This window comes from Kitasatospora sp. NPDC001603, assembly GCF_040298365.1.
GTDB lineage: Bacteria > Actinomycetota > Actinomycetes > Streptomycetales > Streptomycetaceae > Kitasatospora.
On record NZ_JBEPAA010000072.1, the window covers coordinates 1 to 41,171 of the forward strand.

Annotated in this window: 48 protein-coding genes and 1 pseudogene; 32 read left to right on the top strand and 17 right to left on the bottom strand. The window is 74.3% G+C overall.

Translation table 11 applies throughout. The annotated features are described in order from the left end of the window. Window positions 1–144: 144 nt before the first annotated feature. Window positions 145–318: a CsbD family protein gene (locus ABT263_RS31150; RefSeq protein ID WP_352295434.1), complete on the bottom strand. Its 174-nt coding sequence runs from the start codon at window positions 316–318 to the stop codon at window positions 145–147. 394 nt (window positions 319–712) lie between these two features. On the opposite strand from ABT263_RS31150, the gene ABT263_RS31155 reads away from it, so the two are divergent. Continuing rightward, window positions 713–904: a hypothetical protein gene (locus ABT263_RS31155; RefSeq protein WP_352295436.1), complete on the top strand. Its 192-nt coding sequence runs from the start codon at window positions 713–715 to the stop codon at window positions 902–904. Then, a complete protein-coding gene (locus ABT263_RS31160) occupies window positions 901–1,401 on the top strand; it encodes an ATP-binding protein (protein WP_352295438.1) in 501 nt (166 codons plus the stop codon). The genes ABT263_RS31155 and ABT263_RS31160 overlap by 4 nt, the downstream gene beginning before the upstream one ends. Window positions 1,402–1,552: 151 nt before the next feature. Here ABT263_RS31160 and ABT263_RS31165 read toward each other — a convergent pair whose 3' ends face one another. The 4 genes from ABT263_RS31165 to ABT263_RS31180 form a co-directional block, all read right to left on the bottom strand. Next, on the bottom strand, window positions 1,553–2,551 hold the full coding sequence (locus ABT263_RS31165; protein ID WP_352295440.1) for an ArsR/SmtB family transcription factor: 999 nt from the start codon (window positions 2,549–2,551) through the stop codon (window positions 1,553–1,555). Window positions 2,552–2,877: 326 nt separating this feature from the next. Next, window positions 2,878–4,395 carry an MFS transporter gene (locus tag ABT263_RS31170; protein WP_352295442.1) on the bottom strand — a complete coding sequence of 506 codons (1,518 nt, stop codon included), beginning with the start codon at window positions 4,393–4,395 and terminating at the stop codon, window positions 2,878–2,880. A gap of 166 nt (window positions 4,396–4,561) precedes the next feature. Further along, on the bottom strand, window positions 4,562–6,766 hold the full coding sequence (locus tag ABT263_RS31175; RefSeq protein WP_352295444.1) for a catalase: 2,205 nt from the start codon (window positions 6,764–6,766) through the stop codon (window positions 4,562–4,564). Window positions 6,767–6,898: 132 nt separating this feature from the next. Beyond that, window positions 6,899–7,408, bottom strand: a complete 510-nt coding sequence (locus ABT263_RS31180) for a DUF6328 family protein (protein ID WP_352295446.1) — start codon at window positions 7,406–7,408, stop codon at window positions 6,899–6,901. Between the two features lie 344 nt (window positions 7,409–7,752). On the opposite strand from ABT263_RS31180, the gene ABT263_RS31185 reads away from it, so the two are divergent. The 10 genes and pseudogenes from ABT263_RS31185 to ABT263_RS31230 all read left to right on the top strand — a co-directional run bounded on the left by ABT263_RS31185 (window position 7,753) and on the right by ABT263_RS31230 (window position 18,152). Continuing rightward, window positions 7,753–9,540 carry a thiamine pyrophosphate-requiring protein gene (locus tag ABT263_RS31185; RefSeq protein WP_352295448.1) on the top strand — a complete coding sequence of 596 codons (1,788 nt, stop codon included), beginning with the start codon at window positions 7,753–7,755 and terminating at the stop codon, window positions 9,538–9,540. A 5-nt stretch (window positions 9,541–9,545) separates the two neighbouring features. Continuing rightward, entirely contained in the window at window positions 9,546–10,004 is a 459-nt protein-coding gene (locus ABT263_RS31190; protein ID WP_352295450.1) for a hypothetical protein, read from the top strand. A gap of 2 nt (window positions 10,005–10,006) precedes the next feature. Further along, on the top strand, window positions 10,007–10,762 hold the full coding sequence (locus tag ABT263_RS31195) for a gluconate 2-dehydrogenase subunit 3 family protein (RefSeq protein WP_352295452.1): 756 nt from the start codon (window positions 10,007–10,009) through the stop codon (window positions 10,760–10,762). Beyond that, window positions 10,759–12,477 carry a GMC family oxidoreductase gene (locus ABT263_RS31200; protein ID WP_352295454.1) on the top strand — a complete coding sequence of 573 codons (1,719 nt, stop codon included), beginning with the start codon at window positions 10,759–10,761 and terminating at the stop codon, window positions 12,475–12,477. The genes ABT263_RS31195 and ABT263_RS31200 overlap by 4 nt, the downstream gene beginning before the upstream one ends. Window positions 12,478–12,768: 291 nt before the next feature. Beyond that, the gene (locus tag ABT263_RS38970) at window positions 12,769–13,164 is read left to right on the top strand and encodes an enolase C-terminal domain-like protein (RefSeq protein WP_502885891.1); all 396 of its coding nucleotides are present in this window, start codon (window positions 12,769–12,771) and stop codon (window positions 13,162–13,164) included. A gap of 38 nt (window positions 13,165–13,202) precedes the next feature. Further along, complete coding sequence (locus ABT263_RS31210; protein WP_352295456.1) at window positions 13,203–14,960, top strand: glycoside hydrolase family 15 protein; 1,758 nt, start codon at window positions 13,203–13,205, stop codon at window positions 14,958–14,960. Between the two features lie 76 nt (window positions 14,961–15,036). Continuing rightward, a complete protein-coding gene (locus ABT263_RS31215; protein ID WP_352295457.1) occupies window positions 15,037–15,912 on the top strand; it encodes a YhjD/YihY/BrkB family envelope integrity protein in 876 nt (291 codons plus the stop codon). Between the two features lie 161 nt (window positions 15,913–16,073). Further along, window positions 16,074–16,367, top strand: coding sequence for a WhiB family transcriptional regulator (locus ABT263_RS31220; RefSeq protein WP_329485639.1), 294 nt, complete (start codon window positions 16,074–16,076; stop codon window positions 16,365–16,367). A 121-nt stretch (window positions 16,368–16,488) separates the two neighbouring features. Next, window positions 16,489–16,953 (top strand): annotated as a pseudogene (locus tag ABT263_RS31225) (SRPBCC family protein); the annotation flags it as partial. A gap of 242 nt (window positions 16,954–17,195) precedes the next feature. After that, on the top strand, window positions 17,196–18,152 hold the full coding sequence (locus ABT263_RS31230; RefSeq protein ID WP_352295459.1) for a TIGR03557 family F420-dependent LLM class oxidoreductase: 957 nt from the start codon (window positions 17,196–17,198) through the stop codon (window positions 18,150–18,152). 40 nt (window positions 18,153–18,192) lie between these two features. Here ABT263_RS31230 and ABT263_RS31235 read toward each other — a convergent pair whose 3' ends face one another. Then, window positions 18,193–18,858: an HAD family hydrolase gene (locus ABT263_RS31235; protein ID WP_352295460.1), complete on the bottom strand. Its 666-nt coding sequence runs from the start codon at window positions 18,856–18,858 to the stop codon at window positions 18,193–18,195. Between the two features lie 114 nt (window positions 18,859–18,972). Here ABT263_RS31235 and ABT263_RS31240 point away from each other — a divergent pair, with 114 nt between their 5' ends. From ABT263_RS31240 to ABT263_RS31285, 10 genes are all read left to right on the top strand, one after another. Further along, window positions 18,973–19,989, top strand: a complete 1,017-nt coding sequence (locus ABT263_RS31240) for an SDR family oxidoreductase (protein WP_352295462.1) — start codon at window positions 18,973–18,975, stop codon at window positions 19,987–19,989. A 169-nt stretch (window positions 19,990–20,158) separates the two neighbouring features. Beyond that, window positions 20,159–20,527 (top strand): low affinity iron permease family protein, encoded by a 369-nt coding sequence (locus tag ABT263_RS31245; RefSeq protein WP_352295463.1) that lies wholly within the window; start codon window positions 20,159–20,161, stop codon window positions 20,525–20,527. A 173-nt stretch (window positions 20,528–20,700) separates the two neighbouring features. Next, window positions 20,701–21,231, top strand: coding sequence for a hypothetical protein (locus tag ABT263_RS31250; RefSeq protein ID WP_352295465.1), 531 nt, complete (start codon window positions 20,701–20,703; stop codon window positions 21,229–21,231). A gap of 77 nt (window positions 21,232–21,308) precedes the next feature. After that, a complete protein-coding gene (locus ABT263_RS31255) occupies window positions 21,309–21,479 on the top strand; it encodes a hydrophobic protein (RefSeq protein ID WP_329485634.1) in 171 nt (56 codons plus the stop codon). A gap of 222 nt (window positions 21,480–21,701) precedes the next feature. Next, on the top strand, window positions 21,702–22,178 hold the full coding sequence (locus ABT263_RS31260; protein ID WP_352295512.1) for a ferritin-like domain-containing protein: 477 nt from the start codon (window positions 21,702–21,704) through the stop codon (window positions 22,176–22,178). A gap of 103 nt (window positions 22,179–22,281) precedes the next feature. Further along, window positions 22,282–22,542 (top strand): DUF4235 domain-containing protein, encoded by a 261-nt coding sequence (locus tag ABT263_RS31265; protein ID WP_352295467.1) that lies wholly within the window; start codon window positions 22,282–22,284, stop codon window positions 22,540–22,542. Between the two features lie 59 nt (window positions 22,543–22,601). Next, a complete protein-coding gene (locus tag ABT263_RS31270; RefSeq protein ID WP_352295469.1) occupies window positions 22,602–22,805 on the top strand; it encodes a hypothetical protein in 204 nt (67 codons plus the stop codon). A gap of 136 nt (window positions 22,806–22,941) precedes the next feature. Continuing rightward, window positions 22,942–23,481: a hypothetical protein gene (locus ABT263_RS38975; protein ID WP_502885889.1), complete on the top strand. Its 540-nt coding sequence runs from the start codon at window positions 22,942–22,944 to the stop codon at window positions 23,479–23,481. Window positions 23,482–23,587: 106 nt separating this feature from the next. Continuing rightward, a complete protein-coding gene (locus ABT263_RS31280) occupies window positions 23,588–23,905 on the top strand; it encodes a hypothetical protein (RefSeq protein WP_352295471.1) in 318 nt (105 codons plus the stop codon). Continuing rightward, the gene (locus ABT263_RS31285; RefSeq protein WP_352295473.1) at window positions 23,902–24,930 is read left to right on the top strand and encodes an iron-containing redox enzyme family protein; all 1,029 of its coding nucleotides are present in this window, start codon (window positions 23,902–23,904) and stop codon (window positions 24,928–24,930) included. Before ABT263_RS31280 ends, ABT263_RS31285 begins: the two co-directional genes overlap by 4 nt. Here the strand turns inward: ABT263_RS31285 and ABT263_RS31290 are convergent. The 3 genes from ABT263_RS31290 to ABT263_RS31300 are packed head-to-tail and all read right to left on the bottom strand — an operon-like array spanning window position 24,886 to window position 26,984. After that, window positions 24,886–25,200: a CDGSH iron-sulfur domain-containing protein gene (locus ABT263_RS31290; protein ID WP_352295475.1), complete on the bottom strand. Its 315-nt coding sequence runs from the start codon at window positions 25,198–25,200 to the stop codon at window positions 24,886–24,888. The genes ABT263_RS31285 and ABT263_RS31290 overlap by 45 nt on opposite strands. After that, a complete protein-coding gene (locus ABT263_RS31295; protein ID WP_329485626.1) occupies window positions 25,184–25,840 on the bottom strand; it encodes a HemK2/MTQ2 family protein methyltransferase in 657 nt (218 codons plus the stop codon). The genes ABT263_RS31290 and ABT263_RS31295 overlap by 17 nt, the downstream gene beginning before the upstream one ends. A gap of 52 nt (window positions 25,841–25,892) precedes the next feature. Next, the gene (locus tag ABT263_RS31300; protein WP_352295477.1) at window positions 25,893–26,984 is read right to left on the bottom strand and encodes a YihY/virulence factor BrkB family protein; all 1,092 of its coding nucleotides are present in this window, start codon (window positions 26,982–26,984) and stop codon (window positions 25,893–25,895) included. 312 nt (window positions 26,985–27,296) lie between these two features. On the opposite strand from ABT263_RS31300, the gene ABT263_RS31305 reads away from it, so the two are divergent. Next, window positions 27,297–28,421 carry a carboxylate-amine ligase gene (locus ABT263_RS31305; RefSeq protein ID WP_352295479.1) on the top strand — a complete coding sequence of 375 codons (1,125 nt, stop codon included), beginning with the start codon at window positions 27,297–27,299 and terminating at the stop codon, window positions 28,419–28,421. 293 nt (window positions 28,422–28,714) lie between these two features. On the opposite strand, the gene ABT263_RS31310 is transcribed toward ABT263_RS31305, so the two are convergent. After that, the gene (locus tag ABT263_RS31310) at window positions 28,715–30,304 is read right to left on the bottom strand and encodes a CYTH and CHAD domain-containing protein (RefSeq protein WP_352295481.1); all 1,590 of its coding nucleotides are present in this window, start codon (window positions 30,302–30,304) and stop codon (window positions 28,715–28,717) included. Between the two features lie 179 nt (window positions 30,305–30,483). On the opposite strand from ABT263_RS31310, the gene ABT263_RS31315 reads away from it, so the two are divergent. Beyond that, window positions 30,484–30,882 carry a nuclear transport factor 2 family protein gene (locus ABT263_RS31315; protein ID WP_352295483.1) on the top strand — a complete coding sequence of 133 codons (399 nt, stop codon included), beginning with the start codon at window positions 30,484–30,486 and terminating at the stop codon, window positions 30,880–30,882. A gap of 81 nt (window positions 30,883–30,963) precedes the next feature. Here ABT263_RS31315 and ku read toward each other — a convergent pair whose 3' ends face one another. The 3 genes from ku to ABT263_RS31330 all read right to left on the bottom strand — a co-directional run bounded on the left by ku (window position 30,964) and on the right by ABT263_RS31330 (window position 33,000). Then, window positions 30,964–32,049 carry a non-homologous end joining protein Ku gene (gene ku / locus ABT263_RS31320; RefSeq protein WP_352295485.1) on the bottom strand — a complete coding sequence of 362 codons (1,086 nt, stop codon included), beginning with the start codon at window positions 32,047–32,049 and terminating at the stop codon, window positions 30,964–30,966. A gap of 215 nt (window positions 32,050–32,264) precedes the next feature. After that, window positions 32,265–32,726, bottom strand: a complete 462-nt coding sequence (locus ABT263_RS31325) for a DUF5709 domain-containing protein (protein WP_352295487.1) — start codon at window positions 32,724–32,726, stop codon at window positions 32,265–32,267. A gap of 109 nt (window positions 32,727–32,835) precedes the next feature. Then, on the bottom strand, window positions 32,836–33,000 hold the full coding sequence (locus tag ABT263_RS31330) for a hypothetical protein (RefSeq protein WP_352295488.1): 165 nt from the start codon (window positions 32,998–33,000) through the stop codon (window positions 32,836–32,838). A 249-nt stretch (window positions 33,001–33,249) separates the two neighbouring features. Between ABT263_RS31330 and ABT263_RS31335 the strand changes: the two genes are divergently transcribed. The 5 genes from ABT263_RS31335 (at window position 33,250) to ABT263_RS31355 (ending at window position 36,601) form a co-directional block, all read left to right on the top strand. Further along, the gene (locus ABT263_RS31335) at window positions 33,250–33,663 is read left to right on the top strand and encodes a hypothetical protein (protein ID WP_352295490.1); all 414 of its coding nucleotides are present in this window, start codon (window positions 33,250–33,252) and stop codon (window positions 33,661–33,663) included. 95 nt (window positions 33,664–33,758) lie between these two features. Beyond that, complete coding sequence (locus tag ABT263_RS31340; RefSeq protein ID WP_352295492.1) at window positions 33,759–34,403, top strand: SRPBCC family protein; 645 nt, start codon at window positions 33,759–33,761, stop codon at window positions 34,401–34,403. Window positions 34,404–34,593: 190 nt separating this feature from the next. Next, a complete protein-coding gene (locus ABT263_RS31345; protein WP_352295494.1) occupies window positions 34,594–35,244 on the top strand; it encodes an ArsR/SmtB family transcription factor in 651 nt (216 codons plus the stop codon). Beyond that, complete coding sequence (locus ABT263_RS31350) at window positions 35,241–35,978, top strand: SRPBCC family protein (protein ID WP_352295496.1); 738 nt, start codon at window positions 35,241–35,243, stop codon at window positions 35,976–35,978. The genes ABT263_RS31345 and ABT263_RS31350 overlap by 4 nt, the downstream gene beginning before the upstream one ends. A 50-nt stretch (window positions 35,979–36,028) precedes the next feature. Continuing rightward, window positions 36,029–36,601, top strand: coding sequence for a dihydrofolate reductase family protein (locus ABT263_RS31355; protein ID WP_352295498.1), 573 nt, complete (start codon window positions 36,029–36,031; stop codon window positions 36,599–36,601). 62 nt (window positions 36,602–36,663) lie between these two features. Here the strand turns inward: ABT263_RS31355 and ABT263_RS31360 are convergent, their stop codons facing one another. Beyond that, window positions 36,664–37,368 (bottom strand): SDR family NAD(P)-dependent oxidoreductase, encoded by a 705-nt coding sequence (locus tag ABT263_RS31360; RefSeq protein WP_352295500.1) that lies wholly within the window; start codon window positions 37,366–37,368, stop codon window positions 36,664–36,666. Between the two features lie 90 nt (window positions 37,369–37,458). Here ABT263_RS31360 and ABT263_RS31365 point away from each other — a divergent pair, with 90 nt between their 5' ends. Beyond that, window positions 37,459–38,061, top strand: coding sequence for a TetR/AcrR family transcriptional regulator (locus tag ABT263_RS31365; RefSeq protein WP_352295502.1), 603 nt, complete (start codon window positions 37,459–37,461; stop codon window positions 38,059–38,061). 29 nt (window positions 38,062–38,090) lie between these two features. Here the strand turns inward: ABT263_RS31365 and ABT263_RS31370 are convergent, their stop codons facing one another. Then, entirely contained in the window at window positions 38,091–38,435 is a 345-nt protein-coding gene (locus ABT263_RS31370) for a YkvA family protein (RefSeq protein WP_352295504.1), read from the bottom strand. Window positions 38,436–38,665: 230 nt separating this feature from the next. On the opposite strand from ABT263_RS31370, the gene ABT263_RS31375 reads away from it, so the two are divergent. Both ABT263_RS31375 and ABT263_RS31380 read left to right on the top strand, forming a co-directional pair. After that, complete coding sequence (locus tag ABT263_RS31375) at window positions 38,666–39,328, top strand: VanZ family protein (protein WP_502885890.1); 663 nt, start codon at window positions 38,666–38,668, stop codon at window positions 39,326–39,328. Between the two features lie 57 nt (window positions 39,329–39,385). After that, complete coding sequence (locus ABT263_RS31380; RefSeq protein ID WP_352295506.1) at window positions 39,386–39,643, top strand: hypothetical protein; 258 nt, start codon at window positions 39,386–39,388, stop codon at window positions 39,641–39,643. A gap of 14 nt (window positions 39,644–39,657) precedes the next feature. On the opposite strand, the gene ABT263_RS31385 is transcribed toward ABT263_RS31380, so the two are convergent. Together ABT263_RS31385 and ABT263_RS31390 are read right to left on the bottom strand one after the other, a co-directional pair. Beyond that, complete coding sequence (locus ABT263_RS31385; protein ID WP_352295508.1) at window positions 39,658–40,305, bottom strand: CatB-related O-acetyltransferase; 648 nt, start codon at window positions 40,303–40,305, stop codon at window positions 39,658–39,660. A gap of 458 nt (window positions 40,306–40,763) precedes the next feature. Next, complete coding sequence (locus tag ABT263_RS31390) at window positions 40,764–40,949, bottom strand: hypothetical protein (RefSeq protein WP_352295510.1); 186 nt, start codon at window positions 40,947–40,949, stop codon at window positions 40,764–40,766. Window positions 40,950–41,171 lie beyond the last annotated feature (222 nt).

Consider the following 41,171-nt stretch of genomic DNA (forward strand, 5'->3'; position numbering starts at 1 on the left):
GTGGTCGTCCCCTCCATCATATAAACCACCTACTCATCCTCTCTGCAGGACTATCATATCAAAACTTTGCTTCCGCGGGCCCCGCTCGCGGGCGCGCCCCCCCCGCCGTCGGGGGGCCCCCCCCCGGGCCGGGTGGGGTCCGGGTCAGTGCTTCCCGGCGTCCTTGACCTTCTCCACGGCCTGCTTCAGGTCGCTCTTGGCCTGCTCGCCCCGGCCCTTCGCCTCGATGGTGCGGTCACCGGTCGCCTTGCCGGCGGCCTCCTTGATCTTGCCCTCGACCTTTTCACCGGCGTTGCGCAGCTTGTCGTCGGCACCCATCGTGTCGCTCACTCCCTCTCGTGGAGTCCGGCTCTCTCGTGGACTCGGGCGTCGCTCGCCCCGACCGGCGTCTGCCCGGTTCGCCCGGTTCCACACCCGGTGGTGCCGGGTTCGTCGCGGAACCCGGTGCCGAAGGGTCCGTCGCGGGCCCGGTGGTGCCGGGTTCGTCGCGGGCGGGGGTGTCGCAACGCCCGGCAGGTGTGACCGGGCCGGAGCCGGGCAGGCGCGAACCAGGCCCGAGGCGCAGGTGAGAAGGGTGCCCGCCGCCCCCGGGGCGTCGGTTCGGCCGGTTCCCGACGACCGGTCGTCGACCGGCGCCCGCGCGCTCGCCCGTGCCACGCGCCATGATGTGCGGGACGGCCCGCCGCCGTCCGGACCCGACCGGGAGCCAGCCATGCGGAGGCCAGCCGAGCAGCCCACCCGAGGGGCGGGGGAGCGGGTCCGGCACGCCGTCCCCGGTCCCGGCCGGGTGGAGGGCGCCGGCCGCACGACGGCCGACGGCACCGGGCGGATCGCCGCCGGGCCGCCCGCCCCGGGCTTCCGCGACTCCCGGGGCTTCCGCGACTCCTCGGGGAGGCCGGGATGAACCGCTCCCCGAGTGGCCCCGTTCCCGACCGGTCCGGCGTTCCGGTGCCCCCCGGCCGGGGGCCCGCACCCGAGTACTCCGAGCGCCTCCTGCTCGACGGCGGCGAGGGCGCGGTGCGGCGCTGCCGCGAGTTCAGCCGCCGGATCCTGGAGGAGTGGCACTGGCTGCCCGCCGACGACGAGGAGCAGCGCGCGGTGACCGAGGACGTCCTGCTGATGGTCTCGGAACTCGTCACCAACGCCTGTCTGCACGCCCCGGGCGGCCCCCGGGAGCTGCGGCTGAGCTGGAACGGCGAGCGGCTGCGGGTCGAGGTCGTGGACGCCAGCCCGGTGCCGCCGCGGGTCCGGCCGGCCATCGTCCCGGGGCGGCCCGGGGGGCACGGTCTGCGCATCGTGGGCCGGCTCGCGAGGGCCTGGGGTTCGCTGCCCGCGGGCCGCGGGAAGCTGGTCTGGCTCGAAGTGCCGTCCCCGCTCGGCCAGCACGTCCGCGGCGGCTGACCCGGGCGGAGACGGCTGTGTGGTGGTAGCGCCGCGTGCTCCGGGCCTGGACCCGCCGGTAGGCGATCACGCGGCAGGCGGGTGCCGGGACCGCCGGGTGGATGCGTCCCGGAGGTTCCAGCCGGGACCTGGTGCGGACACCGACCGGTGCTCAGGCCTGCGGCGGGGGAGGTGGGTTGTCGAGGAGGAGGTCGTGGCCGACGTCGGTGAGGGCGTGGCGGACCTGCTTGCCCTCGCGCTGGGTGGCGATCAGGCCGGCCGCACGCAGGGCGGTGGCATGGGCGGAGGCGGAGGGCGGGGTGACGCCGAGCCGCTGGGCGAGCTCGGTGGTGGAGCAGGCGCTGCCGGCGATGGCGCGCAGGACGCGGGCCCGGGCGGGGCCGAGCACGGCGGCGAGGCCGTCGGCGGCCGGGGTCCGGGCCGCGGGCTCGGCGGCCGGGGCGGCGATCGGGTGCAGCAGCAGGCTCTGGCGGTCCGGCTCGGCCAGCAGGCTGATGCTCCGCTGGACGAAGTAGTTGGGCCGCAGTTCCAGGCCCCGGCCGCCGAGTTCGAAGGAACCCTCCAGCTCGCCGAGGGTGCACTCCAGCACCCCTTCGTCCCGCCAGACGGCCTTCGGGTGGAGCGTGCCGAGCATTTCGCCGATCCCGGAGCGGGCGGCGGTGCGGGCCCGGACGGCGATGTCGGCTTCCAGGGCGCGGCGGATGTCGGGCCAGTCCGGGGCGAGGCAGGCCTGGAACAGCGCCCAGGCGCCGTCGCTGACCTCGCGCAGGCCCCGGCTGCCGTCGTCGCGCAACCGGGCCAGGGCGGCCGGGAGTCCCAGGCGGTTGCCGAAGATCGCGACACCCTCCTCCACGGTCTGCTGCGGGACGGAGAGGAGCGCGTCGAGCTCGTCGGTCAGTTGGCGGCGGACGGCGTCGAGGTCGGCCACCATGAAGTCGGGGATGCCGATCGGGCTCGCGTTGACCACTTCGAGGAAGCGCACGGCCCGGTGGGGGACGTGGCGGCGGGCGTCCCGCCACCAGCGTTCGCTGCGCGACCCGTTGCCCTGGTGAACGCCCAACCGGGCCGAACCGGCCAGCAGATGGTCGAGCGGGGATATGACGAACCGGGTCCTCGCGAGGTCCGCGACCCCGAACCTCAGTGCGATCACGAACCTTCCTCCGGCTCCCCGCAGCCATCCTGACCTGCCGCGTTGTCGACTATTAGGCTCAGAGGCTAATGCATGGCCGTCCGGCCGTCCCCATTGGCATGCTCTCTCTCGTCGGCGCGACTGAGGCCCGCTCCGGCCCCCACCACGAGGGGAGTGGGGGCCGGAGCACGAGCCTCGACCGGGCGTTCGCCGAACCGAGCGCCCGGTGTCGCCCGGCGGAGCGGCCACGACGGCCAAGAAGGGCGCGAAGGACGCGATCTGACGACCCGCCCGGGCGCAGAGGGCGTTCGCGAAGTCCCGCCGGGTCCGCGACCTCGCAACCGCCCCTAGGTGCTCTTCGCCGCGCCGACGGTGCTGAGCGGCGCGGCCAGCGACTCCAGGCTGCGCCGTTCGGCCCGGACCCCGATCGCGGCCTCGACCAGCCCGGCGGCGGTCATCAGGGCGGCGCCGATGCAGAACGCGAGGGTCGTGTCGGACACCTTGCCGCTGCTCACCAGCCCGTTGAACAGCAGCGGCCCGCTGATGCCGCCGACCGCCGTGCCGACGGCGTAGAAGAAGGCGATGCACATCGCCCGGGTCTCCAGCGGGAAGATCTCGCTGACGGTCAGGTAGGCCGAACTCGCCCCGGCGGAGGCCAGGAAGAGCACCGCCGTCCAGCAGGCCGTCATGCTGACCGCGGACAGCGAGCCCTGTTGGAAGAGGGCGGCGGTGCCGAACAGCAGCAGGCCGGAGCCGATGTAGGTGCCGGCGATCATCGGTTTGCGGCCGACCGAGTCGAAGAAGTGGCCGAGCAGCAGCGGGCCGAGGAAGTTGCCGACCGCGATCACCGCGAAGTAGTAGCCGGTGTCGCCCTCCGGCACCTCGAAGTACTTGGTGAGGATGACCGCGTAGCCGAACGTCACCGAGTTGTAGAGGAAGGCCTGGCCGATGAAGAGCGCGAGGCCCAGCACCGTGCGGCGCGGGTAACTGCCCACCACCGTACGGGCGATCGTGATGAAGCCGAGCGGCCCGCGCTCGCGGATGCGGATCGGGTCCCCCTCGACCGGCGGCAGGGCGCGGCCGGTCTCCTCCTCCACGATCCGTTCGGCCTCGGCCACCACCTCCTCCGCCTCCGCGGCGCGCCCGTGGGTGAACAGCCAGCGCGGGCTCTCCGGGACGTGCCGGCGCACCAGCAGGATCACCAGGCCCAGCACCACGCCGATGGCGAAGGCGAGCCGCCACCCGACGTCGGTGGCGAACAGCGCGGTGTTCAACAGCGCGATCGAGGCGAAGGCGCCGAGCGCCGCGCCGATCCAGAAGCTGCCGTTGATGATCAGGTCGATCCGGCCGCGCACCCGGGCCGGGATCAGCTCGTCGATCGCGGAGTTGATCGCCGCGTACTCGCCGCCGATGCCGAAGCCGGTGAAGAAGCGGCAGAGGAAGAAGAACCAGGCGCTCCAGGAGAACGCCGTGACGGCGGTGGCCACCAGGTAGACGGCCAGGGTGAGCATGAAGAGCTTCTTGCGCCCCAGCCGGTCCGTCAGCCAGCCGAAGAACAGGGCGCCGCTGCACGCACCCGCCACGTACACGGCGGCCGCGACGGTGGTCACCTGGGTCGTCGAGATGCTGACGCCGCTGCCCTGCTCGGCGAGCCGGGCCGCCATGTTGCCGACGATCGTGACCTCCAGACCGTCGAGGATCCAGACGGTCCCCAGGCCGATCACGATCCGCCAGTGCCAGCGGGACCACGGCAGCCGGTCGAGTCTGGCCGGCACGTCCGTCTCGATGACCTCGCCACCGGGCGAGTCCCCGGTCTGCGGTGGCTGTTGCGTCCTCTTCGCGGACGCCTTCACCGAGTCGGCCATGACACTCTCCTCCTACGCCGGAACGGGACGCCCCCGCGTCTGCCCGGCTCTCCGGCGATCACACGGGCCGACCCGCGTCCACCGGGACCCGGCCGCACCCCCGGGCCACGACACGCCGTTGGCGGCCCCGTCGAGGGGCCGCCAACGGCGTGTCGTGACCGGGCGGTCAGCGCTCCGGGAAGCGGTGCCGCTCCAGCAGGCGGGCGAAGCCGTCCCAGAAGTCCTCGTCGGCCCGCTCCCCGGGGCCGCGGACGGCGACCCCGGCCAGGTCGGTCGGATCGCCGGCCCCGGCCGCGCGGACGAGCCCGGCGCCCGATCCGAGGACCGCCACCGGCTTGCCGTGCCGCAGCGCCTCGGTGACGAACCGTACGGCGTCCGGATCGGTGGTGAGGTCGGTGCCGGTGCCGCCCGGCACGATCACGGCGTCGTAGAGGGCGCCGGTGCCGTCCGGTACCACCACGGCGTCGTAGAGGACGGACGCGGTGGTGGGCAGCGGGCGGTCCACCACGAGGCGGCCGCCGTCCCGTGCGGGCAGTTCGCCGCCGTGTGCGGCGAGGGTCTCCACCGTGGCACCGCGGGCACCCAGGTGCTCGTGCGCGGCCCGCACCTGGTCGGCGTCCGCGCCGGGGCCGACCAGCACGGCGACCTTGCGGGTGCGGATGCCGGAGCCGCGCAGGTGCTCCAGGCTCAGCGCGGGGGAGACCAGCGGCCCGGCCGTGCCGGCGTCCTCCTGCGCCGGGGCGTCCAGCTCCGCCGGCTCCGGCTCGGGTACGCCGATCCGCCGGGCGACCTCCGCGGCCAGGACGGGGTCGACGTGCACGAGGTTGCCGACGGTGCGCCGCCGCACCTCCTCGTCGACCACCTTGCCCAGCTCGAACGCGAAGGCGGCGGTGATGTGTTCCTGCTCCCAGCCGGTCATGCTGCGCCAGAACAGGGTGGCCTGGCTGTAGTGGTCGGCGAAGCTGGGGCTGCGCCGCCGGATCGTCCGGCCGTCGACCCGCTCCTGGTAGTGCTGGAAGACCCCCTCCGGCAGCCGGCCGCCGCCCATGGTGAACGGGCAGCCGCCTCCCACGGAGTTGGGCGAGTAGCCGTGACCCGGGTGGATGGTCTGCTGGCCGTGGCCGTCGCGGTGGTTGACCCGGACGTCGGCCAGCGGCCGGTTGACCGGCAGCTGCGAGAAGTTGGGGCCGCCCAGGCGGATGAGCTGGGTGTCGAGGTAGGAGAAGTTGCGGCCCTGGAGCAGCGGGTCGTTGGTGAAGTCGATACCGGGGACGATGTTGGCGGTGTGGAAGGCGACCTGCTCGGTCTCGGCGAAGAAGTTCTCCGGATTGCGGTTCAGGACCATCCGCCCGACCGGCCGGACCGGCACGAGCTCCTCCGGTACCAGCTTCGTCGGATCGAGCAGATCGAAGGGGAACGCGAACTCGTCCTGCTCCGGTATCAGTTGGACGCCGAGCTCGTACTCCGGGAAGTCGCCGTCCGCGATCGCCTCCCACAGGTCGCGGCGGTGGAAGTCCGGGTCGCGTCCGGCGGTGAGCTGGGCCTCGTCCCAGACCTGGGAGTGCGTTCCGAGCAGCGGCCGCCAGTGGAACTTCACGAAGGTCCCGCGACCGTCGGCGTTCACCAGGCGGAAGGTGTGGACGCCGAAGCCCTGCATCATCCGGTAGCTGCGGGGGATGGCCCGGTCGGACATCGCCCACATGAGCATGTGGGTGGACTCGGGCTGGAGCGAACAGAAGTCCCAGAAGGTGTCGTGGGCGGAGGCGCCGGTGGGGATCTCGTTCGGGGCCTCCGGCTTCACGGCGTGCACGAAGTCGGGGAACTTGGCGGCGTCCTGGATGAAGAACACCGGCATGTTGTTGCCGACCAGGTCGTAGTTGCCGTGGCGGGTGTAGAACTTGGTGGCGAAGCCGCGGACGTCGCGCACGGTGTCGGCGGAGCCGCGCGGGCCCTGGACGGTCGAGAACCGGACGAAGACCGGAGTGCGCCGGCCGGCCTCCTGGAGGAAGTCGGCGCAGGTGAACTCGGCGAGCGACGCGTAGGGTTCGAAGAATCCGTAGGCGCCCGCCCCGCGGGCGTGCACCACCCGCTCGGGGATCCGCTCGTGGTCGAAGTGGGTGAGCTTCTCCCGCAGCTGGAAGTCCTCCAGCAGGGTGGGCCCGCGATCGCCGACCGTCAGCGAGTTGTCGGTGTCGTCGACCCGCACGCCCTGGTCGGTGGTCAGCGCTCCGTTCGGGTCAGGAGCCCGGGCGGCGTCCAGCGCGGCGTCCTTGGCATCGCGCCCGTGCTCCACGGGTGGCCCCGGATTCGGGGTCCCGGTGACGAGGGGCGCGTGGGGGCGGTGCTCGGGAGGTCCGGGGTTGATCGTCATGGCACGCTCTCCGTCCTGGAAGGGGCCGGGCCGGCGCTTTCCGGGCGCCCGGCCTGGGTCGGCGGTGCGGCTGCCCGACGGACGGGAGTGCAAACCGGGCGGCGCGCGTCCGGGCCCCGGCCCGGCGGGGGCTCAGCGGTCCCGGTCCCTCCGGTGGGCGTGACGGCGCAGCACCGAACGGGGGAGGACGAGCCAGCAGACGCAGAACCACGCCAGCGCCGCGCCGCTGAGCACCCAGGCCGCCGGTGAACTGTCGGTGGCGGTGCGCAGGAGCAGCAGCAGCGCGGCCGAGATGGTGAGGGCGAGCAGCACCAGGCCGAGGCCGATGAGCCGCCCGGCGACGTGGATGAGCTCGGGCTTCATGCCGTGGCCGGACATGAAGCGGTGGAACGCCACGGGGGCGATGAGCGTGCCGGTGGCGAAGGCGCCGAGCAGGACGGTGGCCACGTAGAGGTGCTTGTCGAAGTCCGGCAGTGTCGCGAAGCGGGGGGTGAAGGCGGTGGCGAGGAGGAAGCCGAAGAGGATCTGGGCGCCCGTCTGGCAGACCCGCACCTCCTGCAGCATCTCGTTCCACAGGCGGTCGGCACGCTCTTCCGGAGACTCGTCCCGCCCCCGGGCCGGTCGGTCGTGGTCTGCGGTCATCGGCGGGTCCCCTGCGGCGGTCGGGGCCGGGCGCCGACGGGGCGGCGCAGCGCGGCGAACGGGCATCGGCGGCCGGTGTGCCCTCGGCGGGACCGGCGCCGCACCCGTCTGCCCAGTCTGGCGACGGCCACGCAGGGGCGCCACCGGGAGCGGCGGCCCGGCCCGGAGCGGGCGGCGGAAACCCGCCGGGCGTCGCTCGCGGGCCCGGAGCGACTGCGTCCGGGCACCGCGGCCGCGGCCTCCGCCGGCCGGGTTTCGGCCGGCCCCGACGGGTCAGACGAGAGCGCGGGGAGTTTCTCCCGGTCCCCCCGCCGGCGAGTCGAGCTGCGAACGGAGCCCAACAGATGAAGGTCTCGGACTACATCCTCGAACGTTTGCGGCAATGGGACGTCGAGCACGTCTTCGCCTATCCCGGTGACGGCATCAACGGCCTGCTCGCCGCCTGGGGCAGGGCCGACGACAAGCCGCAGTTCGTGCAGGCGCGGCACGAGGAGATGGCCGCCTTCGAGGCCGTCGGCTACGCCAAGTTCTCCGGCCGGACGGGCGTGTGCGCCGCGACCTCGGGCCCGGGCGCGATCCACCTGCTGAACGGCCTCTACGACGCCAAGCTCGACCACGTCCCGGTCGTCGCGATCGTGGGCCAGACCGACCGCAGCGCGATGGGCGGCTCCTACCAGCAGGAGGTCGACCTCCTCTCGCTCTACAAGGACGTCGCCTCCGCCTACTGCGAGATGGTCACCGTCCCCGAACAGCTGCCCAACGTGCTGGACCGGGCGATGCGCATCGCCGCCACCAGCCGCACCGTCACCGCCGTGATCGTCCCGGCCGACGTCCAGGAGCTCGACTACGAGCCGCCGGCTCACGCCTTCAAGATGGTGCCCTCCAGCCTCGGCGTCGGCCGGTACGCGCCGGTGCCGTCGGACGCGGACCTCGCCCGCTGCGCCGAGATCCTCAACGCCGGCGAGAAGGTGGCCGTCCTGGTCGGCCAGGGTGCCCGGCGGGCGCGCGCCGAGGTCGAGCAGGTCGCCGGGATCCTCGGCGCCGGGGTGGCGAAGGCGCTCCTCGGCAAGGACGTGCTGCCGGACACGCTGCCCTACGTGACCGGCTCGATCGGCCTGCTGGGGACGCGGCCGTCCTACGAGCTGATGCGCGACTGCGACACCCTGCTGGTGATCGGCTCCAGCTTCCCGTACACCCAGTTCCTCCCCGAGTTCGGCAAGGCCAGGGCCGTGCAGATCGACGTCGACCCGTCGATGGTGGGCCTGCGCTACCCGTTCGAGCTGAACGTGGTGGGGGACGCGACGGAGACCCTCAAGCGGCTCATCCCCCTGCTGGACCAGAAGACGGACCGGTCCTGGCGGGAGACGGTCGAGGAGAACACCGCCCGCTGGTGGGAGGTCATGGAGCGGCGCGCCGCCGTCTCCGCCGACCCGCTCAACCCCGAGCACGTCGTGCACGCCCTCGACGCCCTGCTGCCGGAGAACGCCATGATCGCCGCGGACTCCGGGTCCGCCGCCAACTGGTACGCCCGCCACCTGCGGATGCGCGGGACGATGCGCGGCTCCCTGTCGGGGACCCTCGCCACCATGGGCCCCGGGGCCCCCTACCTGATCGGGGCGAAGTTCGCCCACCCGGACCGCCCCGCCATCGCCATCGTCGGGGACGGCGCGATGCAGATGAACGGCCTCGCCGAACTGATCACCGTCGCGAAGTACTACCAGCAGTGGTCGGACCCGCGGCTGATCGTCGCCGTCCTCAACAACCAGGACCTCAACCAGGTCACCTGGGAGATGCGGGCCATGCAGGGTGCCCCGCAGTTCGAGGCCTCCCAGCACCTGCCGGACGTGCGGTACGCCGACTTCGCCGTCCAGCTCGGCCTCTACGGCACCCGGGTGGAGAAGCCCGAGGACGTCGAGCCGGTGTGGCGCCAGGCGCTCGCCTCGGAGCGGCCGTACGTCATCGACTTCCGCACCGACCCGGCCGTGCCGCCGATCCCGCCGCACGCCTCGCTCGACCAGATCACCGCCGCCGCCTCGGCGGTCCTCAAGGGTGACAGCGACCGCGGGTCCATGGTCAAGCAGGGCCTCAAGGCGAAGATCCAGGAGTTCCTGCCCGGCAGCGGCAAGGAGTGAGCGCGATGACCGAGGCCCCGGCCGTACGGCACCTGCCCGGGCTCGTGCCCCGCGCGGTGCACGACGTACGCCACGGCCGCTTCGAGCGGTCCCTGTCGCTGCTGATGTCGGGCGGCGCCCTGGTGACGGCCGCCGAGATCTACCTGGAGCACGACCGCGCGAGCTTCGGCAACCGCGTGATGTGGTGGCCGGTCGTGCTGGGGCCGCTGGCCGCCGCGGCGGGGGTGGCGGGATTCGCCAGCGAGCGCGCCGCGCACACCGTGCTGCCCGTGGTGTCGGCGGCCGTGGTGGCCAACGGCCTCCAGGGCACCTACCTGCACGCGCGGGGCGTCGCCCGCAAACCCGGGGGCTGGGCGATGGCCCGCTACAACGTCGAGATGGGCCCGCCGCTGTTCGCACCGCTCCTGGTGACGATGGTCGGGGGGATGGGCCTGCTCGCCGCCGTCCTGCGCCGGGAGCGGTGAGCGTGCCCGCGCGCCGCCGGCCCGCCCGCCGGACCGTCCCCTCCGGCGAGGCGGGCCGGCGCTTCCCCGGCTTCGACGTCCTGGACCAGTCCGACGCCTGGGATCCGGCGACCGCCGCCACCGTCCACCAGCGCCTCCAACTCCAGCCCGACCTGCGCTACTTCACCCCGGCGGAGGAGGCCTGCGCGGGCGCCCTGCTGGACCGGCTGCTCGCCCAGGACGGCCCGCCGGAGTGCCCGAAGGTGCCGGTCCTCCAGATGATCGACGCCCGCCTCGCCGAGGCCCGGACGGACGGCTGGCGGTACCGGGACATGCCCGAGGACGGGGAGGCCTGGCGGGCCGCGCTGCGGGCCCTCGACGAGGACGCCGCCGACCGGTACGGCGCGCCGTTCGCGGCGCTCGACCCCGACCGGCAGCGCGCCCTCGTCCAGGCCGTCCAGGACCTGCACGGCAAACCCTGGCACGGCATGCCGGCGGCCCACGTGTGGAGCCTGTGGACCAGGTACGCCTGCACCGCCTTCTACGCCCACCCGTGGTCGTGGAACGAGATCGGCTTCGGCGGGCCGGCCTACCCGCGCGGCTACGCCCGCCTCGGTGTGGGGGCGCGCGAACGCTGGGAGCATCCGGACGCGGACCCCGCCGACCCGGCCGGACCCGCTCCTGGGGGAGACGGTCCCGAGGACAGCCCCGCCAGTCACGGCCCCCGCGACCACGACTCCGCCGACGACAGCCCCGCCGACCGAAAGGACAGGACGTGAGCCGACGTCTGGAAGCGGTACGGTCCACGCTGGCCCTCACGGCCGGATCGCAGCAGGAGATCCGGGACCGCAACGCCTCCGCCTGGCTGCTGCCGGACGACGGAAGCCGGTTCGACCACGCGCTGGTCGAGAACATGCGCCGCTTCGACGACACGGACGAGGTGGACCTGGTCATCGTCGGCTGCGGCGCCGGCGGCGCCACCCTCGCCCAGCGGATGGCGCACGCGGGGTGGTCCGTGGTCTGCCTGGAGGCCGGGCCGTTCTGGGATCCGGACACCGAGTGGGTCAGCGACGAGGCCGGCTCCCACCACCTCTACTGGACGGAGCCGCGGGTGATCTCCGGGCAGGACCCGGTCCCCATGGGTTCCAACAACTCCGGCCGCGGCGTCGGCGGTTCGACCGTGCACTTCGCCGGATTCGTGCCCCGCCTGCACCCCAGCGACTTCTCCACGCTCACCGACGACGGCGTCGGCGCCGACTGGCCGATCCGCTACGAGGACCTGCGCCCGTCCTACGAGCGGATCGAGCAGGAACTCCCCGTCGCCGGGCAGTACTGGCCGTGGGGCGACCCGCACGCCTACCCGCACGCCCCGCACCCGGTGGGCGGCAACGGCGAGATCTTCCTGCGCGGCGCGGCCGCCGCCGGGATCGAGGCCCGGGTGGGCCCGGTCGCCATCACCAACGGCCGGTTCGGGAACCGCCCGCACTGCGTCTACCGGGGCTTCTGCCTCCAGGGCTGCAAGGTCAACGCCAAGGGTTCCGCCTTCGTCACCCACGTCCCCGACGCCCTCGCGCACGGCGCCGAGATCCGCACCGACGCCATGGTCACCGCGATCGAGACCGACGCCGACGGCAGCCGCGCCACCGGGGTCCGCTATCTGCGCCGGGGGCGCGAACACCTGCAGCGCGCCCGGACGGTGGCCGTCGCCGGGTACGCGATCGAGACCCCGCGGCTGCTGCTCAACTCCGCGAACCGGCGCTTCCCCGAGGGGCTCTGCAACGACCACGACCTGGTCGGCCGCTACGTCATGGTGCAGGGCGCCCCGCAGACCGCCGGGCGCTTCGCGGAGGAGATCCGCGCGTACAAGGCGCCCCCGCCGGAGGTCTCCTCCGAGGCCTTCTACGAGACTGACCCCGGCCGACCCTACAAGCGTGGGTTCGCCGTCCAGACCGTCTCCCCGCTGCCGATCACCTGGGCCGAGCACGTGGCGGCCCAGGGGCACTGGGGGCACGACCTGCGCCGCTACCTCCAGGACTACATCCACTGGGCCACCCTCGGCGCCCTGTGCGAACTCCTCCCGCAGCCCGACAACCGCGTCACCCTCGCCACCGAGAAGGACCGCCACGGCCTGCCGGTGGCCGACTTCTCCTACACCCAGTGCGACAACGACCGGGAGGTGATCAAGGCCGCCCGGTCGACCATGGAGGAGATCCTGCGGGCGGCCGGCGCCACCGAGGTCATCACCATCGAGCGCTACGCCCACCTGGTCGGCGGCTGCCGGATGGCCCGGGACGCCGAACACGGCGTCGTCGACGCCGACCTGCGGAGCTTCGCGATCCCCAACCTGCTGATCACCGACGGCAGCGTGCTGCCCACCCAGGGCTCCGCCAACCCGGCGCTGACCATCATGGCCCTCGTCGACCGCGCCGCCGGGCGGCTGGCCGCCGGAGCCCGGTCCGGCCTGCGCGCGCCCGCCGGGAGGAGCGCCCGATGACCGACACCGACGGACCGCCGCTGGAGCGGATCGACGTCCAGGTGCTGACCGTGCCCACCGACGCGCCCGAGGGCGACGGCACCCTCGCCTGGGAATCCACCACCATGGTCCTCGTGCACGCGCACGCCGCGGGCACCACCGGCACCGGCTGGACGTACGGCGCCGCCGCCACCGCCGACGTGATCAGGGACGAACTGGCCGGAGTGGTCACCGGGCAGTCCGTCCTCGACGTCCCCGCCCGCAACGAGGCGCGAGGAACCGGTCTCCTCGGACGACCTGTCCGGGCTGGCCCTGGTCCGCGACGCCCTCACCGCCGATGTCGCCACGGGGGAGTACGGCTACGACCTGCCCTACTTCGCCCGGATGATCCCGGCGGTGGACTGCCTGCAGGCCGACGCCACCCGCTGCGGCGGCCTCACCGTCTGGCTGCGGGCGGCGGCCCTCGCCGAGGCGCACGGCCTCCAGCTCTCCGGCCACTGCGCCCCGCACGTCCACGCCCACGCCGCCGCGGCCGTCCCCAACCTCCGCCACCTGGAGTGGTTCCACGACCACGTCCGGATCGAGAACCTGCTCTTCGACGGCGCCCTCGACCCCCGCGGCGGGGTGCTGCGCCCCGGCGCGGACGGCGCGCCGGGCCTCGGCCTCACCCTGCGCGCCGACCGCGCCGAGCAGTACCGCACCGGCTGAGCACCGACCCGCCACCCCGCCGAAGGAGAGCCGAGCCCGTGACCGACGACCGCCCCCAGCCCCACGCGCTGCGCGACTACGCCCTGCTGGCCGACGGCGAACGCGGCGCCCTGGTGGGCCCCAGGGGCGACCTGGTCTGGATGTGCGCACCGCGCTGGGACAGCGACGCCGTCTTCTCCGCGCTGATCGGCGGCCCCGGCTGGTACTCCGTCACGCCCGCCGCCCCCTTCGTCTGGGGCGGCTACTACGAGAGCGGCACCCTGATCTGGCGCAGCCGCTGGGTGACCACCGGCGGCATCGTCGAGTGCCGCGAAGCCCTCGCCCACCCCGGCGACCCGCACCGCGCCGTCGTGCTGCGCCGGATCCTCGCCGTCGACGGGCCGGCGACCGTGGACGTGACCCTCCAGGCCGCCGCCGCGTTCGGCGAGCAGCCCGCCCGCGACCTGCGGCGCGACGAGACCGGGCGCTGGACGGGCCGGGCCGGCGACCTGCACCTGCGCTGGACCGGCGCACCGGCGGCCCGGCCCCGCGACGACGGCGGCCGCCCCACCCTCCACACCCGGCTGGAGCTGGCCGCCGGCGCGCACCACGACCTCGTACTGGAGCTCTCGGACCGGCCGCCCGGCCGGGTCGCGAGCGCCGACCGGCTCTGGCGGTCCACCGAGGCCGCCTGGGCGCAGCAGGTCCCGACCTTCCCCGACGCGCTCGGCTCCCGCGACGCCCGGCACGCCTACACCGTCCTGCGCGGCCTCACCGGCGCCCACGGCGGCACCGTGGCCGCCGCCACCACCAGCCTCCCCGAACGCGCCGAGCAGGGGCGCAACTACGACTACCGCTACGTGTGGATCCGCGACCAGGGCTACATCGGCCAGGCCGTCGCCGCCGCCGGTCCGCACCCGCTGCTCGACGACTCGGTCCGCTTCACCACGGCCCGCCTCCACGAGCACGGCCCCGACCTAGCCCCCGCGTACACCACCACTGGCGCAGCCATCCCGGACCGGCGCACCCTGGACCTGCCGGGCTACCCGGGCGGCTTCGACGTGGCGGGCAACCACGTCAACCGGCAGTTCCAGCTCGACGCCCTCGGCGAGTGCCTGCTCCTCCTCGCCGCCGCCGCCCGCCACGGCCGGCTGGACACCGACGGCGTCCAGGCCGCCCGGATCGCCGCCGACGCCATCGCCCACCGTCACACCGAGCCCGACGCCGGGATCTGGGAACTCCACGACGACCACTGGACCCACAGCCGTCTCACCGCCGCCGCGGGGCTGCGGGCGGCCGCCACCGCCGGCGCCGCCGACCGCTCCACCGCCGGCCGCTGGGAGGCGCTCGCGGACGAGATCACCGCGCGGACCGCCGCCACCGGCACCCACCCGACCGGCCGCTGGCAGCGCACCCCCACCGACCCCGGCGTCGACGCCGCCCTGCTGCTCCCCGCGATCCGCGGCGCCGTCGCCCCGGACGACCCGCGCACCCGCGCGACGCTCGACGCGGTACGGGCGGAACTCTGCCGGGACCACTACGCCTACCGGTTCCGCCACGACGAGCGGCCGCTGGAGGACGCCGAGGGAGCGTTCCTGCTCTGCGGCTTCGTCATGGCGCTCGCCGAACACCAGCAGGGCGACCCGGTGGAGGCGGCCCGGTGGTTCGAGCGCAACCGGGCGGCCTGCGGACCGCCGGGCCTGTTCGCGGAGGAGTTCGACATCGCCCAGCGCCAGCTCCGCGGCAACCTGCCGCAGGCCTTCGTCCACGGCCTGATGCTGGAGGCCGCCGTGCGGCTGGCCGGCCCCACCCGCTGATTGCGCAGGCCGTCCCTGTCTGCGACGGCCTGCGCGTGGTAGGCGCGAGGACGGGGACGACGGCGTGGAGGCCACCATGGCTGAGGACCGGGACCGGGACCGGGACGCGACCCCGGGCACGGCGGGCACAGCGGGCGCGACGGTGGCGCCCGGGCGCCGCAGCGCCGCCTCGGTCGCCCTGGAGGTCTGGAAGCAGGGCCGCTCGGTGGAACTCCTGCAGCGCTCGATGGCCTTCGCCGCGCTGTTCTTCGTCACGCTGGTGCCGCTGCTGATCGTGATCGCCGCGGCCCCGCCCACCCGGAACAGCGGAATCAGCCAGTGGATCACCGACGGCCTGGGCCTGACCGGCCCCGGCGCGCAGGCCACCCGCGGCCTGTTCGCCTCCCGCGGCCAGATCCTCAGCACCACCACCGGCTTCGGCCTCGCCGCCCTGACGGTCTTCGGCATCTCCCTGATGGCCTCCGTCCAGACCGTCTACGAGCGCATCTGGCAGCTCGAACGCGGCCCCTGGCACGCCGTCTGGCGCCAGGCCCTCGGCCTGGCCGGACTGACCGCCTACATCCTCGTCGCCGCCTGGAGCGGCAGCCCGTGGCAGGGCAGCGCGGCCCAGCCCGCGCTGCGCCTGGCCGCCACCGTGCTCGGCGGCGTCCTGCTGTTCTGGTGGCTGCAGCGCCTGCTGCTCGGCGCACGCGTCCCCTGGCTGTGGCTGCTCCCCGGCGCGCTGGCCACCATGGCCGCGCTGACCGGGCTGCGGTACTTCTCCCGGCTGGTCCTCGCCCCGCTGCTGGTCTCCAACGCGGTCTCGTACGGGACGGTCGGCGCGGTCCTGGTGGTGCAGTCCTGGCTGATCGGCGTGGGCTACACCATCTACGGCGGGGCGCTCGCCGGCCACGCGATCATGAGGAGACGGGCGAGCCTGGCGTCCGACGGCGCCGTGCCGGCCGACCGCTGACGGGTGAGCGCCGACCGGCGACCGTTCCGGGGCGCCCCGGTACGCGTGGGATCGGCGGGAGCGGGCACACGCCCGCACAGCCGAGGCCGTCCGGCGGCCCGGCCCCTCGCCACCCGTACTCCCGACCCTTCCCGGTCACGTCCAGCCGAGGTGAGAACCCCTTGACCAACATCTCGCGCCTGCCCGGCGCCTTCGACCACCGTTGGAACTGGCAGCTCGCCGCCGCGTGCCGCTCCGTCGACACCGCGTTGTTCTTCCACCCGTTCGGTGAACGCGGCCAGGCACACGACGACCGGGAGGAGCAGGCGAAGCGGATATGCCGGGGCTGCCCCGTCCGCGAAGAGTGCCTCCGGCACGCTCTGGAGGTGCGTGAGCCGTACGGCGTCTGGGGCGGTCTGTCGGAGACGGAGCGTGCCGACCTGCTCGGCCCCGTGCGCTCCCCGCAGGCCGCGTGACCGGCACGCCGGAGCCGGGCCCCGGGACCGCCCTGGTGGCCTCCTGATTGAGCGCCCGCGATCGGGGCAGGCGCGCCGGTGTACGAAATGCCCGATCCTGTCGATTCGGAAGGAGACCGTTGTGAGCAAGGTGAAGGAGTCCATCGACGTGGACGTCCCGCTGCACAGCGCCTACAACCAGTGGACGCAGTTCGAGGACTTCCCGCGTTTCATGGAGGGCGTGGAGGAGGTCCGCCAGACCGACGACCGGCACTCGCACTGGACGACGAAGGTCGCGGGTGCGCGCCGCGAGTTCGACACCGAGATCGTCGACCAACTCCCCGACGAGCGGATCTCCTGGCGCACCGTCGGCGGTGACGTCCAGCAGATGGGAGTCGTGACCTTCCAGCGCCTCGACGACTCCCACACCCGGGTGAGCCTGGCCATGGACTTCCACCCGAAGGGCATGGCCGAGAAGGCCGGTGACCTGCTCGGTGTCCTGGACCGGCAGGTCAAGGGCGATCTGAAGCGGTTCAAGGGCTTCATCGAGGAACAGGGCCGCGAGAGCGGAGGCTGGCGCGGCCGGCTCTCCCCCGAGGGCACCGGCGGCCAGGGCACCGGCGGTCAGGGCTCCGGCGGGCCCACGGCGCTCGGCGACGCGCCGCCGCGCGAGCGGCCCCAGGCCCGGATGACCGGTGAGGGCGCACCGCCCCTGCCGGCGGACCCGGACGACATGCGACACGGCTGACCCGCCCCGATGCCCGGGCCCCGGCGCCCCGAACCACGGCGCCGGGGCCCGGGCGTCGCCGGTCCGTGCCGCCACCGTTACCCGGAAGGACAGGTAGACCCATGACCGAGTACGGCTACTTCCTCTCCTGCGAGGAGTTCACCCCGGCCCAACTGCTCGACCAGGCCCGGCTCGCGGCCGAGGCCGGCTTCACCCGGCTGGCCGTCTCCGACCACTTCCACCCGTGGAACGACGCCCAGGGCAGCAGTCCGTTCGTCTGGTCGGTGATCGGCGCCCTCTCGCAGACCGTCGACCTGCCGGTCACCACCCTCGTGACGTGTCCGACGGTGCGCCTGCACCCGGCCGTCACGGCGCAGGCCGCCGCCACCTCCGCCGTCCTGCTGGGCGGGCGCTTCACGCTGGGCGTCGGTACCGGCGAGGCGCTCAACGAGCACGTGCACGGGGATCGTTGGCCCTCGTTCGACGAACGGGCCGAGATGCTGGAGGAGGCCCTGGAGGTGATGCGCAAGCTGTTCACCGGCGAGCAGGTGTCCCACCGCGGCCGGCACTACACCGTCGACAACGCCCGCCTCTACACCGTCCCCGCCGAGGCACCGCCGGTCTACGTCTCCGGCTTCGGGCCGAACGCCGCCGCCCTCGCGGGCCGGATCGGGGACGGCTTCGTCACCATGACCCCCGACCGCGACCTGGTCGGCGCGTTCCGTGCGGGCGGCGGCGCCGGCAAGCCGGTGATCGGCGGCGTGAAGGTCTGCTGGAACGACGACCGGGACAAGGCCGTCGACCTGGTGCACCGGCTCTGGCCGACCGAACTGCTGCCGGGCGAGCTCGCCCAACTCCTCCCCACCCCGGCCCACTTCGAGCAGGCCAGCGAACTGGTCACCCCCGAGATGGTGGCCGAGGCGGTGACCTGCGGCAACGACGTGGACGAGCACGTCGCGACGCTGCGGTCCTACGTCGACGCGGGTTTCGACGAGGTCTACGTCGGCCAGATCGGCCCCGACAACGAGGCCTTCTTCGACCACTACCGCCGCGAGGTCCTGCCGGCCCTCCCGCGCTGACGGGCCCGCACCGCGCCGGGAGCGCCGACGGACCGGTCCGTCAGCGCCCCCGGCCGAGCGCGCTGTCCGCCAGCCCCGCCAGCAGCGCCGCCACGTCCTCATGGACCTCCAGCGCCCCGGCGGCCCGCAGGTCCCGTTCGCTCCAGCCGCCGGACAGGACGGCGACGCACGGCACCTCGGCGGTCGCCGCGGCCTGCACGTCCCACGGGGTGTCCCCGACGAAGACCGCCTCCTCGGGTCGCGCGCCGGCCTTGTCGAGCGCCGCCCGGACGAGGTCGGGGGCGGGCTTGCTCGCGTCGACGTCGTCCGCACCGGTGACGGCGGCCACCACGTCGTCCGCGTCGAGCACGTCGCGCATCACCGCGAGGTCCCGCCCGGAGGCCGAACTCGCCAGCACCACCGTCCAGCCCCGCGCGGCGACCGCGCGCAACAGCGCGGCCGCCCCGTCGAAGGGCCGCAGCACGGGCCAGAAGCGGGCGTAGAGCGCCTGGTGGGCCGCGCTCAGGTCACCGTCCCCGGACCGGTCCCGGTCCCGGCCGAGGACGTGGTCGAGCAGTTGGTCGCCCCCCATGCCGATCGACGCGTGGATGCGCGCCATCGCCGGGGTGTGCCCGTACTGCGCCAGCGCCTCGGCCCAGGCGAGGGTGTGCAGGTAGTTCGTGTCGAGGAGGGTGCCATCGACGTCGAACAGCGCTGTCGGTGCCATCGGGCGCCTCCTGTCCGTCACGGTTCGCTCCGCCGCCGACGCTACGGCGGCCCCGGGCCGAACGCGACCGGGCCGGGCGCGTTTGACCTGCGCGGCGCCGGACAGACGACGGTCATGACTGCATCGAGGCGCACCGAACGGGTCGTGGTGGTGACCGGCGCGAGTGCCGGAATCGGGCGCGCCTGCGTCCGGGCCTTCGCCGAGCGGGGCGACCGGCTCGCGCTGATCGCCCGCGGCCGGGCAGGCCTGGAGGCGGCGGCCGCGCAGGCCCGGGAGGCCGGTGCGACGGTGATCACGATCGAGGCCGACACCGCCGACCCCGACGCCGTCGAGGCCGCCGCCGAGCGCGTCGAGAACGAACTCGGCCCGATCGACGTGTGGGTGAACGACGCCTTCACCTCCGTGTTCGCGCCCTTCACCGAGATCACCCCGGAGGAGTTCCGCCGCGTCACCGAGGTCAGCTACCTCGGCTACGTCTACGCCACCCGCAGCGCCCTGCGGCGGATGCTGCCGCGCGACCACGGCACGCTGGTGCACGTCGGTTCCGCGATCGCCTACCGGGGGATCCCGCTGCAGAGCGCCTACAGCGGCGCCAAGCACGCCCTGCAGGGGTGGCACGAGGCGCTCCGCTGCGAGCTGCTGGCCTCCGGCACCGCCGTGCGGACCACGATGGTGCAGATGCCGGCGGTGAACACCCCGCAGTTCGACTGGGTGCTGTCGCGGCTGCCGAACCGCGCCCGGCCCGTAGCCCCGATCTACCAGCCCGAGGTCGCGGCCCGCGCCGTGCTGCACGCCGCCGACCGGCCGCAGCGGCGGGAGTACTGGGTGGGCGGCAGTACGGCGGCCACCCTGCTGGCCAACGCGGTCGTGCCCGGGCTGCTGGACCGCTACCTGGCCCGGACCGGCTTCGACTCCCAGCAGGCCGACCGCCGCCGCCGCGACGACGAGCCCGCCAACCTGTGGCGGCCCGTCGACGCGCGGGAGGACCACGGCGCCCGCGGCCGCTTCAGCGACAGCTCCCACGACCGGAGCCTGCAGTTCTGGGCCACCACCCACCGGGGGCCGCTCGCCGCCGCAGCGGTCGCCGGCCTCGCCCTCGGCCTCGGCCTGTACGCCGGGCGGACGCGGTGACGGGCGCGCGGGGCAGGGCGCCGCGGCGCTCGTGGCGTCCCCCGGCGCGTCCCTCGGCCCGAGCCGCCCCGCCCGCCCGCTTCGGTGAGCCCGGGACGGTGCCCGGGCGACGGGTGGGCCCGCGTGCCGTCGCCCGCGTCCGCGCAGCGCGGGTGATAGGCAGTGGGGCATGACCCTCTCACACCCCGCCGCCCGGAGCGACGGTGCACGCGGGCGGTTCGAGCGGCTCGCCGAGGCCGCCTCCAACCTCACCAGCTCCCCGGCGTTCTCCGTGTTCTGCGTCCTGCTGGTGGCCGCCTTCGTCGCGGTCCACGCGGCCGGACTGTCGACGGAGTGGCAGATCCTCGTCGGCGACACCATGACCGCGATCACCCTGCTCCTGCTGGCGCTGCTCAAGAACGCCGAGCGCCGCGCCGAACACGCCATCCAGCGCAAGCTCGACGCGATCGCCGCCGCCCTGCTCGAACAGCACGAGGGCCACGAGGGCGAGGCCCACCTGGCGCTCCGCGAGGCCATCCGGATGGAGGAGCGGCTCTGAACCCCCGCCCGGTCCGGGGGCCACCGCGCCCCCCCGGCCCGGCCCGCCCGCCGGGCGGAGCCCCGCAGCGAGGGGCACCATGGGAGGAGTACCGCCGTTCGGCCCGGGCGCCCGCGACGCGGTCGCGAGGCACGCGAGCGCCGACCCGACACACCCTCGCCCCTGGAGGTCACGTGAGGTCACCTCAACTCCTGGCCCAGCCCCTGGGCGTCTACCTGAACGACCACCTCACCGGAGCGTTCGGCGGCGCCGCACTCGCGCGCCGGATGGCCGACTCCCATGCCGACAGCCGGCGCGCCGCCGAACTGCGCGAGCTGGCCCGGCAGGTCGAGGAGGACCGCGACGAACTCGTCCGCATCATGAACCGGCTGGGCGTGCCGGTGCGGCACTACCGCACCTGGCTGGGCATCGCCGGCGAACGCATCGGGCGGCTCAAGCCCAACGGCACCCTGGTCCACCGCGCCCCGCTGTCCGACCTGGTCGAGCTGGAGATGATGCGCACCGGGGTCGCGGGCAAGACCGCCCTCTGGCGCGCGCTGCGCGCCATCGCCGACGGGGAGCCCCGCCTCGGCCGCGACGACCTGGACCGGCTCATCGCACGCGCCACCGACCAGGCCCGCACGCTGGACGGCTGGCACCGCCTGGTCAGCGCCGAGGTGCTCGCCGGGGGCGGCGCCGGATCCGGCGGGCCCTCGCCGCTCTGAACGCGGGGGCGTGGAACTCCGAACCGGGGGAAGGCGCCTGCCACCACTGGTGACACCGACCTCGGAGGCTGTTCGGGATGGTTCCTCTGCTGCTCGTCCTGCTGCTGGTCCTGATCCTCTTCGGAGCCGGATTCGCGCTGAAGGCCCTCTGGTGGGTGGCCCTCGCGGTGCTGGTCATCTGGCTGCTCGGCTTCGTCGCGCGCGGCGCGAGCAGTTCGGGCGGCCGGGGCCGCTGGTACCGCTGGTAGACCCGGGCCCGGCACGGCGAGCGGCCCGCCGCTCCCCGTGCCGGGCCTTGCCGCGGCCTTGCTGCGAACCGGTGGTGTCCGGAACAGGTGGGAATGTCCTCGCCCGTCCGGGGGAAGACGTGGCCCGGACCGTCCTTCCCCCCGACCCCTTGGGAGTGCACTGTGGCAGGCGACGACTTCGTCATCGACGTGAGCCGGATCCGGGACGAGGCCCGGAAGAAGATGGCCGAGGGCGCGGTGACCAGCACCTACGGCCTCGACACCGAGAAGGTGATCGCCGTTCTGAACGACGTGGTCGCCACCGAGGTGGTCTGCTGGCTGCGCTACACGCGGCACGCCATCTCGGCCACCGGCATCGACCGGGCCCAGGTGGCGGCCGAGTTCACCGAGCACGCCGCCGAGGAGATGCAGCACGCGCTGCGGGCCGCCGGACGCATCGCGCAGCTCGGCGGCGAACCCGACTTCGACCCCAGCACCCTCGCCAGTCGTGCCCACACCGACTACACCACGCCGGACGAGAAGGACCTCACGGCGATGCTGGAGCACAACCTGCTGGCCGAACGCATCGTCATCTCCACCTACCAGGAGATCGCCCGCTGGCTCGGGGACCACGACCCGACCACCCGCCGCCTCATCGAGTCCATCCTCGAAGAGGAGGAGGAGCACGCCGACGACCTCACCGACCTGCTCGCCATCTGATTCCCGGTCGGCGGGCCGCCACCGGTGGATTGGCCGGCCCGCCGACGGACAGACGCACAGCATGGAACGGCCGACGGCGGTCGTGCGATCCGGGGAGACTGTGATGATCAAGATCCTCTACAAGCCGCTCGGGCTCCTGTTCGGCGTTCTCGGCGGGTTGATCGCGGGCGCCCTGTTCCGTCGCCTGTGGGCGCTCCTCGGACACGAGGAGGACGCTCCGGAGGCCACCGACCAGGAGCGCACCTGGCGGGAGGTGCTGACCGCGGCCGCCCTGCAGGGAGCGCTGTTCGCCCTCGTGAAGGCCGCGGTGGACCGCGGCGGCGCGGCCGGCACCCGCCGCCTGACCGGCACCTGGCCCGACTGACCCGCGGCCCGGCGAAGCCGCCCGGGCACGGGCCGCCGGCGACACAGGAGGGCAGACCCATGAAGGAGTTCGACCGCGAGCGAGCCCACCGGAAGTCCGAGGACCTCTCCCACCTCAAGGACGAGGTGGACGAGAAGAACACCGAGCACATCGATCGGGCCCGCCAGGGCCCGGGCGACGGCGGTGACCGCTCCGACGGCGGTGACCGCTCCGAGGCCGGGGACGGCGACGCCGCCGAGCAGTCGTCGCGGCGGAGCCCCTGATCCGACCGCCCCCGGTCCGGCCCGATCGGGCCGGACCGGGGGCGGTCGGCATGTTAGGGCCTCGGTCGGCCGGGTAGACGAGGCCCAGCGAGGGGAGGGCGCACCGGGGGCCGAACGGACCGAAGGGACTCCCGACATGCTGCTGCTCGGACTTCTGCTGATGGCCGCCGCCGGCGCGTTCACCGGCCTGCTGATCGCGGACAACCTCGACGGCGGGCCCGACTACCAGGTCTCCGTCCTCGGCTCCGACCTGGTGACGCTCAACAGCCTGGCGATCTTCCTCGCCGGGGTGGCGCTCGCCCTGCTCTTCTGCCTCGGACTGGCCCTGATCGCCCTCGCCCGGCGGACCCGCCCGGTGCGGCTCGGCGCCCACCGCAGGGGCCGCCCGGAGGGCTACCCCGCTCTGGGCGAACCCGTCCCGTCGCGGCCGGTCGCGCCCGCGACGCCCGTCCAGCGCGACGACCCCCGCCGACCGGCCGACCCGGCCGGCCGACCCGAGCCCCAGACCTACGCGCTCGACCCGCAGGCCCTCACACCGGAGCAGCAGGCCTACCCGCCCGAGCCGCAGACCTACGCGCGCGACCCGCGAGCCGTCGCGCCAGAACAGCCGCAGGAGGAGGAGCGGACCGCCGAGCCCGGACGGGGCGGCCGGATCCGGCACCTCTTCGGCCACTGACCGCGTCGTGGTGATCCACGGCAGGCCACGATCCGCAGGTTAGCCGGCCCGCATCGCGGGCACCCGCACCGGCGGACATGAACGGCTACGCGAGGAGACAGACGCGATGGAGCGGCGGGACCAGGTGGCGTTGGCCGGAGTCGACGGCGGCACCGGCGGTACGGGCAGCCACGGTCGCGAACTGGTGGCCCTGGTGCGACGGCTCGGGCTCGGGCTGCGCAGCCGGGGCTGGGAGATGGTGCGCGGGGTACGCCCGCGCACGGTGCTGGGCCTGGGGCTGGCCTCGCTCGCCCTGCTGGCGGTCGGGTTGCTGCCCGCACCGGCGACGCTCTTCTGGGCGTTCACCGGCGGCTGGGCGCTGATCCTCGCGGCGTCCTTCGCCGTGCTGCGCCTGTGCGCCGAGGGCCACCGGAGCGGACGGTGAACGCCCTGCCGCGGTCCCGCGGCCCGCTCTCCGAGGCGGTGCTCGACCTCGTCACCGCCGGACCGCCCGCTGCGGGGCGGCTCCTGACCGAACCGGGCCCGCTCACCGACCCGTGGGGCGAGGACCACCAGCTCGCCCTCCACCTCTGCTACGAACTCCACGACCGGGGCCTGCCGGGCGTCGACCCCGAGTGGGAGTGGGATCCCGGCCTGCTCGCCCTCCGCCGCGACCTGGAGCGGGCCTTCCTGGCGGCCGTGCGCGCCGAGGCGGAGCCCGTACGGCCGCTGCCGGAGGCGCTGGAGAGCCTGCTGACCGAGCCGCCGGACGGCTCCGGGCCCTCGCACTTCCTGCTCGCCGAGGGCGAGCGCTGGCAGGCCCGTGAGTACCTGGTGCACCGCTCGGTCTACCACCTCAAGGAGGCCGACCCGCAGCTGTGGCTGGTGCCCCGGGTGCACGGCCCGGCGCAGGCGGTCCTGATGGCGATCGCCTACGACGAGTACGGCGCCGGGCGCCCGGACCGCGCGCACGCGCTGCTGTTCGCGCGGATGATGGCCGACCTGGGCCTCGACCCCGAGTACGGCCACTACATCGACCTGGTCCCCGCGCCGGCGCTGGCCGTGGTCAACCTGATGATGCTCTTCGGCCTGCACCGGGCGCTGCGCGGCGCGGGGGTCGGCCACTTCGCGGCCCTGGAGGTCACCTCCTCGCCCGGCTCGGCCCGGCTCGCCACCGCGCTGGAGCGGCTCGGCGCGGGGCCGGACGGCACGCTCTTCTACCGGGAGCACATCGAGGCGGACGCCGTCCACGAGCAACTGGTGCGGCGTGGCGTGGTCGAGGAACTGGTCTCCGCCGAGCCCGGGTTGGCGGACGACATCGCCTTCGGGGTGGCCGCCGCCGGGGCGGTCGACGACCGGTTCGCCGCCCATCTGCTCGACCACTGGCGGGCCGGCCGCAGCTCGCTGCGCTCGCCCCTGCCCGACTCACCCCTGCCCGGCGGTGTCGGCGCGGCCCCTTCCCGCGGCTGAGCCCTCCCCGAGCGAGCCCTCTCCGGCGGCGCGCTCCCCGGCCGGGACCGAGTCCGGCCGGGGAGCGCGCCGCCGTCGGTGGCTGGTGTCGCAGAACGGGTAGCGGCGGCTCCGCCGACAGGCGCAGAGCGCCACCACCGGCCGCTCCGAGCGCCGCACGGTGCCGTCCGGCAGTGTGACCTCGACGGGGCCCTCGACCAGCAGCGGCCCGCCCGCCACGATCGTCACCCGGGTGAAGTCGGCCGCGCGCGGCTCACCGCTGCCGGACACCGCGCACCACCGCCAGGTCCTCCGCGCGTTCGCCGGGCGCGATCAGCCCCAGCCGCTCGAACAGGCCGGCGCGCGCCGTCATCACCGGGCCGAACGCCTGGCGCCGCCGCGCGGCCACCGAGGCCCGCAGCCCGGACCGCCGCAGCGCGGTCAGCGTCGCCGGGACGTCCGCCAGGGAGGACTGCACGATCAGGAGCACCCCGCCGGGAGCGAGCAGGCGGGGCGCCTCCCGGCAGATCCGGTCCAGCACCAGTCGCCCGTCCCGCCCCGCGTCCCAGGCCAGGGCCGGCCCGCGCCCCGGAGCGTCCGCGGCGTCGTCGACCGGCACGTACGGCGGATTGGCGGTGATGAGGTCGAACCGTTGCCCGGCGACCGGACGCAGCAGGTCCCCGCGGCGCAGCCGGACGCGACGCCGGTGCAGCCGGGTGTTCAGCCAGGCGGCCGCGACGGCGCGTCCCGACAGGTCCACGGCGGTGACCCGGGCGCCGGACCCGGCGGCGGCCAGTGCCACCGCCCCCGTGCCGGTCCCGACGTCGAGTACCCGGCTGGTGGGGCCCAGCGGCTCGCGGCGCAGGCTGGAGATGAGCAGTTCGGTGTCGCCCTGGGGCGGATAGACGCCCGGCGGTCTGATCAACAGCATGCCGGGCGGCTGCCCGGATCAGCGCCGCCCACACCTCGCCGGCCCGCTCGGCCTACCGTGGCCCCTCGTCCTCCGGGGGCGCCTCCTCCTCCTTCTCCTCGGGCCAGGTGCTGGTGTCACGCGGGGTGACGTAGGGCTCCCGGTCCTTGGGGAAGCCACCGGCGATGGCCCGCTGGCGGGAGAGCTCGGCATCGAACTCCAGGCCGAGCAGGATCGCGAGATTGGACAGCCAGAGCCAGACCAGGAAGACGATCACGCCGGCGAGCGTGCCGTACGTCCGGTTGTAGGACGAGAAGTTGGCGACGTACACGGCAAAGCCCGCCGAGGCGGCCAGCCAGATCAGCACCGACAGGACACTGCCGGGGGTGACCCAGCGGAAGCCGCGGCCGCGGACGTTGGGCGCGGCCCAGTACAGGACCGCGATCATCAGGATCACCAGCACCACCAGGACGGGCCACTTGGCGTAGGACCACACCCGTAGCGCGGTGCTGCCCAGCCCGAGCGCGCGGCCGACCCGGTCCGCGATCGGCCCGGTGAAGACCACGATGACCGCGCTCGCGGCGAGCAGCACCATGAGGAGGAGGGTCAGCCCCAACCGCAGCGGCGTGACCTTCCAGATCGGGCGCCCCTCGGCGATGTCGTAGACGGCGTTGGCGGCGCGGATGAAGGCGCCGACGTACCCGGAGGCCGCCCATAGCGCGGCCACCAGGCCCAGCACGGCGAGGACCGAGCTCGGGCCGCTGTTGTCCCTGAGCTGGTCGACGGCGTTGCGCAGGATGTCCCGGGCCGGGCCCGGTGCGAGGTGCTGGAGGTTGTCGAGGATCGCGTCGGTCGCGGAGCGGCCGATCACCCCCAGCATCGCCACCAGGACGAGCAGGGCGGGGAAGATCGCCAGCACCCCGTAGTAGGTGAGCGCGGCCGCCCGGTCGGGGAGCTCGTCCGCGAGGAACTCCCCGCCGGTGCGGCGCACGACGGCCCGCCACGAGCGGCGGGGCAGATCGGACGGGCTCCGCGGGGCGGCGGGGGCGCTGTCCGGTCCGGCCGGCTCGGGGCCGGTGCCCGGTCCGGAACGGCCGGTCGGCCCGGGCGGGGGAGGGGTCTCGGGGCCGTCGGACGGGTGGGTGGGCTCGGGCGCGGGTTCCATGCGGCGCGCCTGCCCCCGACCGGCTCCCTCAACCGCTGCGGCCGCCCGCCGGTGCCGGCGGCCGCGACGCGTGCGGGAAGCCCTGCTCCCGGACAGGTTCCCTCCCGGCCGGGCGGCATGGCCCGCCCCTGCCTGGGCAGGTTCTCTGAGCACGGCAGGTGGCCGGCTCCACGAGCCGGCGATCGTGCGTGGCCCCCGTCCTGCCTCGGGCCCCGTCTCCGGACCGGCTCCGACCGGCCTACTTCGTACGGGCCCTCCTCCTGCTGGCCCTCCTCCTGTTCCTACTGGCCCTCTTTGCGACTGGAGAGACCGATGGCGATGACCGGCTCCGCCCCCGGGGACTCCCCGCTCACCTTCGGTGTCGAGGAGGAATTCCTGCTGGCCGACACCCGCAGCCGGGCCGCCGCGCCCCGGGCGGCCGAGGTCATCGCCGACGCGCGGCCGGTCCTGGGCGAGCGCGTGCAGGGTGAGTTCTTCGCGAGCCAGCTGGAGATCCGCACCGACCCGGCGTCGACCTCCGCCGACCTCCGCGCGCAACTGGCGGCCGGCCGGCAAGCGGTGGCGGCCGCCGCGGCCCGGCACGACTGCCTGCTGGTGGCGTCGGCCACGGCGCTGCTCACCCGCCACCCGCTGCCGATCACCGACGCCCCGCGGTACCGGGAGATCGCCCGGCACGTCGGCCCGCTCGCGACCGGCGCCGGCGGGGGCGAGCTGAGCGGCCTCCACGTGCACCTCGGCACCTTCGACCGGGCCGAGGCGCTCCGGCTGAGCCACCGCCTGCGCCCGTGGCTGCCGGTGCTCCAGGCGCTCATGGTCAACTCCCCCTTCGCCGACGGCCGGGACCGCAACTGCGCCAGCTGGCGCGCTCTGCAGTACGGGCAGTGGCCCACCGTCGGCCCCGCGCCGGTGCTCGACGAGCGGGGCTACGACGCGCTGGCCGACCGGCTGGTCACCGACGGCACCGTCCTGGACCGGCGGATGATCTACTGGTACGCGCGTCCGTCGGAGCACCTGCCGACCCTGGAGATCCGGGTCGCCGACGTCAACGCCGACCTCGACGCCACCCTGTTGTTCGCCGTGCTGCTGCGCGGCCTCGCGAGCTCGCTGCTGTACGAGGCCGAGCGGGACGCCCCGGCACCGGACGTCACCGACGCCCAACTGGCCGCGGCCCACCGGCAGGCCGCCCTGCACGGTCTGCGGGGGACGGGCGTCGACCCGTCCGGAACGTCCCGCCCGATGATCCAGCTGCTCCACCTGCTGCTGCGGCGCAGCACCCCCGGCCTGGAGGCCCACGGTGACCTCGCCGAGGCCCGCGCACTCCTCGGCGCCGTCCTCGCCACCGGTACCGGAGCCGAACGGCAGCGCGTCTTCCACCGCCGCCACGGCTCGCTCCACCACGTGGTGGACGGCCTCGCCGCCCTGACCGCCCGGGCCTGAGGGGCCCGGCCCCGCAGGCCCGGAGAGCCTCGGGGAAGCCCCGCCGGGGCGTCCTCCAGCCTGCTTCCGGGCGTCTGGCAGGACGTCGGCGTCGGCGGTAGGTTCTCCCCGGTGACCTTGATGGAGACAGAGGGCCTGACGTCCATGACGGACGGGGCGCGGATCCGCTGGACAGTGCTGGGCGACACGACTCGGACGCCGCCCGTGGTCATGCTCCACGGGGGCCCGGGCCTTCCGGACTAGCTGTGCGAACGCGACCAGGCCGGACCGGGGGGACAGGCTCGGGTGGCCGGTCAGTGCCGGAGCTTGTGCCAGGTGCGGCGGGCGGTGGCGAGTTGCCCTCCGGTCCCGGCGCGTTGGAGGGCGTACAGGAGGCCGTAGCCGAAGGTGCGCTCGCCGGCGTCGCCCGCGGCGGCCGCCACCGGGAGGAGGGCCTGTTCGGCGACGACGCCGTCCTGATGGGCGCCGAGGGCCTTCTGGATCCGCTTCATGCGCTTGCCGAAGCGTCGGCCGGCCGTACCGGCGAGCGGCGACAGGCTCTCCGCGGTGTAGCGGGCGCGCTTGGCGGCCTTGCGGGCGCGGTGCAGCGCCTGGTCACGGTCGGTACCGGCGGGCAGGTCCAGCGCGCCGCGCAGCCGTCGCCCGGTACGCCGCTGCTCGCGCTTCAGCGCGCGGCGGGCCTGCCCGGCGCCCCGCTCGGCGCGTGCCCGCAGGGGCGGCGCCGCGGCGAATTCGTCGAGGGCGTCGAGCAGCGCGTAGTACCGGCGCCCGTCCATCGTGTGGACGGCGGCGCGGTGGGCGCGGGCGTAGCGGTGGTCGAACCAGGCGGAGATCCGCTCGGCGACCTCCCCGGGCCTGGCCACCGGCGGCAGGTCCCCCGCCTGGGTGCCGAGCCGTTCGCCGAGGACTTCGGCGTCCCGGGCCTTCCCCAGCACCTTTCCGAGCCAGCGCAGTTCCTCGGCGAGGTGGTCGGTGGTGGCGCGGTCCAGCAGGCGTCGGTGCGCGGTGAGCGCGCTGCGCAGCCGGCGGACGCTCACCCGCATCCGGTGCACCGAGTCGGGCCGGTTCAGGCGGACGGCCGGGTCGAGGTCGTGGAGCATCGCCGTCTGCTCCCGCAGGTAGGCGGTGAGGGCGGCGCCGACCGAACCGGCGGGCGGCGCGGCGGGCCGCCGGTCCGGCGGCAGGCGGTCGGCCAGCAGCCGGCCGAGCTTCGACGGCGCGGCCGTCCGGCGGAGCCCCTCCTCGCGCAGCCGGCGATCGACCGCGTCGAGGAGGTCGGGCCCGCCGTCGACCAGTTCCACCTCGGTCTCGGTCCAGGTGACGAGTTCGGTGCGCGGCCCGGACCCGTCGGTCCCGGCCGCCGGCTGCGGGGGGTTGCTCCCGTCGAGGTCCTGGCCCTCGTCGAGAGTCTGACCCCCGTCGAGGAGCCGGCCCGGGTCGAGGATCTGGGCGGACACCTCGTCCTGGGCCAGTTCGGCCAGGGTGCGGTGGCCGGCGTCGAGCAGCAGGGTCCGGTCCCGGCGGGTGCGCAGGTGGGCGACCGGCGCCAGCCGGCTGCCCCGGGCGGCGCCGCGGGTGCGGGTCACCAGCTCGTCCGGCGGCCGGCGGGCCGTCCCCGCTTCGAGCGGAAGCCGCAGCTCGGTGCGGTGCCCGTCGGGGTGCGGGAGCTTGAGGTGCCAGCCCGCGTCGTGCCCGCCGGTCCGCCTGCGCACGGTGATGCCGCCGCGCAGGAGCCGCAGGTCGGGCGTGTCGTAGTAGACCGCGTCCAGGATCTCCGCGGTGCCGGCTGCGATCTCGGCCACGCCCGGCAGCCCGTCGGGGGCCAGCGCCCGGCTCGGGGCTCCGTCGTAGCTCTGTTCGGTCTCCTCGTGGACAGTCGCCATGGAGGTCGCCTGCCCGGATCGGGCGCCCTCAATCGCGCGCCCCCGGCGGGTCCGGAGGCCCTGTCCGGACCCGCCGGATGCGGACCCGCCGCGGCCCGCCGCGAGCCCGGGCGCCCCGAGCGGTGGCGGCCTGCCGAAACCGGCGGTGCGCGGCGGCCCGCCGGTGCTAGCGTCGCGCCATGTCCAAGGCTGAGATCGACACGCTGACCGCCGAGTTCTTCGGGTCCTTCGACAACCGGGAGGGCCGGGCCGCCGATGTCGCCCGGGTCCGCCGGCTGATGATCCCGGGCGGCGTGATCGTCCTGACCGGTCCGGCGTTCACGGTGTACACCGTGGAGGAGTTCGTCGAGCCCCGCGAGCGGCTGCTGACCGAGGGCCGGCTGGTCGAGTTCTCCGAGTGGGAGGTCTCCGAACACACCGAGATAGCGGGCGACATCGCGTCACGGTTCGGCGAGTACCGCAAGTCCGGGATCCTGGACGGCGAGCCCTTCGAGGGAGGCGGCACCAAGACCATCCAGTTCGTCCGGACCCCGGAGGGCTGGCGGATCGCGGCGTTCTCCTGGTTCGACGCGGTCTGAGCGCGGTGGTGGTCTGAGCAAGGGGACGGCCCGCGCGCGGGGGCGGCCGGGCCGGGACGGCCGTGGTACCGCCCGAGGGCGTCAGGAGACCGCCTTGAGCCGGCGTCCGGACCGGGCCTTGCCGACGGCCTCCTGCAACTCCTCGCGGTTCATCGTGGAGCGGTGGGGGATGTCCAGCTCGGTGGCCAGCTTGTAGAGCCCGGCCTTGGTGAGCTCGGAGAGCTCCGACGCCTCGGCCGCGCCGGCGCGCTTCGAGGTGGAGCCGCCGGAGGCGGTGCTCTTCTTTCCACCGGTCTTCTTTCCACCGGTCTTCGCGGGAGCCCGGTCCTTGCCGGAGGACGCGGTGCTCCGGGAGGACTTCTTCGCCGCCTCCGCGGAGTCGCCCTTGCCGGCGCTGTCGAGGCTGCGGCGCAGGGCGTCCATGAGGTCGATGACGTTGGTGGCCTCGGGGGCCGGGCCGCCGGACACGGCGATCTCGCGGCCGGCGAGCTTGTCCTCGATGAGCTGTTTGACCTGGTCCTCGTAGGTGTCGTGCCACTCGCCCGGGTCCCAGTCGACGGCGAGCATGCCGATGAGCTGCTCGGCGGTCTTGATCTCCTGGGTGGACAGCTCGACCTTCTCGGGGAGGTCGTCGATCTCCCGGCGCGGGTCGCGGACCTCGTCGGCGAAGTGCATGGTGTGCAGTTCCAGCAGGCCGTTCTCGGAGCGGATGGCGGTCAGGTACTCCTTGCCGCGCATCGCGAACATCGCCAGTCCGACCTTGCCCGCGTGGTCGAGGGACTCCACGAGGAGGGCGTAGACCTTCTGGTACTCCTTGCCCTTGGGGCCGAGGTAGTAGGTCTTGTCGAAGAAGATCGGGTCCACCTCGGCGAGGTCGACGAAGCCGGCGATGTCGATGGTGCGCGAGCGGCCGGGGGACATCTGCTCCAGCTCGTCCGGCTCCACGACGACGTACTCGCCCTCGGCGACCGGGTAGCCCTTCACGATCTCGCCGAAGTCGACCTCCTTGCCGGTGCGCTCGTTGACCCGCTTGTTGCGGACGCGGTCCGAGGTGCCGCGCTGCAGCTGGTGGAAGCGCACGTCGTGGGACTGCGTCGCGGTGTACAGGGAGACGGGCACGGTGACCAGGCCGAAGGTCAGGACTCCGGTCCACACGGGTCGGGCCATGGCGGCTGTCCTCTCTCGCCCCCGTCGGCGGCCCGCCGGCGTCCGCGCCGGACCGCTGCTCCGCGTGCGGTGACGGGCCTGCGGGCGCCGCCGCCTGCTGGGCCCCGCTCGGAGGCACGACGACGCCCTACCTGGTGTGTGGACAGCCGCTCACCTGCTCAAACCCCGACGGGACAGGTATGACGGGCCGTGTTCGATCCCGCTGCCCAGCGTGCTCACTCCTCGTCGGGCACGATGTGCATGGCCGCCTCCTCGGCGCCCGCGGCGCCGCCGTCGATGCCGACGTCGGAGGCGAACATGCCCTTGGTGGTGTGCGCGTGAGCCCCCTCGTCCGGTGCGACGAGCCGTCCCGCCCGACGGTCGCCGGCCTCGGCGTCCAGCAGCTCGCCCTCCCCGCCCGGCAGGTCGCCGATGCCGTCGCCCTCGCCGTCTGCGACCTCGGGCAGCTCCCGGGCCAGCCGGGCGTCCAGGCTCTCGCCCTCGCGCTGTTCCGCCGGGGTGGTTCCCGCGCCGGTCACGCCGAGCGGCTTCTCCGGCGGTGAGTACCCCTCGTCGAGGATGTCGTCGTACGTGCGCTCGTCCAGTGCGTCCTGGAGGTCGAGCGGCGTCGCGTCCTCCTGCTCGTCGTCGCCGCCGACGGGCTGGTAGACGTCGTCACCCCTGCTGTGGTCAACCATGAACAACTCCTGACTCCTGTGGTCCGGGGCTGGGAACCGGACGCGCCGGCTGCCCGGGGCGCCCACCCCCTGGTGCGAAGTGGGGCGCGCGCCCCGGTCTGAGCCCCTGTCAGGGCGCCTGGGTGTCCGCCGCCGGCGGCTCGGGCTCCTCGTCGTCGCCGTCCTCCGCCTTGGCGCGGACGTCCGCCGGGGTGGGGGCCACGATCGAGCGCTCCTCGGCGGACCGCTCGCGGGTCTCCTCGTCCGGCTCCTCGGTGTCGTCGGGTGTGGTCATGGCCGCGGTCCTCTCTTCGGTGTGTCCGACAGCAGTACCAAGCGCTTGCCCGGAGTGCCTGCTCCCACGCCGGGTGTGATCCCGCGCAAGCGAGCTAGATGGTCAAGGTGTTGTTAGAAGCTATCACTAACACTATTGACCCTCAGGGTCGTTCTGCGTTACAACTTCTAACGAACACGTGAGCATCTATCTATCTCAGCCTGGCATGCGTGGTGCCGCCGTGCACTCCGCCGATCCAAGGAGACCCTCATGGCCGCCACGGTCCAGTCGCTCCACGCCCGCGAAGACCGGCACGAAGACCGGCACGAAGGTCGGCGCGGAGACCGGCGTGGAGACCGGCCCGTCCCGAGCTCGGTGACGGTCGCCGCCTGGGCGGTCCCCGTGCTGGTGGTGGGCCAGTTCGCGCTGCTCGCCGTCCTCCCGGTGGTGCTCGCCCTCGTCGGCGCCCTCCGGTCCGTCCGTGACCGGGCGGTGCGGCGGGCGGTGGTCCTGCTCGCCGCCGCGTACGCCGCCCCACTGGTGGTGTGGCTGGTCCGGCCCGACGGGGCGCAGAGCCTGTCCAAGGACATGCACCCCGGGTTCGCCGGGCTGATCGTGGCGGCGTCCGCCGTCCTCCTCGCCACCCTGCACCGGGCCCGGAGGCAGCGCCGCCCCGGCCGGTGACGCGTTCCACCGAACACCGCCCGCCGCGCCGGGTCCGGTGCCCGCCGCGAACCCGATGGGCCATGTCCGCCTCACGACCGATCAAGGGAAACCCCATGTCCGGCATTCGCAGCACCGGCCTCCGTGCCGCCCTGTGCACCGTCCCGCTCGTCGTCGGCCTGCTCGGCGCGGCCGCCCTGCCCGCCGGGGCCGCCACCGGGCCCGGCGCGCGGCCCGGTGCGTCCCTGACCTGCGGCGGGCAGGGCGTCGACCCCGACGCACTCGTCCGCCACCGGACCGAGACCATGATCCACGCGCCGCTGGGCGTCGTCTGGAAGCTGCAGACCGACGTGGAGCGCTGGCCGGCCTGGCAGCCCCCCGTCACGACGGCGGACCGCCTCGACGACGGCCCGCTCCGCAGGGGTTCGGCGTTCCGGTGGACGACGCCGGTCCCCCCGAACCCCTCGACCCCCGCCACCAGCCTGGTGATCACCTCGACCGTCGAGCAGCTCAAGCGCGACTCCTGCATCCGCTGGACCGGCCCCGCGATCGGTGCGGGCCTGCACATCGACGGCGTCCACGTGTGGAACTTCGTCAAGGTCAGGAGCGGTGTCCTGGTGCGCACCGAGGAGACCCACACCGGGCCCCAGGTCGATGCGAACGTGCCCGCCGCGACGGAGATCCTCGCGCAGGGCCTCGAATCCTGGTTGCGCGACCTGAAGGGCGCCGCCGAGGCCCGGGCGCACGGCCTGTCGTCCTGAGCGGCCGTACGAGCTCGGCCGCACTGAGCCTGCCGGCGAACCGCCGTCCCGCCCGCGCTCCGGCCGGGCGGGACGGCGGTCGCGCGTCCGGCCCCTGGCGGTCACGAGGGCCCCGGGACCTTGCTCGCGCCCGCTCACCGACAAATTCTCTTGTCTTGACAAAGAATTCTGTCGGCAGCATTCTGGAGGGGTGCTGGACGTCGCTGTGATCGAAGAACCCGCCGCGGCCGAGGCGTCCCTGGACCCGATCCGGTCCCGGATCCTCGCCGCCCTGGCCGAGCCCGGCTCGGCCACCGTGCTGGCCGGCCGCCTCGGCCTGCCCCGGCAGAAGGTCAACTACCACCTGAAGGAGCTGGAGCGTCACGGGCTCGTCGAACTCGCCGAGGAACGGCGCAAGGGCAACGTCACCGAACGGGTGTACCGCGCCACCGCCGCCTCCTACGTGATCTCCCCGCTCGCCCTGGCCGCCGTGCGCCCGGACCCGGCCCGCTCGCCCGACCAGCTCTCGGCCCGTTGGCTGCTGGCCCTGGGGTCACGGCTGGTCCAGGAGGTCGGGCAACTGCTGACCGGCGCCTCCCGGGCCGGCCGGCGGGTCGCCTCCTTCGGCATCGACGCGGAGGTGCGGTTCGCCTCGGCGGCCGACCGGGCGGCCTTCGCCGAGGAGCTGTCCCGGACCGTGGCCGCCCTCGTCGGCCGGTACCACGACGAGAGCGTGCCGGACGGCAGGACCCACCGGGTGGTCGTCGGGCTGCACCAGATCCCCGACCCGGCCGGGCCGCCCCGCGCCACCGGGGCGCACCCGGCGACGAACTCCGAAGCGGCAGAGGAGAACCCACGATGACGCACCCGTTCGAGATCGAGCTGGAGACCACGCTGCCGGCGAGCCCCGACCAGGTCTGGGAGGCGATCGCCACCGGCCCGGGGATCGACTCCTGGTTCATGGGCCGCAACGAGGTGGAACCGCGCGAGGGCGGCACGGCGGCCATGGAGACCGGCGGCCACCGCGAGGAGGCCCTGGTCACCGCCTACGAACCCGGCAAGCGGCTGGCCACCCGCACGTCACCCGGCGAGGACGGCCGCTTCATGGCCTTCGAGTACCTCATCGAAGGCCGCGACGGCGCCGCCACCGTCCTGCGCGTCGTCCACAGCGGCCTCCTCGGCGACGACTGGCAGGACGAGTACGACGCGCTGCGCCGCGGCTGGCCCTTCCACCTGGGCACGCTGGCCCAGTACCTGACCCACTTCGCCGCCCGCACGGCCGTCCCGGTGTTCGCCGCGGCGCCGACCGGCCGGCGGACGGCGCAGGACGTCCGGGCGGCCCTCGCCGGCGCGCTGTCGCTGCCCGTCCCGGTGACCGTCGGCGCCCGGGCGCGGGCCGAGCCGGCCGGCCTGCCGCCGCTGGACGGCGAGGTGGTCTGGGCCGACGACGAACGCTTCGGGCTGCGCACGGCGGACGGCCTCTACACCTTCCACCACGGCGCCGGAACGGCGTTGATGTTCCACCACCTGTTCGGAGCGGACACCGACGGAGCCGAGGACGCCTGGCAGCGGTGGCTCGTACGAGTGCTCGGCTGACCGCCGCCCGGATATCCCGACCACACCCGAGAACGACACCGAGGACCACCATGCGCACTCTCATCAGCACCGCGTTCGTCTCCCTCGACGGAGTCGTCGAGGCGCCGGGCGGCGAGCCCGGCTACCGCAACTCCGGATGGACCTTCAAGGACGTCGAGTTCCTCCCCGAGGCCTTCGAGATCAAGGGGCGCGAGCAGGAGGAGTCCACCGCCGTCCTGCTGGGCCGCACCAGCTACGAGGCCTTCAGCCCCGTCTGGCCGGACATGGCGGAGTTCGCCCGCTACCGGACGATGCCGAAGTACGTCGTCTCGACCACGCTCACCGAGGACGAGCTGGTCACCAACTGGGGCGAGACCAGCATCCTGCGCTCGCTGGACGAGGTCGCCGCGCTCAAGGAGACCGAGGGCGGCCCGATCATCGTCCACGGCAGCGCCACCCTGAACCACGGCCTCTCCGACGCCGGCCTGATCGACCGCTACCACCTGCTCGTCTACCCGCTGCTGCTCGGCGCCGGCAAGCGCCTGTTCAGCACCACGGACAAGGACGCCCAGAAGCTGCGGCTCGTCCAGCACGAGGTCTACTCCAATGGCCTCCAGAAGCAGATCCTCGACGTCCTCCACTGACCCGCCACCCTCCCGGCCCGCGCGGCGGCCCTCGCCGGGCGGGACGGGGTGGCTCCCGGGGGCTACCAGGGGACGGCTTCGCCGTGGAGGTCCAGGAACTGGAGGCCGGGGGTGCCGGCCTGGGCTTCGAGGACGTCGACGACGGCGGGGATGCTCTCCCGGGGGTCGAGCGGCGCGTCGAAGCCGCCGAGTTCCGTCCGGTTGTGGCCGGGGTCGATGAGCAGCTTGGTCCGGCCGTCGCCGGCCTGGCGGGTGGCGTAGCTGCGCATCAGCTGGTTCAGGGCGGCCTTGCTGGCCTTGTAGAGCTCGTAGCCCTCCTCGGTGTTCCGGGTGATGCTGCCCTGGTCGGAGGACATGACGGCGACCGTGCCGCCGGGTACGACGAGGTCGTGGAGGGCGGCGAGGGCGCGCAGGGGGCTCAGCGCGTTGGTGATCATCACCTCGGTGAACTCGTGGGTCGGGACCTCGTCGATCGGCAGGTTGCTCAGGTTGATCGCGGCGTTGACGAAGAGCAGGTCGAGCCGGCGGCCGTCCAGCCGCTCGCGCAGGGCGGACAGCTCTCGCGGGCTGGTCATCTCCAACGACTCGATCCGCAGCCGGCCGTTCCGGGCGTCGGCGATCGCCCGCAGTCCGGCGCTGTCCCGGCGGGTGGTGGCGATCACCTGCCAGTCGCGTCGGGCGAGTTCGTCGGCGAGGACGAGCCCCAGGCCCCGGGAGGCTCCGACGACGAGGGCTCGGCGGGCGGATGCGGTGGGTGTGGCGGACACATGCGCTCCCTGATGGTTGGGAGACTCAACCTAGACGAGTCGTTGCGTCTAGACAATAGGATTCGGGCCGGTCCCGGTACTGTGTCCCGCATGCCCGCCACGAGCTCCGCGCCCCGCAGACCCCACTCCGGCAACCGGCGCGACGAGACCGCACGTCAGGCCGTGCTCCACGCCGCGGACGACCTGCTGGTCGAGCACGGGTTCGGCGCGCTCACCATCGAGGCGATCGCGCGCCGCGCCGGGGTCGCCAAGCAGACGATCTACCGCTGGTGGCCCTCCAAGGTCGAGATCCTGCTCGACACGCTCATCGAGGACACCGAGAAGCAGCTCCCCGTCCCGACCGAGGAGGCGCCCACGGCGGAGACGGTCCGCGCCTACCTGGCCCGGTTCGCGGAGTTCCTCGCCGTCGACCCGGCCGGCCGGGTCCTGCTCGCGCTGCTCGCCCAGGCGCAGCATGATCCCGGGACGGCCGAGCGCCTCCAGGAGCGCTACCTCGGCCCTCGCCGCGGTCAGGAGCGCGACCTGGTCGTCCGCGGGATCGACGCGGGCGCGTTCTCGCCCGGACTCGGCCCTGACGCCGTCGTCGACGGCCTCGTCGGCCCGGTCGTCTACTGCGCCCTGACGGGGTCGCGCGTCTCCGCCGCCCTGGTGGACGCCCTCGTCCAGGACCTGCTGAGGCCCCGCGAGGGCTGAGTGCCCGCCCGACCGGTTCCGCCCGGTTGCTACGCCGGCCCCTCCGGCCGCTGCCTCGGCCGCGCGGCCGCGTAACCGGCCGCGCTGCGGACCGCGGGGCCGACACCCGCCCGGAGCCCGGCCTTGTTCAACGAGCGCAGGGCCACGAGCAGGAAGCCGATGTCATCCAGCAGGATCGGGTCGGGCAGCAGGTCCACCGGGCTGATCAGATAGGCGATGGACGCCCAGAAGAGCACCTTCTTCGACATCGGGATGCCGGCCGAGCCCAGCAGTCTCCGGGCCCGGACCAGTTTGACCACCAGGACGACCGCCACCACCACGGTGACCGCGACGATCCCGCCGGCCACCCACCAGAACACGCTTCCGCCGTCCACCCCGGCCACCTTTCGCTCGAACCGACCGCTCCGACCGTTCCCCAGGAACCTGCCCCGCTTTCCGCGGACCGTGCACACCACCGGGCGAACTCAAGCATCGCACCCGTGGTGCGGTCGCCGGGGCGGCCACCGATCCGGCGGCCCCGCGTGCGGCAGGAGGACGCGCGGCATGAGGTGGCGCGGCGCGGGTAGGCGGGCGGTCGCGTACCACCTGAGCGGGCGGGGGAGTCGTGACGAAAGAGCTGATCGACACGGAAGCCGGGGACGGGCCCCGGGGCGGTGCCCGGTGGGCCCTGGCGGAACGGCTGCGACGCCGCGACCGTCCGGCGCCGCCCGACCACGGGGAACCGCCGATCGGCGAGTCGGACGGTGCGCAGGAGCGGGCGCCCGAGCGGCGGTCCTGGGCCTCGGCGGTCGGCCGGTGGCTCATCCTCCTCGCCGCCTTCCTCGCGATGGTCGGCTTCGCCGTCCTCCTGGCCCGCATCACGCTGGTGCCCGCGCCCGGGGCCGTGGGCCGGGTGCACAGCAACCTGCGCCCCGGCGACTCGCTGCGGCACTACCTGCTGCACGCCGTCACGCTGGACGCGCTGCGGCAGGTGGGCGGGAACGTGCTGCTCGGGGTGCCGTTCGGGCTGCTGCTCCCGGTGCTGTGGCCGAGGGCCCGCGGCCTGTTCCGGGTGCTGATCAGGACGGCGGCGGTCATGGTGCTGGTCGAACTGGTCCAGGGCGCGCTCATCACCGGGCGGGCCTTCGACATCGACGACGTCATCCTCAACACCCTCGGCGCGCTGCTCGGTTACCTGGTGCTGGGGCGGCGGCTGGCCCGGACGGTCCACCCCGGGCCCCGGACGCACCTTCGCCAGGACAACGGCGTTGAGGGTCAAGGGAATTGACCAGGCCTCGACCGGTTTGCCGCAGCCGCCACGGGCTAAGCGGTGGCCATGAGAGGAATGAATTCGGCCATCAGAGCAGCGGCCCACATCGTCGCAGGCATTCTCGTCGTCTGGATCATCCTGGATCTGCTCAGCGCCAATCAGGGAAACACCGTCGTCGGCTGGTTCCACTCCGCGGCCGACTGGCTCGCCGCCTGGTCGCGCGGGCTCTTCACCGTCTCCAGCCAGACCGTCCAGATCCTGCTCGACTACGGCATCCCGGCGATCGTCTACGCGGCGATCGGGAACCTGGTCGCCCGCCGGGCCGTGGACTAGCGTCCGGCTCCGGATCACGAACCGCCGGGCGGCGCGGCGGCCTCCAGATCGGCGATGCCGCCCGCCATGATCGTCCGCACGTGCCCGGTGATGTGCGCCGGGGGCCAGTCCCACCAGGCCACCGCCAGCAGGCGGGCGACGTCCTCGGCGCCGTAGCGGGTGCGGACGAGCCGGGCCGGGTTGCCGCCGACGACGCCGTAGTCGGGGACGTCGCCGGTGACCACGGCGCCGGCGGCGACGATCGCGCCGTGGCCGATCCGCACGCCGGGCATCACCGTGGCGCCGTGGCCGAACCAGACGTCGTTGCCGACCACGGTGTCGCCCCGGTTCGGCAGCCCGGTGAGCAGGTCGAAGTGGTCGGCCCAGGAGCCGCCCATGGTGGGGAAGGGGAAGGTGGACGGGCCGTCCATCCGGTGGTTCGCGCCGTTCATGAGGAAGCGCACGCCCGTGCCCAGCGCGCAGAACTTGCCGATCACCAGCTTCTCCGGCCCGTAGTGGTACAGCACGTTGCGCGTCTCGAAGGCGGTCGGGTCGTCCGGGTCGTCGTAGTACGAGTACTCCCCGACCTCGATCAGCGGGGACTTCACCAGCGGTTTGAGCAGGACCACCCTCGGGTGCTCGGGCAGCGGGTGGAGGACCGTGGGGTCGGCGGGCGCGGCCATGGGGTGGGCCTCCTCGGCGGTAGGGGTGTTCGCTCCATGATCGCGGAACGGTGCGTCCCGGAACCAGTCGTTTACCCCCTGCCGCCGCCGCGACGGGTCCCCGGCCCGCCGCGGCGGCGCGGTGGAGGGCGCCGGCTACTGCGCTACTGCGCGTTGAAGGTGACCGGTCGGCTGCCGAGCTGGCCCTCGTACGAGCGGCCCTGGGTCACCGGGCTCTGCTCGACGACGCCCTTCGGGTCCTTGATGGTCGGGATGGTGACGGTGGCGTGGTCGAGGTCGCTCTGCTGGAAGCCGCCGGGCCGGACGGTGGTGAGGACCTCGTCCCAGTTCCTGGTGCACGACAGCCCGGTCCGGTCGAGCGGTGCTCCGGGGGAGCACCCGCAGATGTGGGCGCATACGAAGGGCGCGGGCGCTCCGGGGGAGCGCCCGCGCCCTTCGGGCTCCGTCCGCGCCGGCGGTCAGTCGGGCGGCTCGTCCTCGTTCTCGGCTCTGGTGGTCTCCGCGGCCGAGCCGTCCCGGTCGGTGGTCGGCCCTCCGGCCGGGGTCCGGCCCTCCTCGCCACCGGCCGCGGGGATGTCGGGTGCCTCCGTGCCCTCGGCGGGCGGCAGGTCGGGCACCTTGGGCGCCGTGCGGGGGTCGCTCACGGCGGGCTCCTCTCGCTCCGTTGCAGCTCCCGGGCGTTCCGGGTCCCTGCGCGGGTGCCCACCGGGCGGTGCTCCATGCGTGCCCCGCCGGGGTTTCGGGCGCGGCCGGCCGCCTCCCGCCGCCCGCGACGGCCCCGCGTGGTCCGCCGTCGCGGCCACCCCACCGGGCCCGACGGGCGCGGCGGGGGCCGCGGCGCCGGGCGGGGGGGGCGGGGGGGCGGC

Excerpts from the sequence above, each read along its gene's own strand:
- ABT263_RS31150 (WP_352295434.1), bottom strand. The coding sequence starts at position 318 with ATGGGTGCCGACGACAAGCTGCGCAACGCCGGTGAAAAGGTCGAGGGC.
- ABT263_RS31155 (WP_352295436.1), top strand. The coding sequence starts at position 713 with ATGCGGAGGCCAGCCGAGCAGCCCACCCGAGGGGCGGGGGAGCGGGTC.
- ABT263_RS31160 (WP_352295438.1), top strand. The coding sequence starts at position 901 with ATGAACCGCTCCCCGAGTGGCCCCGTTCCCGACCGGTCCGGCGTTCCG.
- ABT263_RS31170 (WP_352295442.1), bottom strand. The coding sequence starts at position 4,395 with ATGGCCGACTCGGTGAAGGCGTCCGCGAAGAGGACGCAACAGCCACCG.
- ABT263_RS31175 (WP_352295444.1), bottom strand. The coding sequence starts at position 6,766 with ATGACGATCAACCCCGGACCTCCCGAGCACCGCCCCCACGCGCCCCTC.
- ABT263_RS31180 (WP_352295446.1), bottom strand. The coding sequence starts at position 7,408 with ATGACCGCAGACCACGACCGACCGGCCCGGGGGCGGGACGAGTCTCCG.
- ABT263_RS31185 (WP_352295448.1), top strand. The coding sequence starts at position 7,753 with ATGAAGGTCTCGGACTACATCCTCGAACGTTTGCGGCAATGGGACGTC.
- ABT263_RS31190 (WP_352295450.1), top strand. The coding sequence starts at position 9,546 with ATGACCGAGGCCCCGGCCGTACGGCACCTGCCCGGGCTCGTGCCCCGC.
- ABT263_RS31215 (WP_352295457.1), top strand. The coding sequence starts at position 15,037 with ATGGCTGAGGACCGGGACCGGGACCGGGACGCGACCCCGGGCACGGCG.
- ABT263_RS31230 (WP_352295459.1), top strand. The coding sequence starts at position 17,196 with ATGACCGAGTACGGCTACTTCCTCTCCTGCGAGGAGTTCACCCCGGCC.
- ABT263_RS31235 (WP_352295460.1), bottom strand. The coding sequence starts at position 18,858 with ATGGCACCGACAGCGCTGTTCGACGTCGATGGCACCCTCCTCGACACG.
- ABT263_RS31240 (WP_352295462.1), top strand. The coding sequence starts at position 18,973 with ATGACTGCATCGAGGCGCACCGAACGGGTCGTGGTGGTGACCGGCGCG.
- ABT263_RS31245 (WP_352295463.1), top strand. The coding sequence starts at position 20,159 with ATGACCCTCTCACACCCCGCCGCCCGGAGCGACGGTGCACGCGGGCGG.
- ABT263_RS31255 (WP_329485634.1), top strand. The coding sequence starts at position 21,309 with ATGGTTCCTCTGCTGCTCGTCCTGCTGCTGGTCCTGATCCTCTTCGGA.
- ABT263_RS31260 (WP_352295512.1), top strand. The coding sequence starts at position 21,702 with ATGGCCGAGGGCGCGGTGACCAGCACCTACGGCCTCGACACCGAGAAG.
- ABT263_RS31265 (WP_352295467.1), top strand. The coding sequence starts at position 22,282 with ATGATCAAGATCCTCTACAAGCCGCTCGGGCTCCTGTTCGGCGTTCTC.
- ABT263_RS31270 (WP_352295469.1), top strand. The coding sequence starts at position 22,602 with ATGAAGGAGTTCGACCGCGAGCGAGCCCACCGGAAGTCCGAGGACCTC.
- ABT263_RS38975 (WP_502885889.1), top strand. The coding sequence starts at position 22,942 with ATGCTGCTGCTCGGACTTCTGCTGATGGCCGCCGCCGGCGCGTTCACC.
- ABT263_RS31280 (WP_352295471.1), top strand. The coding sequence starts at position 23,588 with ATGGAGCGGCGGGACCAGGTGGCGTTGGCCGGAGTCGACGGCGGCACC.
- ABT263_RS31295 (WP_329485626.1), bottom strand. The coding sequence starts at position 25,840 with ATGCTGTTGATCAGACCGCCGGGCGTCTATCCGCCCCAGGGCGACACC.
- ABT263_RS31300 (WP_352295477.1), bottom strand. The coding sequence starts at position 26,984 with ATGGAACCCGCGCCCGAGCCCACCCACCCGTCCGACGGCCCCGAGACC.
- ABT263_RS31305 (WP_352295479.1), top strand. The coding sequence starts at position 27,297 with ATGGCGATGACCGGCTCCGCCCCCGGGGACTCCCCGCTCACCTTCGGT.
- ABT263_RS31310 (WP_352295481.1), bottom strand. The coding sequence starts at position 30,304 with ATGGCGACTGTCCACGAGGAGACCGAACAGAGCTACGACGGAGCCCCG.
- ABT263_RS31315 (WP_352295483.1), top strand. The coding sequence starts at position 30,484 with ATGTCCAAGGCTGAGATCGACACGCTGACCGCCGAGTTCTTCGGGTCC.
- ku (WP_352295485.1), bottom strand. The coding sequence starts at position 32,049 with ATGGCCCGACCCGTGTGGACCGGAGTCCTGACCTTCGGCCTGGTCACC.
- ABT263_RS31325 (WP_352295487.1), bottom strand. The coding sequence starts at position 32,726 with ATGGTTGACCACAGCAGGGGTGACGACGTCTACCAGCCCGTCGGCGGC.
- ABT263_RS31330 (WP_352295488.1), bottom strand. The coding sequence starts at position 33,000 with ATGACCACACCCGACGACACCGAGGAGCCGGACGAGGAGACCCGCGAG.
- ABT263_RS31335 (WP_352295490.1), top strand. The coding sequence starts at position 33,250 with ATGGCCGCCACGGTCCAGTCGCTCCACGCCCGCGAAGACCGGCACGAA.
- ABT263_RS31340 (WP_352295492.1), top strand. The coding sequence starts at position 33,759 with ATGTCCGGCATTCGCAGCACCGGCCTCCGTGCCGCCCTGTGCACCGTC.
- ABT263_RS31350 (WP_352295496.1), top strand. The coding sequence starts at position 35,241 with ATGACGCACCCGTTCGAGATCGAGCTGGAGACCACGCTGCCGGCGAGC.
- ABT263_RS31355 (WP_352295498.1), top strand. The coding sequence starts at position 36,029 with ATGCGCACTCTCATCAGCACCGCGTTCGTCTCCCTCGACGGAGTCGTC.
- ABT263_RS31365 (WP_352295502.1), top strand. The coding sequence starts at position 37,459 with ATGCCCGCCACGAGCTCCGCGCCCCGCAGACCCCACTCCGGCAACCGG.
- ABT263_RS31380 (WP_352295506.1), top strand. The coding sequence starts at position 39,386 with ATGAATTCGGCCATCAGAGCAGCGGCCCACATCGTCGCAGGCATTCTC.
- ABT263_RS31385 (WP_352295508.1), bottom strand. The coding sequence starts at position 40,305 with ATGGCCGCGCCCGCCGACCCCACGGTCCTCCACCCGCTGCCCGAGCAC.